25 protein-coding genes and 2 riboswitches (2 of these 27 cut by a window edge) are annotated in these 57671 nt (G+C 74.0%); of the genes, 10 read left to right on the top strand and 15 right to left on the bottom strand.

Annotated features, from left to right (window positions below; all coding sequences use genetic code 11):
- Window positions 1–45 carry the 3' portion of a TetR family transcriptional regulator gene (locus ACFY9V_RS25660; protein WP_391163083.1) on the top strand. It extends 681 nt beyond the left edge of the window, so only the last 45 of its 726 coding nucleotides appear in the window; its start codon lies beyond the left edge, outside the window; the stop codon is at window positions 43–45.
- Between the two features lie 98 nt (window positions 46–143).
- Here the strand turns inward: ACFY9V_RS25660 and ACFY9V_RS25655 are convergent, their stop codons facing one another.
- On the bottom strand, window positions 144–599 hold the full coding sequence (locus tag ACFY9V_RS25655) for a hypothetical protein (protein WP_391163082.1): 456 nt from the start codon (window positions 597–599) through the stop codon (window positions 144–146).
- Between the two features lie 100 nt (window positions 600–699).
- On the opposite strand from ACFY9V_RS25655, the gene ACFY9V_RS25650 reads away from it, so the two are divergent.
- Window positions 700–1122, top strand: coding sequence for a MerR family transcriptional regulator (locus tag ACFY9V_RS25650; RefSeq protein WP_391163080.1), 423 nt, complete (start codon window positions 700–702; stop codon window positions 1120–1122).
- A gap of 838 nt (window positions 1123–1960) precedes the next feature.
- Window positions 1961–3901 (top strand): hypothetical protein, encoded by a 1941-nt coding sequence (locus ACFY9V_RS25645; protein ID WP_391163079.1) that lies wholly within the window; start codon window positions 1961–1963, stop codon window positions 3899–3901.
- A gap of 161 nt (window positions 3902–4062) precedes the next feature.
- Here ACFY9V_RS25645 and ACFY9V_RS25640 read toward each other — a convergent pair whose 3' ends face one another.
- The 7 genes from ACFY9V_RS25640 to ACFY9V_RS25610 form a co-directional block, all read right to left on the bottom strand.
- The gene (locus ACFY9V_RS25640; RefSeq protein ID WP_391045963.1) at window positions 4063–4698 is read right to left on the bottom strand and encodes a DUF1345 domain-containing protein; all 636 of its coding nucleotides are present in this window, start codon (window positions 4696–4698) and stop codon (window positions 4063–4065) included.
- Between the two features lie 149 nt (window positions 4699–4847).
- Entirely contained in the window at window positions 4848–5141 is a 294-nt protein-coding gene (locus ACFY9V_RS25635; protein WP_355341469.1) for a DUF1905 domain-containing protein, read from the bottom strand.
- A 79-nt stretch (window positions 5142–5220) separates the two neighbouring features.
- Window positions 5221–6045 (bottom strand): ECF transporter S component, encoded by an 825-nt coding sequence (locus ACFY9V_RS25630; protein WP_391163265.1) that lies wholly within the window; start codon window positions 6043–6045, stop codon window positions 5221–5223.
- A 98-nt stretch (window positions 6046–6143) separates the two neighbouring features.
- The gene (locus ACFY9V_RS25625; RefSeq protein WP_391163078.1) at window positions 6144–7811 is read right to left on the bottom strand and encodes an ATP-binding cassette domain-containing protein; all 1668 of its coding nucleotides are present in this window, start codon (window positions 7809–7811) and stop codon (window positions 6144–6146) included.
- Window positions 7808–9022, bottom strand: coding sequence for a CbiQ family ECF transporter T component (locus ACFY9V_RS25620; RefSeq protein WP_391163264.1), 1215 nt, complete (start codon window positions 9020–9022; stop codon window positions 7808–7810). The genes ACFY9V_RS25625 and ACFY9V_RS25620 overlap by 4 nt, the downstream gene beginning before the upstream one ends.
- Before the next feature lie 100 nt (window positions 9023–9122).
- Entirely contained in the window at window positions 9123–10115 is a 993-nt protein-coding gene (locus ACFY9V_RS25615) for a hypothetical protein (RefSeq protein ID WP_391163076.1), read from the bottom strand.
- A 26-nt stretch (window positions 10116–10141) separates the two neighbouring features.
- Complete coding sequence (locus ACFY9V_RS25610) at window positions 10142–13831, bottom strand: prenyltransferase/squalene oxidase repeat-containing protein (RefSeq protein ID WP_391163075.1); 3690 nt, start codon at window positions 13829–13831, stop codon at window positions 10142–10144.
- 106 nt (window positions 13832–13937) lie between these two features.
- Window positions 13938–14071: riboswitch (cobalamin riboswitch) on the bottom strand.
- Between the two features lie 50 nt (window positions 14072–14121).
- Window positions 14122–14268, top strand: a riboswitch (cobalamin riboswitch).
- 109 nt (window positions 14269–14377) lie between these two features.
- Between ACFY9V_RS25610 and ACFY9V_RS25605 the strand changes: the two genes are divergently transcribed.
- Window positions 14378–15814 (top strand): hypothetical protein, encoded by a 1437-nt coding sequence (locus ACFY9V_RS25605; RefSeq protein WP_391163073.1) that lies wholly within the window; start codon window positions 14378–14380, stop codon window positions 15812–15814.
- Here ACFY9V_RS25605 and ACFY9V_RS25600 read toward each other — a convergent pair.
- From ACFY9V_RS25600 to ACFY9V_RS25580, 5 genes are all read right to left on the bottom strand, one after another.
- A complete protein-coding gene (locus ACFY9V_RS25600; RefSeq protein ID WP_391163071.1) occupies window positions 15793–16737 on the bottom strand; it encodes an ABC transporter substrate-binding protein in 945 nt (314 codons plus the stop codon). The genes ACFY9V_RS25605 and ACFY9V_RS25600 overlap by 22 nt on opposite strands.
- A gap of 151 nt (window positions 16738–16888) precedes the next feature.
- On the bottom strand, window positions 16889–20449 hold the full coding sequence (locus ACFY9V_RS25595) for a family 78 glycoside hydrolase catalytic domain (RefSeq protein WP_391163070.1): 3561 nt from the start codon (window positions 20447–20449) through the stop codon (window positions 16889–16891).
- 394 nt (window positions 20450–20843) lie between these two features.
- A complete protein-coding gene (locus ACFY9V_RS25590; protein ID WP_391163069.1) occupies window positions 20844–22487 on the bottom strand; it encodes a TROVE domain-containing protein in 1644 nt (547 codons plus the stop codon).
- Window positions 22488–22938: 451 nt separating this feature from the next.
- Window positions 22939–23838: an ABC transporter permease gene (locus ACFY9V_RS25585; protein WP_355341444.1), complete on the bottom strand. Its 900-nt coding sequence runs from the start codon at window positions 23836–23838 to the stop codon at window positions 22939–22941.
- A complete protein-coding gene (locus ACFY9V_RS25580; RefSeq protein ID WP_391045981.1) occupies window positions 23835–24827 on the bottom strand; it encodes an ATP-binding cassette domain-containing protein in 993 nt (330 codons plus the stop codon). Before ACFY9V_RS25580 ends, ACFY9V_RS25585 begins: the two co-directional genes overlap by 4 nt.
- A gap of 893 nt (window positions 24828–25720) precedes the next feature.
- Between ACFY9V_RS25580 and ACFY9V_RS25575 the strand changes: the two genes are divergently transcribed.
- A complete protein-coding gene (locus ACFY9V_RS25575; protein WP_391163068.1) occupies window positions 25721–29353 on the top strand; it encodes a BTAD domain-containing putative transcriptional regulator in 3633 nt (1210 codons plus the stop codon).
- A 457-nt stretch (window positions 29354–29810) separates the two neighbouring features.
- On the opposite strand, the gene ACFY9V_RS25570 is transcribed toward ACFY9V_RS25575, so the two are convergent.
- Window positions 29811–30005: a hypothetical protein gene (locus tag ACFY9V_RS25570; protein WP_188281614.1), complete on the bottom strand. Its 195-nt coding sequence runs from the start codon at window positions 30003–30005 to the stop codon at window positions 29811–29813.
- Between ACFY9V_RS25570 and ACFY9V_RS25565 the strand changes: the two genes are divergently transcribed.
- Complete coding sequence (locus ACFY9V_RS25565) at window positions 29977–30666, top strand: hydroxyisourate hydrolase (protein ID WP_391163067.1); 690 nt, start codon at window positions 29977–29979, stop codon at window positions 30664–30666. The genes ACFY9V_RS25570 and ACFY9V_RS25565 overlap by 29 nt on opposite strands.
- A 10-nt stretch (window positions 30667–30676) precedes the next feature.
- Here the strand turns inward: ACFY9V_RS25565 and ACFY9V_RS25560 are convergent, their stop codons facing one another.
- Entirely contained in the window at window positions 30677–32080 is a 1404-nt protein-coding gene (locus ACFY9V_RS25560; protein WP_391163065.1) for a condensation domain-containing protein, read from the bottom strand.
- A gap of 779 nt (window positions 32081–32859) precedes the next feature.
- Here ACFY9V_RS25560 and ACFY9V_RS25555 point away from each other — a divergent pair.
- The 4 genes from ACFY9V_RS25555 to ACFY9V_RS25540 form a co-directional block, all read left to right on the top strand.
- Window positions 32860–41775: an SDR family NAD(P)-dependent oxidoreductase gene (locus tag ACFY9V_RS25555; RefSeq protein ID WP_391163064.1), complete on the top strand. Its 8916-nt coding sequence runs from the start codon at window positions 32860–32862 to the stop codon at window positions 41773–41775.
- A gap of 39 nt (window positions 41776–41814) precedes the next feature.
- Window positions 41815–47376: a beta-ketoacyl synthase N-terminal-like domain-containing protein gene (locus ACFY9V_RS25550; protein WP_391163062.1), complete on the top strand. Its 5562-nt coding sequence runs from the start codon at window positions 41815–41817 to the stop codon at window positions 47374–47376.
- A 159-nt stretch (window positions 47377–47535) separates the two neighbouring features.
- A complete protein-coding gene (locus tag ACFY9V_RS25545) occupies window positions 47536–52422 on the top strand; it encodes an SDR family NAD(P)-dependent oxidoreductase (RefSeq protein ID WP_391163061.1) in 4887 nt (1628 codons plus the stop codon).
- A 12-nt stretch (window positions 52423–52434) separates the two neighbouring features.
- Window positions 52435–57671 carry the 5' portion of a beta-ketoacyl synthase N-terminal-like domain-containing protein gene (locus ACFY9V_RS25540; protein WP_391163060.1) on the top strand. Its footprint extends 3865 nt past the window's final position, so only the first 5237 of its 9102 coding nucleotides appear in the window; it begins with the start codon at window positions 52435–52437; its stop codon lies off the right edge, out of view.

Genomic DNA, 57671 nt, shown 5'->3' with positions numbered 1-57671 from the left:
CGCGACTGGCTCGACCGCATCGCCACCGCGAAGCCGCAGCCGTAGCCGTAGGCCGTAGGCCGTCCGCGCCCCGAAGGGCCGCCGTGGCCGGCGGCTGGCGGCTGGCGGCTGGCGGCTGGCGGCTGGCGGCTGGCGGCTGGCGATCAACCCAGCCCTGAGCGTTCCGGTCGGGCGGTCCGGTGGTCGACGGCGGGGCGCAGCCAGGGCGTGAGTTGGACGATTCCCCAGGTGGCCTCGGCGGCGAGGAACAGCCACAGGATCCGCGAGGCGCCTTGGGCCAGCGCGTACGCCATCCACGCGGAGAACAGGGTGCGCGCGATGCCGTCGAGCAGGCCGTGTTCGGGCAGGGTCCGTACGATGCGGAGGGCAGCCCAGACGACCACCACAGAGCCCATCAGATTCGCGAACAGGGTCTGCCACACGTCGAGTTCGGGCAGGCCGCCCCAGCCGAGCGCGTCGCCCGCCGAGGACAGCGCGTCGTGCACCCGCGCGTAGGTCCACGGTGTGACGAACCCCACGGTGACCGCGAGGTCGTACCAGGCACTCGCGCGTACGACGCGGAGATAGGCGGGGCGTGCGGGGGCGTGGAAACGAATCATGGGAAGGCTCCGGCCGGTTGGGGGGCTCAGCGACGGCCTCACGCTAAACAGTGGAGTACGGTCCAAGGTCAAGCTCATCGGCCGAGGGGGGAGGCGCGGCATGCGTATCGGAGAGCTGGCCGCTCAGACCGGGATGACCAGGGACGCTATCCGGTTCTACGAGAAGGTCGGCCTCGTCACGGGCCGACGGCTCACCAACGGCTACCGCGACTTCCCGCCCGAGTCGGTGGCCTGGCTGCACTACGTCCGCACCGCGCAGACGCTCGGATTCTCCCTGGCCGAAATCGCCCGGACCGGCGAGGAGTTGCGCGCGGCACCGGACCCCGCCGTAGCGCTCTCCGCGCTGTTCGAGGAGAAGATCCGCCTCCTCGACGCCCGCATGGCCGAACTCGCCACCCTCCGCGCCGAACTCACCGACCGCGTCGGCACAGGCTGCCCCCTCCGGGCGGTCGAACCGGACGGCGACGGTGCCACGCGCGTGACGGCCCGCCCCCTGGCTCACGCCATCCGGCCAGTCGTCTGAAGGACCGAGTAACACGGTGCCGGTGCCGGTGCCGATACGGCGGCAAGGCCCAACCCGGCCGCGCCGAGCGTCTGTTCCGCGCCCGCGCCGTCGTCGCCGCCGCCCCGTGCGTACCGTCCGCATCGGGGGACACGCGTAGGCGGGGGATCGGCGAGGCATATGCCCCTGGCTGTCCGGCAAAGGGGGGTGCGGGGGCGGGATGAGGGCCGCCCCGATCTCCCCTTGGTGCCCGGCCACCAGTACCCTCTTGATCCTCACGGCACCTCCTCCACGGTTCCCGGGCGAACCCCGGTCCCCTGTCGGCGTCTTCGGCGCTCGGCCCTCCCGTGGAAGGGGCAGTTCGGGCGGACAGCCGTGACCCCCGGCAGATCGGCCCGGCTGGCGGTGGGAAATCCGAGTACGGAACAGGGCGTCGAGGTGCCGCGCACAGCGGCTCCTCCTCAAGGGGCAGCGCGAGGGGCGGAATCAGGTGGACGACGACAACGGCACGGGCATACCCGGCGAGGACGGCGCGACGGCCGGGGACGGCAAGCCGGCCGGACAGCGGCAGCCGGGCCCGAGGCCCATGGCCCGGGCGCGGAAGGCTGCGGCGCAGCCCCGTAAGCGCGCCCAGGCTCCCGCCCGGGCGGAAGCGGAGCCGGCAGCGGAGACGCCAGCGGACACGGCAGGGGGCACGGAGGCGGTGGCGGACGCGCAGCCCGAGGGCGGCGCTCAGGAAGCCGCCCCGTCCGAGGCGGCGCCAAAGCCCGCGAAGCCCACGAAGGCCGCGCCGAAGCGCGCTGCCGCAAAGCCCGCCGAGAAGACCGCGGCGGCCGAAGTACCCGCCACCGCAAGCGAGGTGACGGAGCCTCAGAAGCAGCCCGAGGCCGCTCCCATGGCAGCCGCGGCGGCGAAGGCGGCACAGAAGCAGGCGGCGGAGGAGCCCGCCGTGAAGGCCGCCAAGACCGCGAAGACGGCGGCCAAGGCACCGGCCGGGACTCCGGCGAAGGCGCCCGCGAAGACACCCGCGAGAACCGCGGCCAAGACGGCGCAGACACGGAAGACCGCGGCGGCGGCCCCGCCCGCGGGCGCGGCGAAGAAGGCGACGGGGACCAGGCCCCCGGCGAAGGGGCGGAAGACGGCACCGGCCGCTTCGAAGGCGGTGCCGTCCCAGGCCCCGGCCGAGGCCCCGGAGCCCCAGGAGCCCGCGGCCGGGACGCCGACTCCGGTCAGCAGCACCGGACTTGTCGCCCTCCTCCAGGAGAAGGGCGCGCTCGCGCCCGAGGCGGCGCTCGTCGTCCTCAAGGGCTCGCTGGTCGCGCTCGCCGCAGCCCACGAGGCCGGTGGAGCCCACGGCGACATCGCGCCCGAGAACGTCCTGCTCACTCCCGAAGGCACGGTCCAGCTCGTCGACGCCGAACCGGCGGCTCCCGCCCCGGATCAGCCGGAGGCGAACGCCGAGCCGGACACGCCCGAGAACGTCCTGCTCACCCCCGAAGGCGCGGTCCAGCTCACCGACGCCGAACCGGCGGCTCCCGCCCCGGATCAGCCGGAGGCGAACGCCGAGCCGGACGCCGTACCCTCCGGCACCCCCTACAGCGCGCCCGAGCGGTGGGCGGGCGCCCCGGCGTCCGCGGCCTCCGACGTCTACGCGGCGACGGCCGTCTTCCACCAGAGCCTCACCGGCGCGCCGCCGTACGCGGGTGCCACGGCTGCGGAACCGGCGGCCCAGCACGCCGAGGCGCCGGTCCCGGCCGAGCAGGCTCCGGAGCCCGTACGGCCGCTGCTCGCACGCGGGTTGGCGAAGGACCCGGCGGAACGGCCGCAGAGCGCGGCCGAGTTCGCCGCCGAGGCCGAGGCGGTCGCCGTCGCCGCCTACGGCGAGGACTGGGAGGAGCGCGGGCGCGGTGAACTCGCCGCGCTGGTCGTCCTGTTGGCGGCGCCGTCCGGCGATGCGGCGGCGGAAGCGGCCCAGCAGCCGCAGGCCGCCGCCGTACCGGTCGCCGTGGCCGCGTCCGCCGCGTCCGGGGCTGGCGCGCCGCCCGTACCGCCCAAGCACGCGCCCCACCACGCCCCCGCGGGCGGCCCCGAGGCTCCCGCACCCCGCTTCAGCCGACGCGCGAAGGTCCTCGCCGTCGTCGCGGCGGCCGTGATCATCGCGGGCGCGGTGACCGTCACGGCGGTGGCGACCGGCAACAAGAGCGACGACACCCCCGTGGCGGGCCCGACGCCGACCGCCGTCACGTCGCTGACCGCCACGACGCCGACCACCGCGCCCGCCACCCCGTCCCCCACCGTCAGCCTGTCGGCGTCGCCCACGGTCAACGTCTCGCCGACCGGCACACCGACGACGGCGGTCACGCCCAGCAGGACCGTGTCGAGCACGCCCACCGGCACGCCGAGCACGCCGCCCACCACCGCGCCGACCACCCCTTCGGCCGACCCGACGACGACCGGGAAGCCCGCTGCCGGGCCGCACGTGGCGTCCATCGCCGTCACCGGTTTCGACTGCCCGACCGGCAAGCGCCGCACGGCGACCGCCACGGTGTACGTCACCTACGACGGCACCGAGGCGGGCGCCTTGCACCTGACGTGGTGGCACAGCGCCACGGGCAAGCCGCAGGGCGCCGTCACGCTGGCCCGGCAGACTGCCCAGTTCCCCAAGGGCGCGCAGAGCTACACCTTCACGGACCGGTACACGTTCACCCCGGACCGCGATCACCCGTACGTCGGGCTGTCCGTCTCCAGCGACCCGGCCGCCGACTCCGGCAATGGCACCTACGGAGTGGGCTGCCGCTGACCCTCCGGCACGTGTCCGGCACCGCGCGGAAGGCGTCGCGCGGTGCCGGGCACGTGTCAGTGCGGGCGTCAGGGCACCGCAGGTGTCAGGACAGTGCAGGGTCAGGACATTGCAGGCGTCAGGCAGGTATCAGGACAGGCGCCAGGGCAAGTGCCGTGCGCTCACCGCGTGAAGATTCCGGCGACGAGGTTGATGGCGGTCGCGAGAATGCTCGTACCGAACAGATACGACAGCAGTGTGTGCCGCAGGACGACCGCGCGGATCGTCGAACTGGAGACGTCGGTGTCGGAGACCTGGTAGGTCATGCCGAGGTTGTAGCTGAAGTAGAAGAAATCGCGGTAGGCCGGGGCCTCGTCCTCGGAGTTGAAATCGATCCCGCCCTCGGACTCCTCGTAATACAGATACGCGTACCGTGCCGCGTACATCAGATGCAGTGCGGCCCAGGCCATGAAGACGCCGATGAGCGCGGTCGCGGCATGGGCGGTGTCGGAGTTGCCGAGCAGGAACACGACGATGCCGATGAGGCCGCAGAGCGCGACCGCGACGACCACGATCTCCTCCGCGAGCGGTCGCAGGTCCTCGCGCCGCGAATTGTGGCGGGTCGCGGCGGCGTCCATCGGCCACAGCACGCACCAGCCGACCACGACGAAGAACGACTCGGTGGCCGCGATGGCCGAGAGAATTCCCAGCGGCGTGTCGGTCGACGACCCCACGCACGCCCCGACCACCGCCCCGAAGGCGACCGAACCGGCAAGGCGCGGAGCCGCGGACGGCGAAAACCGGATACTCGTACTCACAGGCCGTAACGCTAGTGGTTCACCGCTGTCGGCACGGCAATGGCCGCGCAAAAGTGCCGTACCGGATCGGCGCCGGGGAATCGGCCCGGGGATTCGGTCCGGGGAATCGGTCCGGGGATTCGGCGGGATTCGGCACGGGATCGCCTTCCCTACGTGTCGAGGCGGACGGTCATCTCCACCGTCACGTCGTCCCCCTCGGAAAGCCCCTCCGGTTTGCGCACGGCGTTCTTGAGCGGCAGCAGATAGCCGCCGTCCTTGGGAAAGAGCGAGGTCGCGAAATCGGTGCCGCCGATCCGGGCCAGCACCGGGATCACCCCCCACCCGTACGAGGCCGTCGTCGCCACCTCGCGGATGTCCGCGGACTCCTCCTCCGGCACGGGCACGAAGTAGTACGGCGCCGGTCCGCGCCACTCCACGACCCGCCCCGCGAACACCAGCTCCACGCCCCCAGCCCCTTCTCCCACGTCCTACGTCCCGCGTCCCGCGCGTCCGTCGGGGACAGCCAGGCTAGACCAGTACGGGTTACGTCTCGTCCGCGCCCGCGCCCGGAGCGGACCCAGCGGGCGGAGAGGGCGGGGCGGGCGGGGCGAAGTGGATGGGGGCGGTGAAGTTGGCGCGGCGGGCGGCGCGGCGGAAGGTGATGAGGGCGGCGGGGCCGGCCAGCAGGATGGCGACGAAGTTGGTGACCGCGCGGCCGGTGTCCCAGCCGAGGGAGGTCGCCACGTCGAAGGCCAGGTAGCGGTGCCACTGCTCGGTGAAGGGCAGGCCCGGCAGGTAGGCGATGGAGCTGCCGGGGTCGAGCGAGAAGGGCCAGAAGGAGAGGTTGAGCAGGAAGCCGAAGAGGTAGCCGGACGCCGAGCCGTAGGCCGCGAGCATCAGGATCTCGGCCTTGCCGCGGGCGCGCGGGAGGAGCCCGGCGAGCATCCCGACGAAGGCACAGCCGAACATCTGGTACGGCATCCAGGGTCCGACACCGCCGGTGAGCAGCGCGGACGCGAAGAGGGAGGTGCAGCCGAGGGTGAAGCCGAAGCCGGGGCCGAAGACGCGGCCCGCGAGCACGAGGACGAAGAAGACGGTCTCGATGCCCGCGGTGCCCGCGCCGAGCGGGCGCAGGGCGGCGTTGACGGCGGACAGCACGCCGAGCATGGCCAGGGCCTTGGCGTCGATGCCGCCGTCGGCGATCTGGGCGAAGACCACGGCCAGGACGAGGATCAGCAGGACGCCGAAGATCAGCGGCGGCGCGTAGGAGGTGCCGAAGCGGCCGGGGGCGACGACGAAGGGCCAGAAGAAGGCGACCAGGCCGATGAAGGCGGCCAGGACGATGGTGACGACGGCCGTCGCGTGCATCCGGACGGCGGTGGTACGGCCCGTCCAACGCCCGGCCGCGCCCTTGCCGTTGCCCGCGCCCCCGCTCGTGTCCGTGGCGCCCGTCCTGGCCGTGGCCATCACTTCGCCTCGGCTTCCGCGAGCGCGTCCGCGACCTGACCGACCGTCAGGTAGGGCAGCGGGGCGAGGATCTTGGCGGCCTGCGGTGCGAAGGCCGGTGAGGCGACGATGACATCGGCGGTGGGGCCGTCGGCGACCGTCTCGCCCTCAGCCATGACGATCACGCGGTCGGCGCTCGCGGCGACGAACTCCACGTCGTGCGTGGAGATCACGACGCTGCGGCCCTCGGCGGCGAGCGCGTCCACGATCCGGATGAGGGCCTGCTTGGCCTGGTAGTCGAGGCCGCGGGTCGGCTCGTCCAGCAGGACGACGTCGGGGGCTGTGGTGAGCTGGATGGCCAGCACGAGCGAGAGCTTCTGGCCTTCCGACAGGTCGCGGGGGTGGGTGTCGTCGGGGATGCCGGGCGCGAGCCGGTCGAGGATCGCCCGCGCGGCGCTCGGGGCCGCCCCGGCCGACTCCCGGTCGGCCTGGGCCAGTTCGGCGCCGACCGTCTCCAGGTAGAGCAAATCGGTGGGGGTCTGCGGGACCAGGCCGACGCGGCGGCGCTCAGGTCCCGACGTCGTACGCCGTCCGCCGAACCGCCGCGCAGAGGCCCCCGGCTCGGGTGCGGCCGGGTCCGCGCCCTGAGCGAACCGTACGGTTCCGCCCTGTCGCGGCCCGGCGCCGTGGATCGCCCACAGCAGGGACGACTTGCCCGAGCCGTTGCGGCCCATCAGCGCGGTGACCTCACCGGCCCGCAGCTCCAGGTCCACCTCGCGGACCGCGACCACGTCTCCGTAGCGCACGACGATCCCGCTGGCGGTCAGCAGCGGTGTGCCCGTGCCGTGCGAGACGCGGACCGGCGGCACCGGGCGTCCGGCGAGCCGTTCGCGCAAGGGGACGGCGGCGCGGCGGGCGTCGCGCACGGACAGCGGCAGCGGTTCCCAGCGGGCCAGGCGGCCGAGGTCGACCACGGGGGGCGCGACCGAGGCGGTACGGAAGGCGACGGACGGCGGCGCGGAGGTGACGGTGCCGTCGCCGGTCAGGTGCAGGACGCGGTCGGCGTACTGCACGACGCGCTCCAGGCGGTGTTCCGCGAGCACGACGGTCACCCCGAGGTCGTGCACGAGCCGGGTCACGGCGGCGAGGACCTCCTCGGCGGCGGTCGGGTCGAGCGCGGAGGTGGGCTCGTCCAGCACCAGGACCTTGGGGTGGGCGGTGAGGACGGACCCGATGGCGACGCGCTGTTGCTGGCCGCCGGACAGCTCGCTCAGCGCGCGGTGCCGCAGGTCGGCCAGGCCCATCAGATCGAGGGTCTCCTCGACGCGCTTGCGCATGACGTCGGCGGGGACTGCCAACTGCTCCATGACATAGGCCAGTTCCTCCTCGACGGTGTCGGTGACGAATCCGGCGAGCGGGTCCTGGCCCACGACGCCCACCACGTCGGCGAGTTCACGCGGCGGGTACGACGCGGTGTCGCGGCCGTCGACGGTGACACGGCCCGCGAGTGTGCCGCCGGTGAAGTGCGGCACCAGGCCGTTGACCGTGCCGAGCAGCGTGGACTTGCCCGCGCCGGTCCTGCCGACGACCAGGCACAGTTCGCCTTCCTCCAAGGTCAGGTCCACGTCCCGCAGCACGGGCTGCTCGGAGCCCGCGTACACGACGCTGACCTGGTCGAATCGGATCACAGCAGGGCCTCGCTGGGCTTGTCGGCGGTTTCGGCGGTTTCGGCTGTGGTGGCGGTCGCGGCGGCTCCGCCGGGCGGCACGGCGGAGCGCCCGGCCGTGGCGTTTCTCGCGCTCTTCGCGCTCTTCGCTCTCTTCGCGGCGGACCCGCGCGGCGGGGGCGGCGCGGCGAAGGCGGCGGTGCCCGCGAGCAGGATCGCGGCGGCGGGCAGCCACGGCAGTGACGGCCAACGCAGCGGATACAGGCTGGGGTTGAGGTCGGCGGCGTTGTAGCCGACGGTCAGGAACAGCACGGTGGCGGTGGCGACGCCGCACATCGCGACCACCCACTCCGCGGACCGCCAGGGGTCGGGTCGGTAGCTGGTGCGCCGTATCCGCCGCCCGCCGAGCGCGAGTCCGGCGCAGCACAGCAGCGACCCGCCGAGCATGGCGGGCAGTCCGAGCGCGCGCGGTGTGGTGCCGTCCAGCAGGCCGTAGATGCCGGTGCACAGGCCGAGCATGCCGCCGAGCATCAGGACGGCGGTGGTACGGCGTGAGGCGCGGGTCGCGGTGCCGGCCCGGCCGTAGCCGCGCGAGTCCATGGCGGCGGCCAGGTGCAGGGAGCGTTCCAGCGCGTCCTCCAGTACGGGGATGAGGATGCCGCGCAGCGCCCGCAGCCCCTTGGCCCGGTCGGCCCGCAGCCGTCGGGCGCGCGCCACCCGCTGGACGCTTTCGACGAGTTGGGGGGCGACGCTCAGCGACACCGTGACGGCGACGCCGAGTTCGTACAGCGCGCCGGGCAGGACGCGCAGGGCCCGCTTGGGGTTGGCGAGGGTGTTCGCGGCGCCGATGCAGCACAGCAGGCAGGCCAGCCGCAGTCCGTCGGTCGCGGCGGACAGGGTGGCCTCGAGCGACACCGGGCCGCCGAGCTGAATTCCCGCGTACCAGTGGGGAGTCGGGATGTGCGGCAGCGAGAACATGATGTGGTCGGCGGGTGTGATGCCGCTGGCGAAGACGCAGCGGAAGACGACGCGGATCGCGACGACCGTCAGCGCGAGGTACAGGTAGTACTTGAAGCCCTTCGCCCAGGGGGCGTCGGTGCGGCGCTCGGTGACGACGTAGCCGAGGACGACCAGGACCAGGCCGAGCAGCAGCGGGTTGGTGGTGCGGCTGACCGCGGTGGCCAGGGCGATGCCCCAGATCCACCAGGCGACCGGGTGCAGGGTGCGCGGCAGCCGCCGCCCGGTGTGCGGGGAGGCGGCGGCGCGCGGCGGTACCGCGGCGGCGTGCGCGGGACCGCCGGTCGGGGACGGAGGCGGGGCGGTGGACAACGCGCTACTCCGCGTTCCGCCGCCGCCGGGTCCTGACGACGATGAATCCGGCGATCACGGCCACGACGGCCGCGGTCAGGGCGAAGGGCAGGACCGAGCCGGACGAATGGCTCGCGGCGGCGGTCGGCTCCGCGTCCTGCGTGCGGGGCTGCCCTGGCGACGGCGTTCCGCCCGTGGCCGTGCCCGTGCCCGGCGCGGTGCTCGCGGACGCGGTGCCGGTGGGGGTCGCGGTGGGCCGGGCCGAGGTGGTGGCCGGTGTCGTACGGGTCGCGGACGGCGTGGTGGCGGCCGGTCGTGAGGTCTTCCCGGGCACCGAGCCCGCGGTGGTGTGCGTACCGGCGGGCTTGGTCGGCCTGGGCGGGGCTGAAGTGGCGCCGCCGGACGTGGTGTTGTGCGCCCGGACGCTGTCGGGTGAGAACGTCGGACGGCCCTGCGTGCCCGCGACGTTGGTGGCGCCGAAGATCCACAGGTCCACACTGCCGGGCTTGGGGTGGTAGCTCATCGCGCCCAACTGGCTGTAGGACCAGGTGTTCTGCCCCGCGTCGGCGTGCCAGTACGACCAGTAGGCGGTCGCGGGAGGTGTCAGCACACAGGGGGCGTCCTTGGACGTCGGATACTGCTTGCCGCCCTGGTAACCGGCGTAGCCGATCCGGCAGATGAAGGCCGGGCCGTCGTGCTGGGTGCCGGTGGTGGCCCAGCCGCCCTGGTTCAGCAGGGTGTAGCCGGTGGTGGGCGTGGTGCCGCAGGAGCGCAGCAGCGGGCCGCCCCAGTGGCTGAAGTCCACCGCGAGCACGACGCCCTTGGTGGTCGTGCACGCGCTCATCGGCTGCGCGGTCGCCATCGCGGGCGCCGCGCCCACGGTGAGCCCGCCGCACACGGCGGCGAGCGTCAGCGCGAGCGCGGTGACCGTACGGGCGAGGACCGATCGTGCGCCGGGCCGCCGTGGGTGGCCGGACGCGCCTGCGACAGGCGCCGCCCGCCGGGCCGTTGACCGCATGCCATGGGCCGGCCGAATGCCGTGGATCACTGGTGCCTCCCGCCCTGTTGTGCGGTGCGCCGCCGCCGTACGGTCAGCGCGCTGCCGAGGGCCAGCAGCAGCGCGGCGAGACCGGCCGCCGCGAGCACGCCGGTGCCGGTGGCGGCCAGCGAGCCGCCGCTGCCGCCGGAGTCCGTGCCGCCCGCGGAGCCGGACGAGCCGCCGGAGCCGGAAGAGCCGGACGATCCGCCGGTGGAGCCGCCGCCCGAGGGCGCGATGGGCGCGAGCGCGTGGGTGAGCGTGGTCAGCGGGGTGCCCGCGAGTGCCGGGACGGCCTGGGTGCTGGACCGTAGGTCGGAGTCGCCCGCCGCGGCGGTGATCCGGAAGCCGCCGTCCTTGTTCTGGGTGGTGCGCAGGAACTTCTGCCCGTCGCGGGCCTGTTGGGGCCGGATCTTGTCGGTGGCGAGCAGCGCCTGGACGGCGAGCGCGGTGGAGTTGCTGCTGACGCCCGCCGCGCCCTGGTAACCGCCGCTGGACTGCTGGGCCTTGACGAGATACGTACGCGCCTTGGTGACCGCGTCCGCGTGTCCCGGCACCAGGACGAGCGCCTGGAGCGCGTAGCCGGTGGTGTCCACGTCGGAGGCGCAGTCGGCGCCCGGCGCGTCCAGCGTGGAGGAGAAACCGCCGTCCGCGCACTGGAGTTGGAGCAGCCGGTTCACGGCGGCGGCGGGCGGGGTCTGGCCCGCGCGGGCCAGGGCGAGGACGCCGAGGGACTGGGAGACCGTCGAGTACGCCTGGTCGAAGTCGCCGGGGGCGGTGCAGGAACCGTCCTCGGCGGCGGCCGTGCAGACGTGGCCGCTGAGCGTGCCGATCAGGTCGAAGCCGCCGAAGTGCCGCGGGTCCTGGCCCATGACCTGGGCGAGCACCGCGAGTTTGGCGGTGGCGCCGCTGTACGGGCCGGGGTAGGCGGAGGTGCCCGCCGGGTCGGCGTAGTCCGCGACGTGTCCCGCGAGGTAGCCGGTGACCTTGGTCAGCGTCGGGTCCTGGCCGCCGGTGGAGGCGAGCGCGAGGGCGAGGTCGGCGGTCAGACCGTAGTCGGGGCCGTAGGTGCTGGCCAGGTGGTCGCTGCCGTCGAGCTGCTTGACCAGGTACGCGGCCCCTTCGGCCGCCGCCTTCTGGTCCGCGAGGTCGCGCAGCAGGGTGCCGAAGGACGTGCCGACCGCGCCGCCGACGGCCTGCGTGGAGGCGCGTACGTCGGACTGCTTCTGGTCGGTGTCGGAGGCGACCCGGAAGCCGCCGTCCGCGTTCTGCTGCGCGGCCAGGAACGCGCGCGCCTTGGCGATCTGCGCGCGGTACCCCGTGCCGCCCAGGGTGAGGCCCTGGACGGCGAGGGCGGCGGAGTTGACGGAGTCACCGGCCGCGCCCCGGAAGCCGCCGTCGCCGAGCTGCTTGCTCGCGATCCAGGCCGCGCCCTTGGCGACCGCCTTGGCCGCGGCGTCGCCGGGCACCAGGTCGAGGGCCATGATCGCCATCGCCGTGCTGTCCACGTCCTGGTCGCCGGCGGCCGGGATCAGGCTCGGCCAGGCGCCGCTGGAGTCCTGGAGGCTCTCCAGGTACGCGACCGGCCCGGCCGCCTTGGCGGTGTCACCCGCGCGCAGTTGGGCGATGACGCCGAGGGACTGGGAGAACACCGAGGTGGCGTAGGCGTAGTTGTTCCTGGCGGCGCAGCCGCCCGAGGTGTCGGCCGCGGCGCAGACGGTGGCGTCGAGCGCGGCGATCAGGTCGTGGCCGCCGAAGGCGCGCGGGTCGTTGCCGGTGACCTCGGCCGCGACGGCCTCCTTGGCGAGCGAGCCGCCCTGCGCGTAGGAGGTACCGATCAGCGTCCAGTCGTCGATGCCGCGGCCGGAGCCGTCCTTGCCGTGCTGGAGGAAGTCGGTGATCCCTGCGAGGGTGTCGTCGGCGCCGCCGGTCGCGGCCAGCGCGAGCACGCCGTCGACGGTCAGGCCGAAGTCGGCGAAGCCGGTGTTCTGGCCCGCGCCGGACTCGTAGTAGTGGCCGTCCACGAGATTGCCGCGGTTGATGAGGTACGCGACGCCCTTGGCCAGGTCGGGGGTTGCCGCGGCCGGGGTGGTCGGTCCGGTCGTGGGCGGGGTGGTCGGCGCGGTCGTGGGCGGGGTCGTCGGCGCGGTGGTGGGGGGCGTCGTCGGCGGGCTCGTCGGGGTGTCGCCGTAGGTGAGGCTGCCGAGGTCGCTGGAGGTCACGGCGAGGACGGCGGCGGTCGAGGCGTACAGGTCCGGGTCGGTGCCGCCGGAGCCGTCGGAGGCGAAACCGCCGCCGTCGGTCTGCCGGGCGGCGAGCCAGGAGCGGGCGGCGGCGGCGCGGTCGGTCTGCGCCAGTACGGTCAGCGCCTGGGCCGCGGAGGAGGTCGTACCGGTGTCGCCGGAGGACGCCCCCTCGTACGCGAGGTAACCGCCGTCGGCGGACTGCGTCTTGGTGAGGTACGCCCGCGCCTTGTCCAGCACGTCGCCGGTACCGGGCAGGTGCTTGAGGGCGACGACGGCGTCGGCGGTCGAACCGGGATCGGACGTGCAGCGCTCGCCGGGCGAGAGCATCGAGCCGGAGAATCCGCCGTCGGCGCACTGCATCCCGGTGAGCCGGTCGACGGCGGGCCGCGGCACGGTGGCGCCGCCGCGGGCCAGCGCGAGCAGGGCGCGGGCCTGGGTGCCGGGCGAGAAAGCGCCGTGGAAGTCACCGGCCGCGGTGCAGTTGCCGAGGCTTCCGGCCGCCGCGCAGACGTTGTCCGTCAGGTCCTTGAGCAGGTCGTGGCCGCCGAAGGAGGTGGGGTCACCGCCCAGGATCTCGGTGAGCAGCGCCAGGTTGGCCGCCGCGGCCGGGCTCGGCACGGTGACCGTGGAGTCCGGGAGCAGGTAGTCGTCGGCGTGCGCCGTCAGAAAGGCGTCGATCGCGCGGATCGTGGCGTCGGGGCCGCCGGCCGCCGCGAGTGCGATGGCGGTGTTCGCGGTGGCGCCGAAGTCGGTGCCCCAGCCGTCGAAGACGTGGTCGCCGTCGGTGAGTTGCCTCGTCAGCCAGGTGGCCGCGGCCGCCGTGTCGGCCTGTCCGCCGGGACCGGTCGGGGGCGTGGTCGGCGGGGTGGTCGGCGGCGTGGTGGTGTCGTGGGCGCGGACGGAGTCCGGTGTGAACGAGGGACCGCCGGTGCTGCCGCCGATGTCGGTGGGGCCGAACACCCACGCCTCGACCTCGCCGTCCTGCGGGTGGTCGCCGAGCGCGCCGAGCGGGCTGTACGTCCAGGTGTCCTGTCCCGCGGGCGCGATCCAGAACGACCAGTACGCGTTCGCGGGCGGGGTCAGGACGCACGCCTCGTCGGCGGTCGTCGGGTACTGCGTGCCGCTGTCGAAGCCGTCGTTGCCGATCCGGCAGATGAAGCCGGGGCCGTCGTGCACGGTGCCGGTGGTGGTGAATCCGGCGTTGTGCAGCAGATTCATGCCCGTGGTGGGGTGCGCGTCGCAGCCGCGCAGCACCGGGCCGTTCCAGTGCCCGTAGTCCACCGCGACGATCGCCCCCGAGGTGGGTGTGCAGTCGCCGATCGGGTCCGCGCCCGCCGGGGTCGCCACCGAGACCAGTCCGGCCGTGAGGCTGCCGAAGGTCAGCGCCGCCGCGGTGAGCAGGACGACGATGCGCGGCCGTCTGTGACGGCGGCGCGGGACAAGACGAAGCACGGGTGGCCCCCCGGGTCGGCCGACGGGGAGGGCGGGCCGCGGAGGCGAGGCGGCCTGGCGGTTGACGCGGCCGTCCTGTCGTCCGTGCCGTAGTCCTCGACGGCGATCGTGACTTGCTGCTCAGCGCAGGTGATCCGGCTCGCCCGCCTCTCGGAGGGCCTACGGTTGCGGGTCAGCGCCGGACTTGGACCGGCTTCCCCTGGCTGCTGAATCGGAAATACGTTTCATAGCACCACGTCGGCGTGTGCCCCGTCAACGTGGCGGGCAGTTGCCTTCACCACTCCCCCGCGACCCTTACGTCACGCGCGTGCTGCGCTAGCCTCGGCTGGTCGCCGACTGGGGGAATCCGGTGAGAGTCCGGAGCTGACGCGCAACGGTAGGGGCCGCCTTTCGCGGTGGTCCGAGCCCGATCACCCGCTCGGAGACGCAGCACGTGCGGAAGCCTGACCACGCGTTCGGGCGGCGACCGCCTCGGCGCGGGCCGGTCGTGAGGACAGCCGTGTGCCGGGGCGCGAGGCGCCCCCTTCCAAGGAGAGTCCTCCACCCATGACCGTTCCTGTGACCGTGCCCTCCCGCACCGCCCGGCGCCGGGCACTCGCCGTCGCCGTACCGCTGGCGGCCGGAGCCCTGCTGTTCTCCGCGACCGCGCCCGCGCGGGCGACCTCGACCCCGGCGCAGATCGCCACGTCCAAGGCGAACGGCGTCGCCTATCTGAAGTCGCTTCAGGCCGCCGACGGCTCGTACGCGGGCGGCGGTCTGTCCAACGAGTGGGCGTTCAGCGCCTTCGCCGCCGCGGGCACCGCGGCGGCCGACGTCTCTCCCGGCGGCGACACCACGAAGAACGCCAGGACCGTCTACCGGAATCTGCTGGCCACCGCCGCGTGGCCGTCCGCGTCGCCGGTGGTGACGGACTACGAGCGCGGCGCGCTCAACGCGTACGCGGCGGGCATCGATCCGGCCCGCGTCGGCACCGGCCGCAATCTGATCGCGGACATCGCCTCGTACTGGCAGCCCGCCTCGCCCGGCTACTTCGGGCCGCCCGCCAACTTCAACGGCACCGTCTTCGGGCTGCTGGCGCTGGCCGGGGCGAAGACGCAATCGGGCGGGCAGCGCGTGCCGCAGGCCCTGCTCGACGCGTCGGTGGCGGTCGTGCGCGCCAACGAGCACACCGACGGCGGCTGGAACTTCTCGAAGGCAGCGGGCGATCCGACACAGCTCGGCGCCGCGAGCGACATCGACATGACCGGCGCGACCCTGGCGTCGCTGTGCTCGGCCGGGGTGCCCAACACCGACACGGCCGTCGTCGCGGGCAAGAACTTCCTCAAGGGCAAACTCGTCAACGCCACCGGCGCCTTCACCTCGATGTTCGGCGCGAACACCGACTCCAACGGCTGGGCCGTCTCCGGCCTGAACGCCTGCGGATTCAACGCGCAGGGCACGGACTTCACCACCGCGGCGCGCAAGACGCCGGTCGACTTCCTGCTCGCCCAGCAGTTCAGTCCGGGCGGCGGCTTCCGCTACCTGCCCACCGACACGAGCCCGTCGGCGTACGCCTCGATCGACGCGGTCCGCGCGGTCGCGGGCGGCGGCTTCACCGCCACTCCCCCGGCCCCGGTCACTCCCGGCGCGCCCACCTGGGCCGCCACCACCGACTTCACCAGCGGCTCCACCAGCAAGCTCGCGCTCGTCGTGGACAACGGCGGCGGTTCGCTGAAGGTGTGCTCGGTGCCGGTCGCGGCGACCGGTACGTCCACGACGCTCGGTACGGTCCTGGACGCGGCGGCGTCGTCCGCGACGCCCGGCGGCTGCGTCACCGCCGTCACGCCCGCCACCGGCACGGGCACGGTCACGGCGCTCAACGGCACCGTCAACTCCGGTACGGCGACGTGGAAGTCGAGCCTGGACGGCTCGGCGCCGATCGCCGCCTCGCGCGGCACGACCGTCCACCTCGGTGACACGGTCTACCTGCGGTACGGGAGCTGACCGGCTCCCGCCAGCGGGCGCGCTTCCGCGGCGGTGACCGGTTCCGCCGGTTCGACGCCGTGGAGCGCGTGGGCCAGGACTTCGGCGCCGCGCACGACGCGGGGTCCCGGCCGGTTGAAGTAGGCGGGTCCGTCCAGGACCCACACGCGCCCGTCGCGCACGGCGGGCAGGTCGGCCCATGAGGGGTGGCCGGTCAGCAGGCCGGCCTCCTTCAGGGTGCGCTCGGGCGGGAAGCCGCACGGCAGCAGCACGACCGCTTCCGGCGCGGCTTCCCGCAGCGCGGTCCACTCCATGGGCGCGGTGTGCTCGCCCGGTCGCGCGAGCAGGGGTTCGCCGCCCGCGCAGCGGATCTGTTCCGGGACCCAGTGCCCCGCGGGCCACAGCGGGTCCAGCCATTCGATGGCGGCCACCCGCGGCCGGGGGCGGCCCGCCACCCGCTCCCGTACCGCCGCCAGCCGCTCCTCCAGCTCCGCCGTCCTGCGGGCCGCGGCCTCGGGAACGCCCAGCACGTCACCGACCTGGCGCACGCAGGCGAGTACGTCGGGCAGGGTCTTCGGCTCCAGGCTGATCACGCGCGGTCCTTCGCCGTCCAGCACGCGTACGGAGTCGGTGACCGCGCCGTAGGAGACGGCGCAGACCTGGCAGAGGTCCTGTGTGAGGACCACGTCGGGCGCCAACTCGGCGAGCAGCGCGGCGTCCAGGGTGTAGAGGGACGAGCCCCGGTGCGCGGCGCCGCCGACGGCCCGCGAGATCTCCCGGCTGCTGAGCGCGTCCGGGTCGAATTCCGCGCCGGTCACCACCGGTACGTCGGCGACCACCTCCGGCGGCCAGTCGCACTCATGGGTACGGCCCACGAGGGCGTCGCCGAGGCCGAGTTCGACGACGATGTCGGTCGCGGCGGGGAGCAGGGAGACGATGCGCATACGGGGAACGGTAGCCGGGGGGCGGGCGGGGGCTCGCGCGGCCGAGGGGAAGCGGAGGACAGGGACAAGGCCGGGTGCCACGGGTTGATCGTGGCACCCGGCCTTGGTTCAGGGGGATTCAGCGGGGTTCAGGGTCTGCGGCGAGAGGCGTTCAGCCCCGGGGTCCGTGCCCGGCGGAGCCCACGGTCAGCGGTCCGATCGCCAGGCTCGGCCGCCCGCTGGTGCCGTGCACCGCGCCTGCCGGGACCCGGACCGTCACCTCGCCGTTGCCGCGCGGGGTGACGGTGAACGTCCAGGTCGTGCCCGCCGCGCCGACGCCGTTGGCGGTGAGGCCGGTGACGGTGCCGTTGGACACCCGCAGGTCGGCGGCGGTCAGGCCGGTGACCTGCTGGTCGAGGGTGAGCGTCACCGGGATGGGCTTCCCGCGTGTCGCGCTCACCGCCGTGGTGGCCAGCGAGCCGGTGGGCGTGTCGCCGACCCGGTACGCGCCGCCGCACACGCCCGTCAGCAGCGGGTCAGCGGTCACGGCCCGGCTGCCCGAGGTGCTGAGCACATGGCAGCCGACGCTGACGCGCACCGCGAGCCCGCCGTCGTCCTGCCGGGTCGCGGTCCGCGCACGGCCGTCCACGTACACCGTCGTACCCCGGTATCCGTCGGTGACCGGCACGCTCACCGTGGCGACGGAGTTGCCCGGCACCGACACGCCGAGGTCGGTACGGTCGCCGACGCGGTGGAAGGACGCGCCGACCGTGCCCTTGACGGTCGGTGTCGTCACCGAGCCGTACGTCTGGTCGCCCGGCTGCGGACGCACGGTGAAGGTGTCGTAGCCCGGCGTGGACGGCGCGATGCCGTACATGTCGCGCGGGATGACGTACGAGGGGGCGGTGGCCCACGGGTGCGACCACGTCATGTTGCTCTTCTCGGCCGGGTCCCACGCCTCGCCGGTGGCGCCCGCGCCCAGGTCGATCATGTGCAGCCAACTGTTGGTGCCGTGCGAGGTGAGCAGGTCGAGCGCTTCCTGCGCGTGGCCCGCGTTGTACAGCCCCTGGAGCAGGAAGCCCGAGCAGTAGACGCTGCACGCCATGCCGCGCGAGGTGAGGTACGACGCGACCGCGTCGTACTGCTTCCGGCTCACGGGGACGCCGAAGGCGGCGGGGAACGCGGTCGCCTGGACCGCGAAGTGCCCGGTCGGCTTCATGTCGGCGCTGAGCCCGTCGTCGTACGCGCCCTTGCCCGCGTTGTAGAACGCCGAGTTGAGGGTGGTGCGCAGCCGGTCGGCGATCACGGTGAAGTTCGCCGCGTCGGCGCTCTTGCCGAGGGAGGCGGCCAGGACCGCCATCTGCGAGAAGTTGCTGTACGACAGGGCGCCCAGGATGGTGTTCTTCGCGGCGAAGACATAGCCGTCACGGCTGCCCTCCGGCCAGTCCACGATGGCGTCCGACTGGTCGATGGTGCCGAGCGCCGCGTTGTAGTCCTTGCTGAGCAGCTTGGGCACGAGCGCGTCGTACATCCGCTTGACCTGGTCGGTGGAGCCGGTCTGCCGCCAGTTGTCGTAGACGGACGTGATCACGTAGAGCGGCCATTCCTGCGGCCAGGTGCGGTGGTTGGCGAAGTAGTCCATCGAGTAGACGCCGAGTGTCGGGTCGTCGCTGAGGTAGAGGCTCGCCAACTGGTGGATGTAGTTGTCGGATTCGTAGGGTCCGCGCTCGCGGGTCCAGGAGTCGACGTAGAAGTTCTGGTTGGTGGTCTCCACGGTGTTCTTGGCGAGCTGCCAGACCGAGACGAGGTCGGGGTCGGACGAGGTGAGCTGGGCGCCGCTCTCGTCGAACGGGTAGACCATGGCGAGGGCCTGGAGATTGTCGGCCGTGACGGGGACGGGCGAGTTGAGGACGTCGAGGTAGCGGAAGACGCGCATGCCCCAGGTGTCGACGCTCTGGGTGCCGCCGCGCAGGGTGACGACGTCCTGGTACTCGTTGCCCGCGCGCAGCTTGTAGCGCACGGTCGTCGGGTCGGACAGTTCCTCGCCGTAGCGGAGGGTGACCTTGCGTCCCGCCGTGCCGGGCAGGGTGAGGTGGACGCCGCCCTGCCAGGTCTGGCCGAAGTCGACGAGGTAGTTCCCGCTGCCCTTGTCGGTGATCTTCACGGGCCGCCTGAGCTGTTCCCGGACCTTGCCGAACGGGGTCGGCCGCAGGTCGGCGAACGCGGTCTTCGCGGTGGCGGCGGGCCACGCGGAGTCGTCGTACCCGAAGCGGCCGAAGCCGTCCGGGTAGCGGCTCATCGTGATGTCCTCCTGCGGCATGTTCCAGTAACTGGTCCCGGTGGACTTCGCGGACGGCCAGATGTCCGCCCCTGACATGCTCCTCCAGCCGGGTCCTGTGCCGACCGTGCTCGTGCTGCCGTCGGTGTAGCGGATCACCAAATACGCCTGGAAACGCTGGTCCTTGGTGGTGTACGCGACCGCCGACAGCGCGTGCTCGCCGCCGGACCGCAGCGCGGCCGTCACGTCGAAGCCGTCGTAGCGGGTCTCCTTGTCCAGCGCCTCGGTGGGGCCGAGACCCACGAACCGGCCGTCGAGATACAGCTTGTAGACGTACTGCTTGGCCGCGTCGAAGGAGGAGCCGGTCGCGAAGACGGTGGCCCAGGCGACCTGCTTGGTCCGCTTCCCGCTCTTGTCGAGCGTGAAGTCGTGGCGCAGCAGCGCCCAGTCGTTGGTGGCGTGGGAGCTGAGGCAGTCCGTGCTGGTGCCCACGGCGAGCGCGCCGTTCTGCACGGTGCCGCACGGGAAGGGCGCGCCGGTCGCGCCGAAGTCGTTGGCGTAGAGGGTCTTTCCGCTGTCGGCCGCCGCCAGGCTGGTGACGGTGACGTCGTCCGCGGTGCCCGTCTCGGTGCCGCCGGTACGGAATCCGATGCCGCCCTCGGCGAAGGCGGTGTCGGTCCTGGTGTCGACCACCTTGCCGTCGAGGAAGGTGGTGAGCGTCGAGCCGACCGCCTCGATGCGGACGTCGTGCGTGGTGCCGACGGCGAGCGTGGTGTTCAGCGGTACGGGCGTGCCCGCGCGGAAGGTGCCGTTGGTCTCGACGTGCGGGACAAGGGTATTGGGGTTGCTGGTGTCCGACGCCCTGAACTGCCACATGTAGCCGTTGCGGACGTCGGGCGAGCGGAACCTCACCCCGAGCGCGACCTTGGTCACGGTCAGCTTCACGTCGAGGCGGTAGTCGGTCCAGGTGTCGACGGCGGGCGGCGCGGACCAGATCGGCGCGCTCGTGCCCCAGGTGGCGCCGGGTCCGGTGCCGAAGGTCGCGGGGGCCGACCACGCGGTGGCCCTGGCGCGCTCGTCCCAGACCCGCACCGACCAGGAGTAGCGCTCGGCGGCGCGCAGGGCGGCGCCGCCGTACGGGATCGCGGTCGCGGCGGCCGAGGCGACCTTCGCGCTGTCCCACACGACCCGGCCGCGGCCCGACTCGCCCTCGGTGACGCGGAGTTCGTAGCCGGTCTGGCGGCCGACCCCGGACTGCCAGCCGAAGCCGACGGTACCGGCGGGATCGACGTCCACGGGAGCGGACAGCGATCCGACCGTCAGGTGGGAGGGCGCGCCGCTGTTTCCCACGCCTGCCCGCTGCCCCGGGCCCGGCGCGCCCGGCGGCGCGGCGCTCGCGGGCCCGGCCAGCGGCTGGACCAGGACCAGGGCCGCGAGGGCCGAGGCCGTGGCCAAGAGGGACACCAGTCTTCGACGCATCGTCACAGTCCGTCCACGGAAGGGGATTGAATCGTTTCATTTCATCTGCTAGTGACGTTACGGACGCGTGAACGGGTGTGTCAAGACTCCTGACGCCGGGGGCCGGTGGGCGTATACGCCGGTCAAGGAGGCGGGGCACCGCGTGCTCGCGGGCGGGAGCTCGGGGTGCGGGGAATCGATTCAGTGGGGGTCGAATGGCCGTCGACGCCGAGGGGAGGGCCGCCCGGCGGCCTTCTTCGGCTCGGGTGGCCGTCGAAACCGCCGGGCGGGCCCGCCTTTGGCGCGCCTTCGGCTGTGTTCGTTCACGATCGAGTCGGTGCGCTGCCGGGCTCGGGCTTCGCCCGCTCGGTCGGGGTGCGGTGGGGCGGGGTCAGCGCTCCCAGGGCCAGGACGCGGAGCGGCCGGACTCCAGGAGGGGGATCATGCCGAAGGCGTGGTCGGTGAGGCCGCCGAAGGTGTGGCGGTTGCCGGTGCCCGAGGGCAAGGCGCCCGCCTTGTAGCCGGCCATGTTCCACATGTAGACCGGCACGTTCTTCGGGACGAGGGCGTCGATCTCCGTTTCGCGCATGCCGCCGTGGCCACTGGCGTTGGACGGGAACCAGCCGGGCCTGGTCTGCTCGTCGGTGACCACGACGATCCGGTCGTGGCCGCGGAAGTGGGCCTTGACCGCCGACGGGATGTCGGTGCCGTCGATCCGGCCGAACTTCTCGATCAGGCGCAGGACACTGCCGCCCTTCGGCACGGCGACCGGCCTGCTGCGCATGCCGAACTCGACCAGGGTCGGGTCGGCGGCGCGTACCGCCAGTGCGGCGCCGAAGACCGCGGCCTGCTCGGCCAGGGTGATGTCCGAGCTGTTCGGCGTGGAGAAGCCGAAGCCGGGGAACATCGACGGCGAGCGGTCGACCAGGATCAGCGTGCGGCCGGGCAGCGCGGGCACGTTGGCGAGCGAGAGGTTCAGCGCCTTGTCCAGCGCGTGGCCCCAGCGCAGCGATTCGACGTGCTTGTGGGCCGCCCAGAACCGGAACGGGAGCATGCGCGAGCGCGCCACCCGCTCCGGGTCGCAGATCGTGGCCGCGACCTGCGCCGCGGCCTCGTCGGACACCCCGGCGCGGTCGAAATTCCGCAGGTTGCGGACCAGCGCGAAGACACCCATCGACGGGATGACGGTCTCCCACGCGGCCTTGTCCATCGGGCCCTGGAGCCAGCCCGCCAGCGCTTCCCACGTCATGCCCGCTGCGGCGATACGGCTGCTGCCGTCGGTGCCGTCGGTCCGGTCACCGCCACCGCTCCCGAGGAGGCCGCGGCGGTTCCCGACCGGCACGGCCATCAGCTCGGCCCGGCCGCGGACAATCCGCAGCGCGGCCGGGATGTCGTCGCCGCGGCCGTGTCGCCGGTCGATGGCGTGCTTGAACAGGTCGCCCTGCCAGGGCTTGTCGGCGGCAGGCGAGGGGTGGACGAGTTCGAGGACGTCACCGAAGCGGTAGCCCTTGGACTCAGTGTCGTACTTCAGCAACGACCGCTCGCTGTACAGGCGTTGTACGGCGTCGGCGACACCGCGCTTGACGGGCTTGGGAAGCCGGCGGCCGAACGTCGAGGTCCAGTAGGCGAGGAACTCGCCGGGCTCGTCGGGCCGTTGGAGCACCGAGTCGACGACCTGCCGGGAGTAGCCGGGCGCGTCGTTGCGCAGCCGCTCGGCGGTGAACTCCGCGGCGCCGACCAGCGCCGCCGTGCGCATGTTGCCGTCGCCGCGCAGCCAGGCCAGGAGCGCGGCCGTCCACCGCGGGTCCTCGATCGCCAGTCGGCGGACCAGCCGCTGGTATCGGTCGTCGCGGTCGCCGCCCTTCTCGTAGAAGGTGTCGGTGCCCACGACGTTGGATATCGCGAGCAGGAAGAGCTCGGACCGCGGGTCGCGCAGGTGGCCGGAGCCGCCCTCCGCCGTCACGGTCCGCGCGCCGGACGTGGTCACGGGCGACGTGACCCGCGGCTTGACGCCGCGCTGATTGAAACGAGACATGGAAGAGTCCCCCCGCGTCGGAGGGGAAGCCCAGCGGGGCGGTGTCCGAGATCAGGGGTCGACGACGGGAACAATGCGCTCTGGGCCGCTGAGCTACGGGGTTTCACGCCCGGTGGGATTCGAACCCACGTCTCACCATGAACAGTGGAAGTACCCGTTGTCCGCGCACCGGACACCGCCGATGCTGCGCCCCCCGAGATCAGGACGGCCGCGGTTCTGCGGGGTTCGAACCCCGCCCACCGAAGTGGTTCTACCACAAAGAAGTAACCGTGACCTGCGCACCGGGAGGTGCTGTTGTCGATCGTCAGCATAGCCACGTGCCCCGAACGTGCCGACTGATTTACCGGCCGCGCGGGCCGCACCGGCCGCGGCTCGCGGGTCCGTAAACCCGTCCGCCCGTGGGCCCGTAAACCCGTCCACCAGTAGGTCCGTAAACCCGTCCGTCCGTGGGTCAGGACAGCACGCGGTGCCGGAAGTTGCGCAGGCCCAGGGTGAGGAAGACGGCGCAGGCGGCGATCAGGACCGGGTAGACGGCGAAGAGCGACATGTGGGTGGACTCGGTGAAGGCGGCGCGCATGCCCTCGGTGATGTAGATGAGCGGGTTGACCAGGACCAGGATCTGGAGCCAGTGGAAGCCGCCGAGGTGGACGAGGGAGAGCTTCGTCCACTGGTAGTAGGTGCCGCCGAGGAAGACCAGGGGCAGGACGACGAAGCCGAACATGACGCCGATGTTCTGCGGCTGGAAGGTGGTGCCGAGCATCAGGCCGAGCGAGGTCATGGCGACGCAGGCGAGCGGGATCAGGGTGACCACGATCCACCAGTGGACGGTGAGATGGGCGTGGACGCCGGGCGCGTGGACGACCGCGGCGATCGGGAAGACGATGACCGCCGAGATCAGGGCCTGGACGGCGCCGGACAGCACGCGGGCGACGGCGACCAGCCAGATCGGGCAGGGCGCCTGCACCCGGTCCTCGATCTCGCGGGTGTAGCCGAACTCCTGTGACATCTGGATCGCGACGGACTGGATGCCCTGGAACATGATGCTGATGGCGACGACACCGGGCACGAGGACGGTGGCGAAGTCCGACTCGCCCGTCGAGCCCCCGGCGCCGCCGATGCCCTGCCCGATGGTGGGGAAGACGTAGAGGAAGACGAAGACCAGCAGGAACGGCTGGACGAGTGTCCGGGCGACGAACTGCCCGAAGCTCTTCCACAGCACCCGCAGGTCCCGCCGGACGAGCGCGCCGAGGGCGGTACGGCTGGCGGCGGCCACGGAACGGCTCGGCCGTACGGTGACCGGGCGGTGCGTCGGGGACAGCGGCTGCGAGGGTCCGGCCGGTGGTGCGGTCATTCCCTCAGCTCCTTGCCGGTGAGGCTGATGAACACGGTCTCCAGGGAGCTGCGCACGATCGAGAGGTCGACCAGTTCGAAGCCGCCCCGCTCGGTGCTGGCGACCACGCGCGGCAGCAGGCGCTCGTCGCCCTGGACCTGGAGTTCGACGCCGCCGTCGACCAGCCGGGTGCGGACGGCGCCCTCGATGTCCCGGGTGAGGCGGGCGGCGAGGGCTTCGTGGTCGCCACTGGCCAGCACGGTGACGATGGTGTCGGCGCCGACTCCCTGCTTGAGGGCTTCCGGTGTGTCGAGGGCGAGGATCTTCCCGTGGTCGATGATCGCCACCCGGTCGCAGAGCTGGTCGGCCTCTTCCATGTTGTGCGTGGTGAGCACGATGGTCTGGCCGTCGGCGATGAGCCCGGCCAGGATCTCCCACAGCGCGAGCCTGCTCTGCGGATCGAGACCGGCCGTCGGTTCGTCCAGGAAGAGGACGGCCGGGCGGTGCATGATCGCGCGCGCCACCAGCAGCCGCTGCGCCATGCCGCCCGACAGGTTGCCCACAGGAGAGGCGGCCCAGCGCGACAGACTGAAGCGTTCCAACGACTCGTCGGCCAGTTCGCGCGACCGTCCGGCGGAGATCCCGAACAGCAGCCCGTGGTAGTAGAGGTTCTCCCACACCGTCAGCGAGCGGTCCAGGGTGTTCTGCTGCGTCACGACCGCGATGACCTGCTTGGCCAGCGCGGGCTGCGCGACGACGTCGATGTCCCCGACGTACGCTTTCCCGCCGGTGGGGACCACGCGCGTGGCGAGCATGCCGATGGTGGTGGTCTTCCCCGCGCCGTTGGGTCCGAGGAGTCCGAAGAACTCCCCGGCGTAGACCTCGAGGTCGAGGCCGTCGACCGCCATGACGGGCGCTTTGGGATACCGCTTGGTGAGCCCGACCGTACGGATCACCGGGGGCCGTCCGCCGCCGGGGCCCGTCCGCTCCACCGCCGCCTCGACCGCCATGTCCCACCTCCCGGCTCCGCTCGACCCGCATGCCCGTCCGCCGTCCGGCCCGCGCCCGTCGGCTGCCCGATCCGTGCGCCCGCCGCTCTCGTCATCGAAACACGCCCCCGTCCGCGCGGCCCGCGACAACGGTCCGACCGGGGGACGTCGGCCGACGCGGGCGGGGGCGTTTATGATGATCGCGAAAAGCGGACCGCCCGCCTCCCGGCGGGGTCCCCGACCGCCGTCGCGGGGGCTGTGAGCGGCCCGAGGAGCGGGGCCGGGGAACAGGACCGGCGCATATGCCCAATGGCCGCGGATTCCCGAAGTGGCAGTACACGGTTGCGAAGAGCCAGTAAAGGACCCATTCGGGAAACTCGTACAGGATTCAAGGGAATGACGGCGTGAATTCATTCATTCTCACACCATCCGGGTGTTCTGAACATTGATCCGGAGGCGGCCAATAGGGTCTCCGGCGGGTCCGGCCGAGGGCCGCGGGCCGGGCGGGCAGGGGGGACAGCGCATGACCGATACCCCACGGGCGGACATACCGGATTCGCAGCCGGAACGTCGCCGTATGTGACGGGGAAAGACGGACAGGACGCTACTTACGCGGAGTGTCGCGACACAAGGCGGCGGGTCGGCGCGCGGCGGGGATCGGCGCCCAAGCGCGGCCCCGGCAGGAAGTCGATGACGCACTCATGTCACACGCGCCCCACTCACCCCAGTGGCTCTCTTCGAAATCAACCATGCTGCTATGGACATCTTGATTTGTGCTGCGTCATGAATGAGAATTCGTCCAATTGAGCGGCACGGAGTACACGCAATAGAGGCCCGCCGCGCACACCGGGGCCTCGCGCGGCGGGACAGCGCACTCACCCGCTCCGTTACCGACAGTAGCCGGGGGTAAATCGTTGGAGTTCTGCATACTCGGGCACCTCGAAGTCTCGGCGAACGGGCGCCCGGTGCAACTCGGCGGTGCCCGCGAGCGGACGGTACTGGCGATGCTGCTCATCGAGGCCGGTCATGTGATCCCGGTGGAACGGCTCATCGACGCCGTGTGGGGCGACGACCCGCCGGCGACCTCGCGTGGGCAGATCCAGATCTGCATCTCCAACCTGCGGCGGCGCATCCTCGCGGGCGGCGGCGAGGACCTGATCGAGACCCGACGGCCCGGCTATCTGCTGCGGGTCCCCGCGGGCACGCTCGACCTGCACCGGTTCGAGGCCGAAGTCCACGAAGGGCAGGCGGCGTTGGCGGCCGGGGACCCGGCCGGGTCGGCCCGCATCCTGCGGGACGCGCTGCAACTGTGGCGCGGTCCCGCGCTCGCCGACGTGGACAGCACGCTGGTGCAGCAGGGAGTGGGGCGGCTCAACGAGCGACGGCTCGCCGTGCTCGGCGAGAGCCTGAAGTCCGGGCTGATCGCGGGTGAACAGCACCGGCTGATCGGCGAGTTGACGTCCCTCGCGGCCGAGTATCCGCTGCACGAGCACTTCAGGGCGCTCCTGATGATCGCGCTCTACGCGGCGGGGCGGCAGGCGGAGGCGCTGGACGCGTACCGCAAGGTGCGTGAGGAATTGCAGAGCGAACTGGGCATCGACCCGGGCAGTGAACTGCGCGGCCTGCACCGGGCGATGCTCGCCGGTACGTTCTCGCTGCCGGGCGCGGAGCCGGACGAGACGACGTCGGGGCGTTCGACGAGCCGGGACAGCCGGGACCACGACGGTCAGGGGCGTCAGCCGCAGCACCGCGAAGACCAGCGGCGCGACGACCAACACCGGGACGACCAGCGGCGGGAGGACCAGCGGCGCGACGAACAGCGCCGGGCCGACCAGCGGCGCGACGATCAAAGGCGCGACGACCCCCGCCGGGACGACTACCGCCGGGACGAACGCCGACGCGACGAGCAGCGCCGCGACGAACACGGGCGGGACGAACACGGGCGGGACGACCCGCGCCGTGACGACTACCGCGCGGACGAACACCGGCGCGACGAACCCCGCCGCGATCAGTGGGACCGCATGGAGCGGGACCGCGACGACCGGTACGGAGACCGGGACGATCCGACGGGCAGCGCGCCCGCGGAGTCGGCCCGGCCGCCCACCTCGACGGGCGCCCCCATGCCCGGCGCCCGCGCCGACCCGGAGGGTGCCTCGGACCAGGCGCGCGGCCAGGCCGAAGGGCAGTCGCCGCACCAGCCGCCGGCCGAGGAGCCCAAGCGGCGCGCGCCGAGCCTGCTGCCCGCCGACATCCCGGACTTCACCAGCCGCAGCGAGACCGTGAACGACATCGTGCGGCAGATCGGCGGCGACCAGCGCCACCGCAGCGACCAGGCGGTGCCCGTCTGCGTGATCGTCGGACAGGGCGGCGCGGGCAAGACGACGCTGGCCGTGCATGTCGCGCACCTGCTCACCCAGGACTTCCCCGACGGCCAGCTCTTCGCGCACCTGCGGGTCGGCGACCGTCCGGCGAACCCGTCCGACATCCTGGAGCGCTTCCTGCGGGCGCTCGGTGTCGTCGGCCCCAGCCTGCCCAAGTCCCTTGAGGAACGCGCCGAGCTCTTCCGCGACCTGGTCAGCGGGCGGCACGTACTGGTCGTGCTGGACGACGCCATGACGGAGCGTCAGGTCACCTGGCTGCTGCCCGGAAGCGCCGACTGCTCGGTGATCGTGACGAGCCGTCAGCGGCTCACCGGACTGCCCACCGCGGGCCGGGTGGAGATCGGCGCGCTCAGCGAGAGCGGGGCCGCCGCGTTGCTCGCCCGCTACATCGGTGAGGCGCGGGTGGTCGCGGAGGCGGAGAGCGTCACCGAACTCTCCCAGCTCTGCGGCCGGTTGCCGCTGGCGTTACGGATCTCGGCGGCGCGGCTGGCGGCCCGTCCGCACTGGAGCGTCGCCGACCTCGTCGACCGGCTGCTCGACGAGTCCCGCAGGCTGGACGAGTTGAACCACGGTGAGATGCAGGTCAGGGCCAGCATCTCGCTGACGTACGACAGCCTGCCGGACGACGCCCGGCTGCTCTTCCGCCGTCTCGCCCTGCTCGACGTGCCCAACTTCGCGGCCTGGGTGGGCTCCCCGCTGCTCCAGGTCGACGTGCTGCGCGCGCAGGAGGCGCTCGAAGTCCTGGCGGAGGCGTATCTGATCGACGCCACGCCAGGTCCCGGCGGCCATGTCCGCTACAGCTTCCACGACATCATGCGGCCCTTCGCGCAGGAGCGGCTGGCGGAGGAGAGTTCCGAGGAGCGGCTGGGCGCGCTGGAGCGCTGGCTCGGCGCGCTGCTGTCGCTGACCGGTGAGGCGCACCGCCGCGAGTACGCGGGCGGCTATCTGGAACGGCGCAGTTCGGCGGAGCGCTGGCGGCTGCCCGACCGGCTGGTGGAGCGGCTGCTGTCCGACCCGCTGGCCTGGTACGAGCAGGAGCGTACGTCGATCGTGGCGGCCGTGCGGCAGGCGTCGGCGGCCGGACTGGTCGAGCACTGCTGGGACCTGGCGCTCAGCTCGGTGACGCTCTTCGAGGCGTACTCGTACTTCGGCAACTGGCGCGAGACGCACGAGATCGCGCTCAAGGCGGCCTGCCGGGCGGGCGATCAGCACGGCGAGGCGGCGATGCGCTACTCGCTGGGCTCACTGCACATGTTCGAGCAGAGCACGGACCCGGCGATGCGGCAGTTCGAGCGGGCGCACACGCTCTACCACGAACTCGGCGACGAGCACGGCGCGGCGCTCGTACTGCGCAACATGGCCTATCTGGACCGGCTGACCGGTGACATCGCGTCGGCGCAGGAGCGGTGGGAGGAGGCGCTGGGCGTCTTCCAGGTCACCGGCGACCGGATCGCCGAGGCGCACGTCCTGCACAACATGGCCCAGGTGCACGTGGACTGCGGTGAAACGGCTACGGCGCTGCGGCTGTTGGAGCGCGCCGAGGCGATCTGCCACGAGGTCGGCAACCGCCGGGTCACCGCTCAGGTACAGAACCGGCTGGGCGCGCTGCACCTGCGGGTCGGGCGGCTGGACGACGCGCATGTCGCCTACACCCGTGTGCTGGACAGTGTGCGGGTGACCGGCGACAAGGTCGGCGAGTGCTACGCGCTGCTGGGTCTGGCGACGGTCGACCTGCGCCGCGGCGAGCCGGGTTCCGCGCGGGCGATGCTGACCGAGGCGCTCGAACTGGCGGTACAGGCCGGCGCCCGCATGGTGGAGAGCCGGATCGCGCTGGCGCTCGCCGAGGCGCTGCTCACCTCGGACGTCGAGGCGGCGCCGGAGTACGTCGAGCGCGCGCTGACCGGCTTCGAGGCGATCGGCGCGACGTTGGACAAGGCGCGCGCGATGGTGCTGCGCGGCCGGGTGCACGCGGCATCCGGCCGTCCGCAGGGCGCGCGTGCCGACTGGCAGGCGGCGGCGGGCATGCTGACCGGGCTGCGGACGGACAAGGGCGGTGTCGCGCTGGTCGAGGAGGTGCGGCGGCTGCTGCGTACGCTGGCCGACGGGGGCGCCGACGCGGGTGTCACCGCGGCGCAGCTTCCGGCGGAGGCCGAGCTGCACAGCTGAACGGCTTAGGAGTCGCCGGGGAGTTGGGGGAACGCCAGCTCCCGGCAGGGGGCCTGCCGGGTCGGCGGTGTTTCCGGTCGGCGTGAAGGTGCGGCCGACCGGGCGTCGTGGAGCGGGGGCGCCCGCCGGTGCGGGCAGGGAGAATCCGGGCAGCCGGTAGCACCGGGTGTCACGGGGTGGAAGGCGCCCAGCCGTGTGGGCGGCCCGGGGTCACGGGCGTCATGGTGCGGAGGTACCCGAGAGCGCGGGCGGGTGGGGGTGCCGGATCTCCGACGGTGCGGGATGCCCGTGTCGGCACGGGCTTCGTGGGGAGACGATTCGCCGGATCGAACCAGGGCGCCGTGAGAAAGGGCTCATCCGGCCGACCGAGCGGCGGTCGTCGTGGGGTGGAACTGGGGAAGCGGTGGTGCGCGGTGCGGTGGTACGGGGTGCCGGGCCGCGAGGGCCGCGGCGGAGGTCAGTCCCAGATGGTGTTGTCCGTGGAGGCGGTGGGGGTGGGGGTCGGCTTCGGCGTTCCGCCGTCGACACGTACGACCGAGGTGTGGCCGTTCGTGGACGAGTGCGTCGAGGTGACCGCGACGGCGACGCCGCCCGTGAGGGTGACGAGCAGGGCGGCGGCGGTGATGCTGCGGCGGAAGGCGCGAACCGTCATGATGCCATCTCCAAGTCTGTGGGGCCGCCGGTTCAGGTGTCCCGGTGGCTCGATGACTTCATGGTTCGGTGGACCGCTTTCGGTCCGTCCTCGCCCGGCTATCACGGTCGCTATCACGGCGCTCTCACCCGACCGCCGCAGGTCGGCGCGGGGCTCGGCGCGGCGGTCCGGCTCTCGCCCCGCCCTCGTTTCGCTATCGTCGGGGGCCGCCGGTCCTATCGTCCCGGGCCGCCGGAGCGATGGCGGAACGATAGGGGCATCCCCCAACGTCGTGGCCACCCAGGCGCGACACCGCAAAAGGCGCGCCCGAACCCGGAGGCGGGACCCCGTGAGTCTTTGCGTGCACATCGTGGACAGTGCGTTCGGCGTACCGGCAGCGGACGTCGACGTCCTGCTGCGCCAGCCCGCCGGAGACGACTGGCGTGAGCTGGTGCGCGGGCGCACCGGTCAGGACGGCCGGCTGGCGATGCTCGGTGACCGGAACATCCAGCCGGGCATCTACCAGGTGGTCTGCGACCTGGACGCGTACTACGCCGTCCTCGGCTCGCTGCCCCTGCACCCCCGGGCCATCGTCGAGTTCCGGGTGACCGAGTCCGACGCGGACATCCACCTGCCGATCGTGGTCTCCACGCACTCCTTCCTGAGCTACCGCGGCGCCTGAGGCACCGCGACTACCCCTTGGCGAGGGCCGGTTGACGCGGGAACAGATCGGCTCCCAGCTCCCCCCTCGCCCGTCCGTCGTCCAGCAGGGCGCCGACCGTGGCCTCCGGCTCGGTGGCCGCGCGCAGCGCCCCGAGCGCGATGGTCCGCAGGACGGCGGTGACATCCTCCTCGCCGAGCACGTCGGGGTCGGACCGCAGCGTCAGCTCCACCTGGTGAGCCCCTTCGGCGTTGACCCGGAGATAGAACGGGTGACCCGCCTCGCGGGCCGGGGGCGTCCAGGTCAGGGACGCGCCGGACGGGACATCGGCCCGGTCCCGCGCCGGTACGGGCGGCGGTACGTCGGCGGACGGCTCCGCTTCCGCCACGTAGTTGAACCAGCAGTCGTGGACGAAGAGCGAGCCGTCCGGCCCCGGTGCCTCGGCGGCCAGCCGCGCCGCCGCGTCGACGTCGTAACTGCCGTGGCGGTAGGCCAGCAGCGAGCTGAGATGCGCGCGCTTGAGGAAGCCGGACAGCGGCGCGTCCGGGTCCACCGCGCAGAGCAGCGGCACCAGTTGGTTCATGGTGCTGACGACGGGCTGCCACAGCGGGTCGAAGCGGTTGGCGCACATCAGGCTCAGCATGATCCGGTTCCGGGACAGCACTCCGGAAAGGGCCGCGCCGGTCAGCGCGGTCAGAACGCTCTGCGGCGACACCCGGTGTGCGGAGGCGGCGTCCGCGACCAGCGCGGCGAGCCGCGGGGAGCGCAACGTCGCCTGGATGCGGCGCTCGTCGGAACCGGGCGTCCGGGCGGGCAGATTGCTCAGCGGGCCGCCCGCCAGGATCTTCTTCCAGTACTTCTCGGCGCCGCGGCGGTGGCCCGCCCAGGCGTCGCCGTGCTGGAGGACGGCCAGCTCGCGCGGCGCGGGCCCCGGCCGGCCGTCGGCCGCCGGGTCCCCACCGCCCCTGGCCGCCAACTCCTTGAGCTGCCGTTCCAGTTCGCGGATCGCCCAGACGTCCACCACCATGTGCGACATCGACACGGCCAGATAGCGGGGGCGGCCCGCGGCGCATATCAGCGTGCCGTGCCAGCCGGGGTCGCCGACGACGGGGAAGGGCCGCGCGTACAGCTCACGCAGCACCCGCGCGCCGTCCTGCGGGGTCACCAACGGCAGGTCCAACCGGTCCAGCCGGAGCGGGACTTCGGGGTGGACGCGCTGGAAGGGCCGGCCGTCGGCATCGGTGTGGAACGTCGTCCGCAGGCTTTCGTGACGGTATGTCAGGACGCGCAGGGCGCGGTCGATCGCGGGCGCCTGAAGTCCCTCGACGTCCCACAGGGCGGGGACGTTCACCTCCATCAGCCGGTCGGTGGCGAAGGTTTCTATCGATCGCCAGGTCGACAACTGGCCGAAGGTGAGCGGGGCGTCGACGGGCATGGTCCCTCCGTGGCATGAGGTGGAGCACGAGGCATGGCGTGAGGCGGTGGTCCGGCGTGGCGTGAGGAGGTGGCGCGGCGCGAGGTGAGGCGCCGACGGGGTTTCGGGGCGGCGGTCGTGCGGCGGTCGTGCGCCGGTCGTGCGCCGGAAAGCGGTCGGTGATCGGTAGTCGGCGGGCTGCGGTCTGCGGGCTCCGGGCCGCGCTACGGGTTCGCGTACGGCCGTACGGCCCCTCCCCCCGCGCCCGTCGGCGCGGGGAGGAAGGTGACGAGCTGCGCGGCGCGTGGAACGCGACGGCTCAGCGACAGACGGTGCCGCGCGCGTGGCTCACGGCCGTGCAGACGACCCGGGTGCAGACCACCCGCGTACAGACCACCTTGCGCATTTGCTTCACCTCCTCCCGCACATCGCTCCTGACGGTTTTCCGGCGGCCCTTTCGCCGCATCACACACTTATTCATGGGTCGCTTCTCCTTGTCCATACGCGCGCGTTGGCATCAAGTTCGCGGTATTCCCTGCCACCGCGTTCGGAGCGAACTTCCTTGACCCGCCAGGGCCGTGGAGTCCACGCTTCTGCCATGCCCGGAACAGCCGGGGCCACCGGTGAAGACCACGCCGGCCGCCCCGGTCGTATTTCCCGGTCCTGAGCAGCGGAATGCGTTTACCGAACCGTCAGGACCCGCGAAGAGAAACACGAAGAAGAAATTCACGGCAATGCGCCGCAGTGCGTGCGATGCCGGGCGATGCGTTCTGGAACAGCCAATCCTCGAAAGGTGGGTCATGTCCGCTCTGACTGAACGGTCCACGGCCGCGGAGCCGGTCGCCGTCATCGGCATGTCCTGCCGGCTGCCCGGCGCGAAGAGCCCCGAGGAGTTCTGGCGGCTGCTGAGCGAAGGCCGCGAAGCGGTCGGCGAGGCCCCGGCGGACCGGCGCCAGACGGACGGTACGGCGGGATCGACGGCGGCCGGTGCCGCGGACGGCACGGGCCGGGCCGGGCGCGGCGGATACATCGCCGACGTGGACCGTTTCGACGCCGCCTTCTTCGGCCTCTCCCCGGCCGAGGCCGCGGCGATGGACCCGCAGCAGCGGCTCGTCCTGGAGCTGGCGTGGGAGGCGATCGAGCACGCCCGGATCGTCCCCTCGACCCTGCACGGCACGGCGGCCGGAGTCTTCATCGGCGCCATCACCGGCGACTACGCGCTGGTCCACGACCGGCTCGGCGGCCAGGGGATCAGCAGGCACAGCGTCACCGGCACCCACCGCAGCATCATCGCCAACCGGGTCTCGCACCTGCTCGGCCTGCGCGGCCCCAGCCTCACCGTCGACTCCGGCCAGTCCTCCGCCCTGGTCGCCGTGCGGCTGGCCTGCGAGGAGCTGCGTCGCGGCACCGCCCGGACGGCGCTGGCGGGCGGTGTGAACCTGAATCTGCTCGGCGAGAGCGACCGGGCCCTGGAGCGCTTCGGCGCCCTGTCCCCCGACGGCCGCTGCCACACCTTCGACGGCCGGGCCAACGGTTACGTACGCGGCGAGGGCGGCGGTGTGGTCCTCCTCAAGCCGCTGTCGGCCGCGCTCGCCGACGGCGACACCGTGCACTGCGTCATCCTCGGCGGCGCCGTCAACAGCGGCACAGGAGAGCACCTGACCGTTCCCGACCCCGAGGCGCAGCGCGAGGTCGTCCGGCTGGCCTGCCGCGACGCGGGAGTCGCGCCCGCCGAGATCGCCTACGTGGAGCTGCACGGCACCGGTACGGCGGTCGGCGACCCGATCGAGGCGGCCGGTCTCGGGGCCTCGCTGGAGACCGAGTCGCGGGTGGCGCACGGCGCCCCGCCGCTGCTGGTCGGCTCGGCCAAGACCAACGTCGGCCACCTGGAGGGCGCGGCCGGCATCGTCGGTCTGCTGAAGGTGGCGCTCAGCATCGGCCACCGCACGCTCCCGCCCAGCCTGAACTTCACCTCGCTCCACCCGGCCATCGCGGCCGAGCAGCAGGGCATCGAGGTGGTCACCGCCGCCCGTCCGTGGCCCGGCTCCCCCGACAGCCGCCCGACCGCGGGCGTCAGCGCCTTCGGTATGGGCGGTACCAACTGCCACCTGATCCTGGCGGCGGCGCCCGAGACCGCGCCGAACGGGACTGCGGCGCCCCAGACCGTGCCGAACGAGACCGTGGCGCCCCAGACCGTGCCGAACGAGACCACGCCGAACGAGACCGTCGCGGACGACAGCCCCGAGGTCCGCCGCGACTGCGACGCCGACGCGGCCCCGACCACCCCCTGGCTCCTGTCGGCCCGCTCCCCGCGCGCCCTGACCGCCCAGGCGGACCGGCTCGCCGTCCACCTCGCCACGCACCCCGACGTACCGGCGCGGGACGTCGCGCTGTCCCTGCTGCGCACCCGCTCGGCCTTCGACCACCGCGCCGTCGTCCTCGGCGCGGGCCGCCCCGAACTGGACACACTGCTCGCCGAGTTGGCGGCGGGCCGACCCCACAGCGAGGTCATCACCGGGCACACCGCGACCGGCGGCGTGGGATTCGTCTTCCCGGGCCAGGGCTCCCAGTGGTGGGGCATGGCGCGCGAACTGCTGGCGATCGACGGCCCGTTCGCCGACCGGATCGCCGAGTGCGCCCGCGCGCTGGCCCCGTACACCGACTACGACTTGCTGGACGTGGTGCGCGGTGCGCCCGGCGCGCCCGGCTTCGAGCGGCTCGACGTGGTGCAGCCCGCGCTGTGGGCCGTGATGGTCTCGCTCGCCGAGGTGTGGCGCGCGGCCGGGGTCGAACCGGACTTCGTCATCGGCCACTCCCAGGGCGAGATCGCCGCCGCGACCGTCATCGGCGCGCTCTCCCTGGACGACGGGGCCCGCGTGGTGGCCCTGCGCAGCCAGGTGCTGCTCCAGGTCACCGGCGGCCGGATGCTGTCGGTGTCCGCGCCGCTCGCCATGGTCGAGGAACGGCTGGCGGCCTACGGGGCGGCGACCCTCAGCGTGCTCAACAGCCCCACCTCCGCGGTCGTCTCCGGACCGCTGGACACGCTCACCGAGCTGGCCGCGAGCTTCGACGCCGACGGCTTCCGCACCAAGGTCCTCAAGATCGACTACGCCTCGCACTCCCCCGCCGTGGAAGTCATCCGCGAGCAGGTGCTCGACGTGCTCGCACCGGTCCGGCCGGTCGCCGTCGACACCCCGTTCTACTCCTCGCTGACCGGCGGCCGGGTCGAGGACACCTCGGAGCTCGACGGCGACTTCTGGTACCGCAATCTGCGCCACGCCGTCCGCTTCACCGACGCCACCCGCTCCGCGCTCGCCGACGGCAACGGCCTGTTCGTCGAGTGCAGCCCGCACCCGGTGCTGCGGCACGCGATCGAGGAGACCGCGGAGGAGGCGGGCCACGAGGCCGCCTCCGTGCCCACCCTGCGCCGCGAGGAGGGCGGCCCCGCGCAGGTGCTGCGCGCCCTCGCCGGTGCCTACGTACACGGCGCCGACGTCGACTGGGCGCCCGTCGCGGCCGTACCGGGAGCCCGTACGACGGACCTGCCCACGTACGCCTTCCAGCGCGAGCGGCACTGGCTGGGCGGGGCGCCGATCCTCGGCGCGGCAGCCGGTCCCGGTGCCGCCGGCACCGCGGGCCCCTCGGACGCGGCCCCGGCGCCCGTGGCGGTCCGCACTCCCGAGGCCGTACGCGATCTGGTCACCGCGAGCACCGCCGCGGTCCTCGGGCACGCGGACGGCAGCGCGATCGACCCGCGCCGCAGCTTCAAGGACCTCGGCCTGGACTCGCAGGGCACCGTCGAGCTGCGCAACCGGCTCAAGGACGCCACCGGTCTGAAGCTGCCGACGACGCTGCTCTTCGAGTTCCCGACGCCGAAGCGGCTGGCCGAGCGACTGGCCGAGCTGACAGCGCGGTTGACGCCGCAGACGCCCGAGGCGGACGGCGCGGGCGTGCGGCCCGCCCCCAACAGCGTGACCAGCGACGGCACTTCCGCCGACACCGCTGCCGACACCGGTACGTCCGCCGGTTCCAGCGTCGACCCCGACGCGCCCGAGCCGATCGCCGTCGTCGCCATGAGCTGCCGCTACCCCGGCGGGGTCAGTACCCCGGAGGAGCTGTGGCAGCTCGTCGCGGACGGCACCGACGCGGTCACCGGGCTGCCCGCCGACCGCGGCTGGGACCTGGACGCACTGCTCGGCGCGGGCCCCGACCGGCCCGGCGCCCTGACCACCGTCGGCGGCGGATTCCTGCACGAGGCACCGGAGTTCGACGCCGCCTTCTTCGGCATCAGCCCCCGCGAGGCGCTCGCCATGGACCCGCAGCAGCGGCTGCTGCTGGAGACGTCGTGGGAGGCCGTCGAGCGGGCGGGCATCGACCCGGCCACGCTGGCCGGGCAGCCGGTCGGCGTCTTCTTCGGCTCGATGGCCTCCGACTACGGCCCCCCGCTGCACCGGCCGAACGGCGGCGGTGACGGCCACCTGCTCACCGGTACGGCGCTCAGCGTCATCTCCGGCCGGGTCGCGTACACCCTCGGCCTGCGCGGCCCCGCGCTGACCGTCGACACGGCCTGCTCGTCCTCCCTGGTCGCCCTGCACCTGGCGGTCCGCGCCCTGCGCGGCGGCGAGTGCCCGATGGCGCTGGCGGGCGGCGTGACGGTGATGTCGACGCCCGGCAATCTGGTGGAGTTCAGCAGGCAGCACGGACTCGCCGCGGACGGCCGGGCCAAGGCGTTCTCGGCCGACGCGGACGGCACGTCCTTCTCCGAGGGCGCGGGGGTGCTGCTGCTGGAGAAGCTCTCCGACGCCCGCCGCAACGGCCACCCGGTGCTCGCCGTCATCCGCGGCACCGCCGTCAACCAGGACGGTGCGAGCAACGGCCTCACCGCGCCCGACGGACAGGCCCAACGCGCCCTCGTGCGCCAGGCGTTGGCCGACGCGCGGCTCACGGCCGACGACGTCGACGCCATCGAGGCACACGGCACCGGCACCTCCCTCGGCGACCCCGTCGAGGCCAACGCGCTGATCGACACCTACGGCAGCGCCCCGGGCGGCGGCGACCCCGCCGCCGCGCGACCGGTCTGGCTCGGCTCGGTGAAGGCCAACATCGGTCACACGCAGGCCGCCGCGGGTGTGGCGGGCGTCATCAAGATGGTGCAGGCGCTGCGCCACGAGACGCTGCCGCGCACGCTGCACGCCGACGAGCCGACGCCGCGCGCCGACTGGGACGCCGGACGGATCAGGCTGCTCACCGAGCAGCGGGCCTGGCCGCGCGGGGAGCGGGTCCGCAGGGCCGCCGTCTCCTCCTTCGGCATCAGCGGCACCAACGCCCACGTGGTCGTGGAGGAACCGACCGCGGCCGACCTTCCCGTCGAACGGACGGACCGTCAGGAAACCTCTGCACAGAGCCTGTTGGCCTGGCCGGTCACCGCCCGCACCCCCGAGGCGCTGCGGCACCAGGCCCAGCGGCTGACCGGCGCCGTCGCCGACAGGCGGCCCGAGGACGTCGCCCGCACGCTGGCCGCCCGTACCGTCTTCGAGCAGCGCGCCGTCGTCCTCGGCGCCGGAACCGACGAGCTGATCGCGGGGCTGCGCGCCCTCGCCGACGGCGACCCGGCCGGGCCCGGCACCGTCTCCGGTACGGCCAGGGGCCGCGCCCGGACGGCGCTGCTCTTCACCGGGCAGGGCGGTCAGCGGCTCGGCATGGGACGCGAACTGCACGCCGCCTTCCCGGTGTTCGCGGCGGCGTACGACGAGATCTGCGCGGCCTTCGACCCCTACCTCGACCGCCCGCTGCGCGAGGTGCTGTGGGCCGAGCCCGACGGACCCGACGCGGTCCTGCTGGACGAGACCCGCTACACCCAGCCCGCGCTCTTCGCCTTCGAGACGGCCGCGTGGCGGCTGCTGCGCTCCCTCGGCGTCGAGGCCGACGTCGTGGCGGGGCACTCGGTCGGCGAGTACGCGGCGGCCTGCGCGGCCGGGGTGTGGCAACCGGCCGACGCCGTACGGCTGGTGGCCGCGCGCGGCCGGCTGATGCAGGAACTCCCGCGCGGCGGAGCGATGTTCGCCGTCGCCGCGAGCGAGGAGGAGATCCGCGGCACGCTGGCGGAGCCGCGGTACGCGGCGCGGGCCGTGGGCCTGGCCGCCGTCAACGGCCCGCTGAGCTGCGTGATCTCCGGCGAGGAGCAGACCTGCGAGGCCATCGCGCGGCAGTGGGCCGACGCGGGCCGCCGCACCAAGCGGCTCACCGTCAGCCACGCCTTCCACTCGCCGCTGATGGACCCGATGCTCGACGCCTTCCGGCGGGAGATCGCCGCGACCACCCTCGCCGAACCCCAACTCCCTTACGAGGCCGCCCTGGGCGCCGACCGCTCCTGGACCGACCCCGCCTACTGGGTGGACCAGATCCGGGACACGGTGCTCTTCGCGCCGGTCGTGGACCGGCTGGCCGCCGCCGGTACCGGCGTGCTGTTCGAGGTCGGACCGCAGGCGGTGCTCACCCCGATGGCCCGCGAGAGCCTGGCCGGGCGGCCCGGCAGCGTCGTACCGCTGGTCCGGCGCGGCCGGGACGAACAGGACGCGCTCCTGCGGGGCCTGGCCGAGGCGTTCGCCGCCGGAGCCACCGTCGACTGGGCCGCCACCGCGGCGGACGGCGCCCGTACCGAGCTGCCCACCTACGCCTTCGACCGGCGCCGGTTCTGGCTCACCGACGCGGGGCCCGACGCGGGCTCGACCGCCCGCACCTCGCTGCTGCGCCGCGCGACCACCGTCGCGGCCGACGGCGGCCACCTGCTCGGCGGACGGCTCTCGCTGCGCTCCACGCCGTGGCTGGCCGACCACGCCATCGGCGGCACCGCCGTCGTCCCCGGTACGGCGCTGGTCGAATGCGCCCTCCAGGCGGCGGAGTTGGCCGGGGCGGAGGCGGTCGGCGGACTCACCCTGCTCACCCCGCTGGTCCTGCCGCCACTGGGCGCGGTCGAGGTCCAGGTCGCCGTGGGCGGCGAGGACGCGGACGGGCGGCGCGCGCTGACCGTCCACGCCAGGCCCGCCGACGACACCGACGCGCCGTGGACGGCGCACGCCACCGGCCACCTGACGGCCTCGGCGGACGCCGCCCCCGACGACGGCTGGGCCGCGGTCTGGCCGCCGGCCGGAGCCGAGACGGTCGACCTCACCGACGTGTACGGGCGGCTCGCCGCCGCGGGTTACGGCTACGGCCCCGCCTTCCAGGGCCTCACCGGCGCCTGGCGTGCGGGCGACGACCTCTACGCGGAGGTCCGGCTGCCCGAGGACGTACGGTCCGCCGCGTCCGACTTCGCCGTGCACCCGGCCCTGCTCGACGCCGCCCTGCACATCCTCGTCCTGGAGGCCAGGAACGCCTCGTCGGCGGGCCGCCCTGTCCCCTTCTCCTTCACGTCCGTCACCGTCCCCGCGCCCGGAACCGACGCCCTGCGCGTACGGCTCACCGCGAGCGACGCCTCCGGCGACGGCACCCGGATGTCCCTGTGCGACACGGCGGGACGCCCGGTGGGCGAGGTGACGGTGAGCATGCGCAACGCCCCCGAAGGCTTCGGCCTCAGGGCGACCTCGGCGCCCAAGGACATCGGCCTGTACGACATCGCCTGGGTCCCGACCGCCGCGTCCCCGGCCCCGTCCTCCGAGGACTCAGCGCCCTGGGCGGTGCTCGGCTCCGCCGCCGCCGAACCCGTGGCCGCGGCCCTGCGCTCCTCCGGCCGCCCCGCCTCGGTACTCGCCGACCTCGACACCCCCCGTACGGGCGCGGCCCCGGCCGTCCTGGTCATCCCGGCACCCGAGGACCCGGCACACGAGGACCCGACGCCCGAGGGCCCGACATCCGACGGCCCGACGTCCGAGGAACCGGCAGCGTCCGGTGGCCTCCCCTCGACCGTGCGCCGCGTCCTCGCGGACACCCTCGACCTCGTACGGCGACGCGTCGCCGACCCCGAGCTGGCCGGCACCCGGCTGCTCTTCCTCGCCGACCCCGACTCGCTGACCGGCGGCCCGCTCTGGGGCCTGATCAGGTCGGCCCAGACCGAACACCCCGACGCCTTCGCCCTGGCGGACGCGAGCGGTACGGCACCGGACGAATGGCCGCTGCTGGCAGCCGCGTTGCACCAGGCGGAGCCCCAGACGGCCGTCCGCGACGGCGCCCTGCTGGTCCCCCGGCTCACCCTCCGCGAGACCGAGACCGAGACCGAGACCGAGACCCACACCCACACCGGCACCGGCACCGGCACCGGCACCGAGCCGGTCGACGGCGCGCGGACCGTGGACACCCCGGACACCGGAAGCGCCCTCGGCACCGGCACGGTCCTGATCACCGGCGGTACCGGCGGACTCGGCGCGCGCCTCGCCGCGCACCTCGTGGCACGGCACGGCGTGCGGGACCTGCTCCTGGTCTCGCGGCGCGGCCCGGCGGCCGAAGGGGCCGACGAGCTGGTCGCCGCGCTCGAAGCGCGCGGCGCGGCCGTACGGGTCGCGGCCTGCGACGTCGCGGACCGGGCGGCGCTGACCGCGGTGCTGGACTCGATCGCGGACGACAAGCCGCTGACCGCGGTGGTGCACACCGCGGGCGTGCTCGACGACGGCGTGGTCGCGCGGCTCGACGGTGAGCGGCTGGGGAATGTGCTGCGGCCCAAGGCGGACGCGGCGTGGCTGTTGCACGAGGCGACGGCGGACCTGCCGCTGGCGGCGTTCGTCCTGTACTCGTCCGTGGCGGGCGTGCTCGGGACGGCGGGCCAGGCGGGTTACGCCGCCGCCAACGGCTTCCTGGACGCGCTGGCCGTCCACCGCAGGGCGGCGGGGCTGCCCGCGACCTCGGTCGCGTGGGGCCTGTGGTCCGCGGAGGCCGGGATGGCCACGGCGCTGAGCGCGGTGGACCAGGCGCGGCTGGCACGGATCGGCACGCTGCCGCTCGGCCAGGAGGAGGGTCTGGCGCTCTTCGACGCGGCGCTGGCCGCCGACCTGACGGGCGGCCGTACGGTGGCGGCCCGTTGGGACCTGACCGGGCTGCGGGCCCGCGCGGCCTCCAGCGGGTCACCCGTACCGCCGCTGCTGCGCGGCCTGGTGCCGGCGCCGCGCCCGGCCCGCGGAACGGCCTCCGTCCGGCCCGCCGCGTCCGGTGCGACGGCGCCCGCGCCCGCCGCGGGTCAGGGCGGACTCGCCGGGAAGCTGGCGGGGCTCGACCGGGAGGCGGCGCACGCGGTGCTGCTCGACCTGGTCAGGGAGCGCGCCGCGCTCGTCCTCGGGCACGACAGGGCCGACCGGATCGAGGTCGACCGGCCCTTCACGGAGCTGGGCTTCGACTCGCTGGCCGCGGTGGAACTCCAGGAGGGCCTGGGCCGGATGACCGGCGTGCCGCTCCCGGCGACGCTGACCTTCGACCACCCGACCGTCGCGGACGTGGCGGCCCGGCTCGCCGCGGACTTCGCACCGGCCGAGCCCGTACCGGCGGGCGACCGGCTGTGGGGCACCCTCGGCGACGCGCTGTCCGCGCTGCTCGACGGCAGCGCCGCGGCCGAGGGCCCGGCCGACCCCGACGAGCGCGACCGCACCGAGGCGCTGCTCCAGGCGGCGCTGAGCCGGCTGCGCGACGGCGGCGAGGGACCGGGGCGGCTCCTGAGCCCGGCACTGCCCGGCGGCGGCCTCGAAACCGTCTCGGACGAGGACCTCTTCGACTTCATCGACAACCAACTCTGACATTCGCGACAACCCGACTTCGTACTGGAGGACACGGCTATGACGAGCGAAGAGCGGCTTCGCGAATATCTGAAGAAGGTGGTCGGCGACCTGACCGACGCCCGGCGCAAGCTGAGCGAGGCCGATGACCGCGAGCACGAGGCGGTGGCCGTGGTCGGCATCGGCTGCCGCTACCCCGGCGGGGTCGAGGCACCTGACGACCTGTGGGAGCTGGTGGACTCCGGCACCGACGCGACCAGCCCGTTCCCGACCGACCGCGGCTGGGACCTGGAGAAGCTGTACGACCCGGACCCCGACACCCCCGGCACCAGCTACACCCGGCGCGGCGCCTTCGTGCACGACGCGGGCGACTTCGACGCCCCCTTCTTCCGGATCAGCCCCCGTCACGCGGTGAGCACCGACCCGCACCACCGGCTCTTCCTCGAAGCGGCCTGGGAGTCCTTCGAGCGGGCCGGCATCGACCCGGCGACGCTGCGCGGCAGCAGCACGGGCGTGTGGGCCGGGATGATGTACGAGTTCTACTCGGCGCGTTTCCTCGGCGCCGTTCCCGAGGACGTCGACGGCACCCTCCTGGTCGCCAGCACCCCGAGCATGCTGTCGGGCCGGGTCTCCTACAGCTTCGGTCTCGAAGGTCCCTCGGTGACCCTCGACACCGCCTGCTCGTCCTCGCTGGTCGCGGTCCACCAGGCCGTACGCTCCCTGCGCAGCGGCGAGTGCACGCTCGCGGTGGCGGGCGGGGTGACCGTCATGGCGGAGCCCGACATGTTCGCGGAGTTCTCGCGGCAGCGCGGCCTGGCCCCCGACGGGCGCTGCAAGCCGTTCTCCGCCGACGCCGACGGCACGGTGTGGGGCGAGGGCTGCGGTGTCCTGCTGCTGGAGCGCCTCTCGGACGCTCAGCGCAACGGCCGCCCGATCTACGGCGTGATCCGCGGCACGGCCGTCAACCAGGACGGCGCGAGCAACGGGCAGACCGCGCCCAACGGCAAGGCGCAGGAGCGGGTGATCGCCCAGGCGCTGGCCGACGCCCGCCTGACGCCCCGTGACATCGACGCGGTCGAGGCGCACGGCACGGCCACGCCGCTCGGCGACCCGATCGAGGCCAACGCGATCCTGTCCGCCTACGGCAAGGACCACACGCCGGAGCGGCCGTTGCTGCTCGGCACGATCAAGTCCAACATCGGGCACACGCAGGCCGCCGCGGGCATCGCCGGAATGATCAAGATGATGCAGGCGATGCGGCACGGCAAGCTGCCGCGCACCCTGCACATCGGCACCCCGACCTCGCGGGTCGACTGGTCGGCGGGCACCGTAAGGCTGTTGACCGAAGAGGAGCCCTGGGAGTCGCGCGAGGACGCGCCGCGCCGGGCCGCCGTCTCGTCCTTCGGGATCAGCGGCACCAACGCGCACGTGATCCTGGAGGAGCCGCGACCGGCCTCCGCCGCAACGGAGTTGGAGACCGGGAAGGGTTCCGAGACCGGGTCCGACACCGGCTCCGACACCGGGACCGGCGCCGCGTCCGACACCGGGTCCGGCATCGCGTCCGACACCGGCAAGGCCCCGCTCGCCTGGGTGCTCAGCGCCCGCAGCGCCGACGCCCTGCGCGGCCAGGCCGACCGGCTCGGCCGCCGCGTCGCCGCTCAACCGGCGCTGCGCCCGGTGGACATCGCCTGGTCGCTGGCCGCCACCCGCGCCCGCTTCGACCACCGCGCGGTCGTCGTCGGCCGCGACCGCGCCGAACTCCTCGACCGGCTCGACGGTTTCGCGCAGGGCAGGGACGGCTCCCCGGTGACCACCGGCGTGGCGTCCGGTACGGCCAGGACCGTCTTCCTGTTCACCGGACAGGGCGGTCAGCAGCCCGGCATGGGGCGTCAACTGCACGCCGCCTTCCCCGTCTTCGCCGCCGCCCTGGACGAGGTGTGCGACGCGCTCGACCCGTATCTCGACCGGCCGCTGCGCGAGGTGATGTGGGCGGAGCCCGGCACGCCCGAGGCCGCGGAGCTGGACCGCACCTACTACACGCAGCCCGCGCTCTTCGCCTACCAGGTCGCCGCCTTCCGGCTGCTCGGCTCGCTCGGTCTGGTCCCCGACAAGGTCGCCGGGCACAGCGTCGGCGAGATCGCCGCCGCCCATGTGGCCGGTGTCTGGGACCTGGCCGACGCGGCCCGGATGATCACCGCCCGCGCCCGGCTGATGCAGCAACTCCCCTCCGGCGGCGCGATGTTCGCGATCTCCGCCACGGCGCGGGAAGTCGCCGTCACGCTGGCGGGCAAGGAGAGCCTGGCGCAGGTCGCCGCCGTCAACAGCCCCGCGGACGTGGTGGTCTCCGGTGACGAGGAGACCTGCGCCGCCGTCGCCGCCCACTGGGCGGAGCAGGGCCGCCGCACCAAGCGCCTCACCGTCAGCCACGCCTTCCACTCGCCGCTGATGGAGCCGATGCTCGACGCCTTCGGCGCCGAACTGGCCGCGCTGACCTTCCGTCAGCCGACGCTGGACACCGCCGTCAACCTCGGCGCCGACCGGAGCTGGACCGACCCCGGCTACTGGACCGACCAGGTCCGCCAGGCCGTGGGCTTCGCCGACATGACCGCGCGGCTGGACACGGCGGGCACGGACGTCTATCTGGAGATCGGGCCGCGCCCGGTGCTCTCCGGAATGGTCCGCGCCTGCCTGCCGGACGCCAAGGCCGTGGTGACCGCCGTGTCCCGGCGCACGCTGGCCGAGCCCGAGGGGCTGCTGACCGCGCTCGCCGAGGCGTACGCGGCCGGCGCGTCCGCCGACTGGAGCGCCGCGGCGCCCGGCGGACAGCCCGTCGAACTGCCCACGTACGCCTTCGACCACACGCGCTACTGGCTGCTGCGGACCCCGCCGCGCGGCGACGCCGACGCGCTCGGCCTGACCGAGCTGCGGCACCCGCTGCTGGGCGCGGCGGTCGCCGTCGCCGACGGCGGACTGGTCGCCACCGGCAGGCTGACCGCGGACGACCTTCCCTGGCTGGCCGACCACTCCGTGGGCGGCGCGGCGATCGTGCCCGGCACCGCCCTGCTCGACATGGTCGTCGAGGCGGCGGCGCAGGCCGGTTACGACCGGGTCGAGGAGCTGACGTTCGAGGCGCCGATGCCGCTGCCGGTGACCGGGTCGCTCGACCTCCAGGTCGCCATCGGCGGCGACGGCTCCGTCGGGGTGCACGCCCGGCGCGGCGGCGAGGAGAGCTGGACCCGGCACGCGTCGGGCAGCCTGGCCGCGGGACCCGCGGAGCCCGACGGCTGCGCGTGGGCCGCCACGTGGCCGCCGCAGGGGGCCGCACCGGTCGACCTGGACGCGGTCTACGAGCGGCTGACGGAGCGCGGCTACGGCTACGGCCCGGCCTTCCGCGGGCTGCGCGGCGCCTGGCGCACCGACGGTGAGCTGTTCGCCGAGGTCGAGGTGCCCGAGGGCGCGGAGAACGACGGCTTCGGGCTCCACCCGGTGCTGCTCGACTCGGCCTTCCACCCGTACGCCGCCGAGGGCGAAGGGGACGAGCTGCGGCTGCCGTTCGTCTTCCGCGGGGTGCGGCTGACCGCGGTCGGCGCGTCCGCCCTGCGGGTCAGGATCGTGACCGAGGGCGCCGACCAGTTGTCGCTGACCGCGGCGGACGAGAACGGCGGACTGGTCCTGGACGCCCGCGACATGCGGGTCAGGGCGGTGCCGGCCGCGGCCATGCGGGCGCTCGCCGGAAGCGCGGCCTCGCCCGAGGGCTACTACGGCCTGGAGTGGACCGAGACGACGCTTCCCGCGGTGAGCCCCGGCAGTTGGGCCGCGCTGGGCACCCCGGTCGCCGCGCTCCCCTTCCACACCGGCCCCGACGCGCTCGCCGCGTCCGGCGTCCGGCCCGACTACGTCCTGCTCGACACCGAGGCACTGGACACCGCCGAGGGCGCCGAACTCCCGCAGAGCGTCAGCGAGTTGACCGGGCAGGTGCTCGGCCTGCTCCAGCGGTGGGCCGACGACGCGGCCTTCGCCGCCTCCCGGCTGGTGATCGCCACCGACCCCGACTCGCTCCGCACGGCGGGGGTTTGGGGCCTGGTGCGGGCGGCGCAGGCCGAACACCCCGGCCGGTTCCTGCTGGTGGGCGCCCGCGGCGGCATCAGCGCGGCCCTCGCGGGTCCCGGCAGGGCGGTGGCGCTGCTCGCCGCCGCGGCCGAGGCCGACGAGCCGCAGGTGCTGCTGGAGGACGGCCGTACGCTGCTGCCGCGGGTCGCCCGCCGGGTGCCCGCACCCGCCGTCGAGCCGGCCTTCGGCGACGGCACGGTCCTGGTCACCGGCGGCACCGGGGCGCTCGGCGCGCTGGTCGCCCGGCGGCTGGTCGAACGCTTCGGCGTACGGCACCTGCTGCTGACCTCGCGGCGCGGTCTCGCGGCCCCCGGGGCGCGGGAGCTGGCCGACGAGCTGACCGAGGCCGCCGGACCCGGCGCCACCGTACGGATCGAGGCGTGCGACGCCGCCGACCGCGGCGAGCTGTCGGCGCTGCTGGCCTCGGTGCCGCCGGAGCACCCGCTGACCGGTGTGCTGCACGCGGCCGGTGTCCTGGACGACGGCCTGCTCGCGGGCCAGTCGCCGCAGCGCCTGGCGGACGTGCTGCGGCCGAAGGCGGACGCGGCCTGGCTGCTGCACGAGCTGACCGCGGACCTGCCGCTGGCCGCCTTCGTCCTGTTCTCCTCCGTCGCGGGCGTGCTCGGCAACGCCGGGCAGACCACGTACGGAGCCGCCAACACCTTCCTGGACGCGCTGGCCGTCCACCGCCGGGCGGCGGGTCTGCCCGCGGTCTCGGTGGCCTGGGGACTGTGGTCGACGGCGGGCATGGGCTCGACGCTGACCGCGGCCGACGAGGCGCGGCTGGCCAGGATCGGGGTCGCGCCGCTCGACGAGCGGCAGGGCCTCGGGCTGCTGGACACGGTGCTGACCGACCCCGACGTCGAGGCCGCGGTCGTGGCCTCCCGCTGGAGCCTGAGCGGCCTGCGCGGCGCGCAGGACAGCGGCGAGCGGATTCCGCAGATCCTGCGCGGCCTGGTCCGCGCGGGGCGGCGGACCGCGGAAGGCGGCGGCGCCCGGCAGTCCGGCGCCAACGCCGCGGGCGGCCTGGCCAAGAAGCTCGAAGGACTCACCGGTGACGCCGCGAAGTCCGCGGTCGACACCGCCGTACGCCACCACGTGGCCGCGGTACTGGCCCATGGAGCGCCCGAAGCGCTCGACCCCGACCTGCCCTTCATCGACCTCGGATTCGACTCGCTGACGGCGGTCGAACTGCGCAATCGGCTCCAGACGGACTCCGGTCTCGACCTGGCCCCGACGCTCGTCTTCGATCACCCGACCATCGGCGCCCTGGCGGAGCACCTGGCCATCGCGCTGGTCCCGGCCCCGAAGGATGACGTGACCACCATGGAAGAAGCCCTCGCCCGGATCACCGGCGAACTCAGCTCGTCCGCACCCGCGCTGCGGGACCGCATGGTCGTGGCCCTGCAGGACGCCCTCAACCGACTCGGAGTCCCGATGGACTCCCCCACCGCGGTGCTCGACGAGGCCTCCGACGAGGAGATCTTCGCCTTCATCGACGCCCAGGCGTAATCCCGCGCCGGGCGCACGGCCCGGCCACCGAGGTACAGCGACTCCCCGGCACTCCCACCGGCACTCCCCCGGCACATCGCCGGCGCACATCACCGGCACCACCGGCTCCCGGCACCGGGCAGTCCGTCACCACACCACGAATCGGCAGAGGGCAGGAAGATGGCAGGCGAGGACAGACTCCGCGAATACCTGAAGAAGGCCACGGTCGACCTGGGTGACGCCAGGCGCAAGCTGGCCGAGGCCCAGGCACAGACGCACGAGCCGATCGCAGTCGTCGGCATGTCGTGCCGCTTCCCCGGCGCCGGTTCCGTCGACGCCTACTGGGACCTGCTCGACCAGGGCAGGTCCGCGGTCCTCGACGAGGTGCCGGGCGGCCGGTTCGACCTCGCCCCGCACGTCGAGAACGACGGGGTCTACACCACCCGCGGCGCCTTCCTCGACGACGTGGCGGGCTGGGACGCCCGGTTCTTCGGCAGCTCCCCGCAGGAGGCGCTGCGGATGGACCCGCAGCAGCGGCTGCTCATGGAGCTGACCTGGGAGGCGCTGGAGGACTCCGGTACGCCGCCGCCGAGCCTGGCGGGCAGCCGTACCGGAGTGATGATCGGCTTCTCCGACGTCCTCCAGTACCTGCGCCTGGAGCAGGCCGAGGAAGGTCTGGGCGTGCTGCACGACCCGTACGGCGGCCAGGGCGGTTCCGCCAGCGTCGTCGCGGGCCGGCTCGCGTACCACTACGACCTGCGCGGCCCCGCGCTGACCCTGGACACCGCCTGCTCGTCCTCGCTGGTGGCCGTCCACCTCGCCGGTACGGCGCTGCGCCGCGGCGAGTGCGACCTCGCGGTGGCGGGCGGCGCCTTCCTGCTGATGCACACCGACATGTACGTCAACGCCTGCTCCACCTCGATGCTGTCCCCCGACGGCCTGTGCAAGACCTTCGACGCCCGCGCCGACGGCTATGTGCTGGGCGAGGGCGCCGGGGTGGTCGTCCTGGAGCGGCTCTCCGACGCGGTACGGCGCGGCCACCGGGTGCACGCGGTCATCCGCGGCACGGCCGTCAACCAGGACGGCCGCAGCAACGGCCTGACCGCGCCCAGCCGCAGCGCCCAGGCCGACGTCATCCGCCGCGCGGTGTCCGCTGCCGGGGCGACCCCCGACGACATCGCGTACGTCGAGGCGCACGGCTCCGGCACCAAGCTCGGCGACGCCATCGAACTGGGCGCGCTCACCGATGTGTTCGGGCGCCGCAGCGAGGAACGGCCGCTGCACGTGGGCGCGGTGAAGACCAACATCGGCCACACCCAGGCCGCGGCCGGGATGGCCGGTCTCATCAAGGCCGTCCTGGCCGTCAAGCACCGCACGGTGCCGCCGAATCTGAACATGACCGAGCCCTCGGAGACCGCCCTCGCCGCGGGCGCCGTCCGCCCGGCCTCCGAGTCCCGCCCCCTCCCGACCGACGAGGCGTCGCCGCAGCTCGTGGGCGTCAGCTCCTTCGGCTGGTGCGGCACCAACGCCCATGTCGTCCTGGCGGCGCCGTCGCCCGCGGCGGCCGGGACGGGCACGGCGGCGGGCGTCGGCGGCCCGGTCCGCGCCGGTCTCGCCACCACGGGAGGCACCTCGGCCGACGGCACCGCCGAAGGTTCCGTCGAAGCCGCCCCGGCACCCGGCAGGGCCGAACTGCTGCCCGTCTCCGCCGCCGACGACGGCGCGCTGACGGCGCGGCTGGACGCGCTGGCCTCGGTCGCCGGACGCACCGGCCTCGACGACCTGGCGTACACGCTGCAAAGCGGCCGCGCGGCGCTGGAGTTCAGGCGCGCGGTGGTGGCCGCCGACCCCGAGGACGCTGCCGCCGCGCTGGCGACCGCGGCGCGGGCCACCGGGGTCCGTACGGTCAAGGGCCGCCCCAAGCTGGCGTATCTGCTGCCGGGCACGGGCGACCACTACCGGGGCATGGCGCGCGATCTGCACCGTACGGAACCGGCGTTCGCCGAGGCCGTCGAGACGTGCCTGGCCGTCGCCGAGGAGCGCTGCGGCATCGACCTGCGGGACACGCTGCTCGGTGAGCCCGCGCAGGCGCCGGCCGACGCGGGGGCGGGCTTTCTGGCCAGGCCCGGCAGCGGGGCTGACCTGGCGGACGACCCGGACAGCCACGCGGAGATCGCGCACCTGTCGCTGTTCACCGTCGAGTACGCGCTGGCCAGGCTGCTGGCCACGCACGGCGTCACGCCCGACCTGCTGATCGGCTACAGCCTCGGCGAGTACGTGGCCGCGACCCTGGCCGGTGTCTTCGAACTGCCCGACGCCCTGTGGCTGGTGGCGCGGCGCGCCCGGCTGATCGAGGCGGCGCCCGAGGGCCGGATGCTGGCGGTCGCCGCCGACGCCGACCGGGTGCGCGCCGAACTGGCCGCGTGCGGCGCGGCGGTGGACATCGCCGCTGTCAACGGCCCGGCCATGACCGTGGTCAGCGGAGCGCCGGACGCCGTGGCGACCGCCGCCGCCCACCTCGCCGAACAGGGCCTGGCGGCACGGCAGTTGCGCTCCGCGCACCCCTTCCACTCGGCGCTGCTCGCCCCGGCCCGCGCGGAGCTGGCCAAGGCCGTGGCCGCGGTGCCCCGGCACGAGCCGCGCATCCCGGTCGTCTCCAACGTCACCGGCGCGCCGCTGACCGCCGAGCAGGCCACCGACCCCGGCTACTGGGCCGACCACCTGACCAGCCCGGTGCGGTTCGCCGACGGTCTGGCGGCCTGCGCGGATCTGGGCGTGGACGGCTATGTGGAGCTGGGCCCCGGCCAGACCCTGGGCGGCCTGCTCCGGCAGAACGACCGCAGCGGCGCCAACCCCACCGTGCTCGGCACCGTCCCCGCGCAGTGGGCGGCGGGCGGCCCCACCGACGGCCGCTCCCGGCTGCTGGAGACCTTCGGCCGGCTCTGGGAGCTGGGCGCCGACCTCGACTGGACGTCGCTGCGCGGCGCACGCCCCGGCACGCTCACGGAACTGCCCGCCTACCCCTTCCAGCGGACCCGCTACTGGCCGCGCACGGGCACGGGGACGGCCGCCGCGACCGGCGCCGGCTCCACGGGCGGCGCCGTGCAGCCCGACGACTTCTGCTACGCCCCCGCGTGGCAGCAGGACGTCACCCTGCCCGCGCCGACCGCCGTGGAACCGGCCGCGCCCCTGGTGGTGTTCGCCGACGGCGACGGTGTCGGGACCCGGCTGGCCGAGCTGGCCGCGGCCTGCGGCGCACCCGTCACCGAGGTCATGCCCGGCGGCGCCTGGCGGCGCGACGGACGGCGGGTCGTCATCGACCCCGCCGACCCCGAGCACTACCGCAGGGTCGTCGCGGAAGCGCTGGCCGGGACCGCGGGACCGCTGCGCGTCGCCCACCTGTGGAGCCTGCGCGACCCGGCCCGCACCCCGCTGTTCGCCGAGGACGCCGAGCTGGTCAGGGCGGTCCGGCTGGGCTTCGACAGCCTGCTGCTCACCGTCCAGTCGCTCGCCTCGGCGGCGGCCGAACGCGGCGTGAAGCTGCTGACCGTGACCGCGGGCGCCGCCCAGGTGCACGGCGGCGACTGCACGGCCCCCGACCGGGCGCTGGCCCACGGCTTCGCGCGGATCGCCCACGCCGAGCAGCCGGGTACGGCCTGGCGCGGCGTCGACCTGGACCCGTCGGCGCCCGCTGATACCTGCGCCGCCCACCTCGCGGAGGAGATCGGCCACCGCGCCTGGCAGCACGACGACCCGGCCGCCACCCCCGCGCTGATCGCCTGGCGCGCGGGACGCCGCCTGCTCAAGGACTGGCGGCTGGTGCCGCTCCCCGCGGCCGACGGCGCGACCGGCTTCCCCGTACGCCCCGACGGCGCGTATCTGGTCACCGGCGGCACCCGCGGTCTCGGCCTCGGGCTCGCACGGGAACTCGTACGCTCCGGGGCCCGGCGGCTGGCCCTGGTCGGCAGGACCGATCTGAACGCCGCGGCTGCCGCCGACCCCGAGGGGCGGGCCGCCCAAAGCCTGCGCGACATCGCCGCGTTGGAGGCGTCAGGCGCCGAGGTGCTGCTGCTCACCGCCGACGTCGGCGTACCGGAGGACCTGCGGCGCGCGCTGCGCGACTGCCGGGAGCGGTTCGGAACGCTGACCGGCGTCCTGCACGCGGCGGGCGTCCCCGCGGGCGGCATGGCCGTCCGCCTGACGCCCGGCACGGCCCGTACGGTGCTCGCGCCGAAGGTGCTCGCCATGGGCCCGCTCGCCGAACTCGTCGGCCCCGGCACCCCGGAGGCCGACCGGCCGGAGCTGCTGGTCCTGTACTCCTCGGCGGTCAGCGTCTTCGGCGGCCTGGGCGAGGGCGACTACAGCGCCGCCAACACCGTCCTGGACGCGTACGGCGCGGCGCTGGCCGACGCCGCCGCGGCCACCACCAAGGTGCTGAGCGTGGCCTGGGGCCCGTGGCAGCACGACGACTGGCAGGCCGAGGCGTCCGGCGGCGCGCTGGCCGACCGGGTCCGCGAGCACCGCGCCCGCTACGGCTTCTCCGAGTCCGGCGGCAACGCGCTGCTGGGCAGGCTGGCGGGCGCCGCCCGCGGCAGCCTGCTGGCGGTGCGGATGCCGATGGCCGAGGGGCTGCGCGAGTGGGCGGCGCTGACCGACCTGGCCGCGCTCGTCGCGGCCGGCGCCCCCGCCGACAGCGAACGGCCGCGCTTCCCCCGGCCGTTGCTGCGTACCGAATACGCGGCCCCGCGCACCGAGTTGGAGACGGTCATCGCCGACAGCTGGGGCCGGCACCTCGGCATCGACGGCATCGGCGTCCACGACCCGTTCTTCGACCTGGGCGGCAACTCCCTGGTCGGGATGTCCATGGTCGCCGACATCGAGAAGCGGCTCGACCGCAGGATCGCCCCGGCCGTCCTGTTCGAGCACCCGACCGTCGCCGCCTTCGCGGCGGCGCTCGACGGCGGTCCCGCCGGGACCGCCACCACCACAGCACGCGACTCCGGCCTCGCCCGGGGCGAGAGACGGCGCCGCGCCCGCGGTGCCCAGCCTTCCATCACCCGGAACTAGGAGGACGGATTCATGCCGCGCATACCCACCGAGGTGTCACCGATGGACATCGCCATCGTCGGCCTCGCCGGGCGCTTCCCCGGCGCCACCGATGCCACGGAGCTGTGGTCGGCGCTCCGCGACGGCCGCTCGGGCATCACCCGCTTCACCGACGACCAACTGCGCGCCGCGGGCGTGCCCGACGAGCTGATCGACGACCCCGCGTATGTGAAGGCGGGCGCGGTGATCGACGGGATCGACCGCTTCGACGCCGACTTCTTCGGGATCAACCCGAAGGAGGCGCAGATCCTCGACCCGCAGCACCGGCTCTTCCTGGAGCACAGTTGGCACGCGCTGGAGGACGCGGGCTGCGACCCGGCGAGCTTCGACGGCTCGATCGGTGTCTTCGCGGGCTGCGCGATCAGCACCTATCTGACCCGTAACGTCGCCCCGTCCGGGATCGGCCGCAGCGTCGGCGAGCTGACCGTGGGCCTGGCCAACGACAAGGACTCGCTGACCCTGCGCGTCGCCCACACGCTGGGCCTGTCAGGGCCCGCGTACGGCATCCAGAGCTACTGCTCGACGTCCCTGGTCGCGGTCTGCGCCGCGGCCACCAGCCTGGCCGGTTTCGAGTGCGACCTGGCCCTCGCGGGCGGCGCCGCCATCGCGGTCCCGGACGACACCGGCTACCTCTACCAGCCGGGCGGCATCAGCTCGCCCGACGGCGAGTGCCGCGCCTTCGACGCCTCCGGCCGGGGCAGCCTGGTCGGCAACGGCGTCGGCGTGGTCGCGCTGCGCCGCCTGGTCGACGCGCTCGCCGACGGCGACCAGGTGTACGCGGTGATCCGCGGCTGGGCCGTCAACAACGACGCGGGCCGCAAGGTCGGCTTCACCGCGCCGGGTGTCAGCGGCCAGGCCGAGGTGATCGCCGAGGCGCTCGCCGCGACCGGTCTCGAGCCCGAGGACATCGACTACATCGAGGCGCACGGCACCGGCACCGCGCTCGGCGACGCCGCCGAACTCGCCGCGCTCCAGCAGGTGTTCGACGGCAAGGAGGTCATGATCGGTTCGGTCAAGACCAACCTCGGCCACCTGGACCGCGCGGCCGGTGTGACCGGTCTGATCAAGACCGCCCTGTCGCTGCACCACGGCGAGATCCCCGCGACCCGCAACTACACCGCGCCCAATCCCCAACTGGAGTCCGGCGACGCGCGGTTGACGGTCCTCACCGAGCGGCACCCGTGGCCGCGCGGCGACCGTCCGCGCCGCGCCGGGGTCAGCGCCTTCGGCATCGGCGGCACCAACGCCCACGTGATCCTGGAGGAGGCCCCGCCGGTCGCCGCCCGCAGCACCGGCTCGGGCCGCCGCAGCGAACTGCTGGTGTGGTCCGCCCGCACCGAGGCCGCCGCCGACGAGGCCACCGCCAATCTCGCCGCGCACCTGGACACCATGGACGACGCGGACACCACGGTCGGCGCGGGCATCTCCGACGTCGCCTACACCCTCCAGAGCGGCCGCCGGCTCTTCAGCCACCGGCGCGCCCTGGTCGCGGACTCGCTGAGCGGCGCGGCGCGCGAGCTGCGCGCCGGGTCCGCCCTCGGCCGCGCCGACGGCACCGCCTCCCGGCCGGTCGCCCTCCTGCTGACCGGCGCCGCGGAGCCGTACCCCGCCGCGGCGGCCGAACTCTACGACGCGGAACCGGCGTTCCGTACCGCGCTCGACGAGTGCCGCGCCGCCGCCCAGGCCGTCGGCGGCGCCCCGCTGGCCGGACTGCTCTCCCCCGACCGCACCAGCGGCCACGACCAGCACGGGCACCGCGCCTTCGCCTTCGGATACGCGCTCGGCACGCTCCTGCGCTCCTGGGGCATCCAGCCGGACGCCCTCCTCGGGCACGGTGTCGGCGAGTACGTCGCCGGGTGCCTGGCCGGGGTCTTCTCCCTCAAGGACGCCTTCGCGCTGCTGCACCGCCGCACGGAGACCGAGGGACAGCCGCTGACCGACTGGGCGGCGGGCCACATCACCTTCGGCGAGCCCGGAACCGTCCTGTACTCCGCCGCGACCGGCGGCCGGCTGACGGCGGCCGAGGCCACCGACCCCGCGCACTGGACCGCGGCCCTCACGGGCCCGCCCGCCGACCCCGGCACCGCGCTCGGCGCGCTGCTGGAGTCCGGGAACCACGCCCTGCTGGAGATCGGCGACGGCGCCCTCGGCGCCCACCGCGCCCTCACCGAAGGGCACGCGGACCTGCTGATCCCCGCGCTGTCCGGCGACGACGACCCGCGCGAGGCGGGCACGGTCCTCACCGAGGCCGTGGGCCGCCTGTGGCTGACCGGCGTCGACATCGACTGGTCCGGCTACCAGCACGGCCGTGACGTCCTGCGCACGAAGCTGCCCGGATACCCCTTCCAGCGCTCCCGCTACTGGATCGACGCGCCCGCCGCCGCCAAGCCCGAACTCCCCTCCGCGGCAACGGAGTCCGCCGACTCCGGCGCCGAGGAGCACGTACAGGTCATGAGCCGGGTGTGGAGCCCGGACGCGAACGGCGGCACGGGTACGGCCACCGGCCGGTTCCTGCTGTACGCCGACGCCTCCGGGGTCGGCGACGCGCTGGCCGAGCGGCTGCGCGGCGCGGGCGCCGAGGCCGTCACCGTACGGCCGACGGACGCGCCCGACACCGCCGAGGTGCCCGGCGACGGGCCGCTGACCGTGGTCGTGCTGTCCGCGCTGGACGCGGATGGGCCCGACGCGGACCCGGCCCGGGCCGTCCTCGACGTCTCCCGCGCCGTGTCGGCGTGGGGCGACCGGGCCGGGACCGGCGGTGTCGTCGTGGTCACCCGCGGCGGCCAGAGCGTCACGGCCGCCGAGCGGAGCCTCCCGGCGCAGGCCGCGGTCGCCGTCCTGCCGGTCGTCGCGGGCCAGGAGTACCCGGGCCTCGACGCCCGCGGCGTCGACCTGGACCCCGCGGCCGACACGGCGGCCTCCGCCGCCCTGCTCGCCGCCGAACTGGCCGCCGCCGAGGGGCCGGTGCTCACCGCCTTCCGCGCGGGCAGCCGCCTCACCCCGCGGTACCGCCCGATCGACGCGCCCAAGGCGCACACCGACGAACTGCCCGTGGTCCTGCCCGGCGAGAGCTACCTCGTCACCGGCGGCCTGGGCGACGTGGGCCTGATGGTCGCGGAGCACCTGATCCGCGGCGGCGCCGGGCGCGTCGTGCTCGCCAGCCGTACCGGACTGCCCGCCGACCCGGCGGACCCGCGCCGCCAGGCGGTCGTCCGGCTGCGCGCGCTCGGCGCGGACGTCGAGGCGCCCGCGCTGGACGTCACCGACGCCGACGCCGTACGCGCCCTGTTCGGCGCGGAGCGCTTCGACGGCCTGGTGCACGCGGCGGCCGACACCTCGGAGGACACCTTCCTGCCGCTGGGCGCGCTCCAGGAGAGCACCGTCGCACGGCACTTCGCCGCCAAGTACGAGGGCGCTCGCGTGCTGCGCGACGCCGTCGGCGGGCTCGCCGGGGACCGCGCGCCGCGTTGGGGCCTGCTGTTCTCCTCGACCTCCGCGCACCTGGGCGGACTGGCCTTCGGCAGCTACGCGGCGGCCAACGCCGCGCTGGCCGCGCTCGCCGGGGCGGGCCCGGACGACGGCACCGCGCAGACCCGCTGGACCTCGGCCGCCTGGGACACCTGGGCGCCGACGCTGGCCAAGGTCGACGCCAGGACCGGCGCCTCGATGGCCGCGCACGCGATGACCGCCGAGCAGTCGCTGACCGCACTCGACCGCGCGGTGACGCAGCCGCTGCCCGCGGTGGTCGTGGTGGCCGGCGGTCTGGCGGGCCGGCTCCCGAGCCGTCCGCAGGCGGTCACGGCGGGCGCCGGGAGCACGTCCCCTGTGGCGTCCTTCCCGCGGCCCGACCTGCCGCAGCCGTACACGGCGCCGCTGACCGCCACGGAGCGCGAGCTGTGCGCGCTGTGGACCGACACCCTCGGTGTCGACCCGGTCGGCACCCGTGACAACTTCTTCGACCTGGGCGGCAGTTCGCTCTTCGCCCTCCAGATGCTGGCCACCGTGAAGTCGCGCTTCGGTGTGACGGTGCCGACGGTCACGCTCTTCGAGGCGCCGACCGTGCACCGGCTGGCGGCCGTCCTGGACGAGCAGAAGCCCAAGGCCGCCGGGGGGCCGAGCCCGGCACCGGTCCGCGCCCCGGCGGCGCCCCGTACCCCTGCGGCGACCGTCGTCCCCGCGCCCCGGCCCGCCCCCGCGCCCGTACCCGTCGCCGCTCCGGCGCCGCGTCCGGCCGTGGCCGCGACCCCGGCCGTCAGCGCGGTCACCCAGCACACCGAGCGCCCCGAGAACACCGAACCGGAGAGCACCGAACTCGACCGGCGGATCGCCATCGTCGGCATGGCGGGCCGCTTCCCCGGCGCGGGCGACGTGGCCGGCTTCTGGCGGAATCTGTGCGAGGGCGTGGAGTCGATCCGCTTCTTCACCCCTGAGGAGCTGATCGAGGCGGGCGTCGACCCGGACATGGTCCAGGACCCGGAGTACGTGCCCGCGCGCGCCGTGCTGGACGACATCAGCGGCTTCGACGCCGGATTCTTCGGGATGAGCCCGCGGATGGCGGCGCTCACCGACCCGCAGCAGCGGCTCTTCCTTGAGGTCTGCTGGGAGGGTCTGGAGCACGCGGGGTACGCCAACGAGGCGTACCGCGACCGGATCGGCGTCTTCGGCGGCTCCAACCTCTCCACGTATCTGTTCGGGATGACCTCGCAGCTCGCCGCGGGCGACATCAGCCCGTACGAGATCATCATGAGCAACGACAAGGACGCGCTGACCACATCCGTCTCCTACCTGTTCGACCTGCGCGGACCGAGCGTCGCGGTGCAGACCTTCTGCTCGACGTCGCTGGTCGGTGTGCACCTGGCGGTGCAGAGCCTGCGCGGCGGCGAGTGCGAGATGGCGCTGGCGGGCGGTGTGTCCATCAGCGTGCCGGACCGGGTCGGCCACCGCCGCCAGCAGGGCGGCATGGAGTCGCACGACGGCCATGTGCGGACCTTCGACGCGCAGGCCAGCGGTTCGATGTTCGGCGACGGCGCGACCGTCGTGGTCCTCAAGCGGCTCTCGGACGCGCTGCGCGACGGCGACACCGTGCACGCGGTCATCCGCGGCTCGGCGATCAACAACGACGGTGCCCTGAAGGTCGGTTACACCGCGCCCAGCGTCGCCGGGCAGGCCCGTGTGGTGCAGGACGCGATGGCCGACGCACGGGTGAGGCC

It is taken from the genome of Streptomyces sp. NPDC008317 (genome assembly GCF_042955955.1).
GTDB lineage: Bacteria > Actinomycetota > Actinomycetes > Streptomycetales > Streptomycetaceae > Actinacidiphila.
Note: the sequence above shows the minus strand (reverse complement) of the source record. Positions and strands in the feature narration are given on the sequence as shown.

What these genes read in the sequence shown, in the direction of transcription:
- ACFY9V_RS25570 (WP_188281614.1), bottom strand. Translation starts at nt 30,005, where the DNA reads ATGACGGTTCGCGCCTTCCGCCGCAGCATCACCGCCGCCGCCCTGCTC.
- ACFY9V_RS25605 (WP_391163073.1), top strand. Translation starts at nt 14,378, where the DNA reads ATGACCGTTCCTGTGACCGTGCCCTCCCGCACCGCCCGGCGCCGGGCA.
- ACFY9V_RS25550 (WP_391163062.1), top strand. Translation starts at nt 41,815, where the DNA reads ATGACGAGCGAAGAGCGGCTTCGCGAATATCTGAAGAAGGTGGTCGGC.
- ACFY9V_RS25555 (WP_391163064.1), top strand. Translation starts at nt 32,860, where the DNA reads ATGTCCGCTCTGACTGAACGGTCCACGGCCGCGGAGCCGGTCGCCGTC.
- ACFY9V_RS25600 (WP_391163071.1), bottom strand. Translation starts at nt 16,737, where the DNA reads ATGCGCATCGTCTCCCTGCTCCCCGCCGCGACCGACATCGTCGTCGAA.
- ACFY9V_RS25630 (WP_391163265.1), bottom strand. Translation starts at nt 6,045, where the DNA reads ATGCACGCGACGGCCGTCGTCACCATCGTCCTGGCCGCCTTCATCGGC.
- ACFY9V_RS25580 (WP_391045981.1), bottom strand. Translation starts at nt 24,827, where the DNA reads ATGGCGGTCGAGGCGGCGGTGGAGCGGACGGGCCCCGGCGGCGGACGG.
- ACFY9V_RS25655 (WP_391163082.1), bottom strand. Translation starts at nt 599, where the DNA reads ATGATTCGTTTCCACGCCCCCGCACGCCCCGCCTATCTCCGCGTCGTA.
- ACFY9V_RS25650 (WP_391163080.1), top strand. Translation starts at nt 700, where the DNA reads ATGCGTATCGGAGAGCTGGCCGCTCAGACCGGGATGACCAGGGACGCT.
- ACFY9V_RS25590 (WP_391163069.1), bottom strand. Translation starts at nt 22,487, where the DNA reads ATGTCTCGTTTCAATCAGCGCGGCGTCAAGCCGCGGGTCACGTCGCCC.
- ACFY9V_RS25585 (WP_355341444.1), bottom strand. Translation starts at nt 23,838, where the DNA reads ATGACCGCACCACCGGCCGGACCCTCGCAGCCGCTGTCCCCGACGCAC.
- ACFY9V_RS25545 (WP_391163061.1), top strand. Translation starts at nt 47,536, where the DNA reads ATGGCAGGCGAGGACAGACTCCGCGAATACCTGAAGAAGGCCACGGTC.
- ACFY9V_RS25560 (WP_391163065.1), bottom strand. Translation starts at nt 32,080, where the DNA reads ATGCCCGTCGACGCCCCGCTCACCTTCGGCCAGTTGTCGACCTGGCGA.
- ACFY9V_RS25615 (WP_391163076.1), bottom strand. Translation starts at nt 10,115, where the DNA reads ATGCGGTCAACGGCCCGGCGGGCGGCGCCTGTCGCAGGCGCGTCCGGC.
- ACFY9V_RS25565 (WP_391163067.1), top strand. Translation starts at nt 29,977, where the DNA reads ATGCTGCGGCGGAAGGCGCGAACCGTCATGATGCCATCTCCAAGTCTG.